General features: G+C 67.5%; 27 protein-coding genes. 19 read left to right on the top strand and 8 right to left on the bottom strand.

Annotated elements, in window-relative coordinates:
- Positions 1-86: DUF3400 domain-containing protein (locus tag C5F75_RS37745; protein WP_124557562.1), on the top strand; the 86-nt coding region annotated here is incomplete at its 5' end.
- A gap of 50 nt (positions 87-136) precedes the next feature.
- Here C5F75_RS37745 and C5F75_RS35460 read toward each other — a convergent pair.
- On the bottom strand, positions 137-1,069 hold the full coding sequence (locus tag C5F75_RS35460) for a thioesterase II family protein (RefSeq protein ID WP_081075322.1): 933 nt from the start codon (positions 1,067-1,069) through the stop codon (positions 137-139).
- A 123-nt stretch (positions 1,070-1,192) separates the two neighbouring features.
- Between C5F75_RS35460 and C5F75_RS35455 the strand changes: the two genes are divergently transcribed.
- The 7 genes from C5F75_RS35455 to C5F75_RS35425 all read left to right on the top strand — a co-directional run bounded on the left by C5F75_RS35455 (position 1,193) and on the right by C5F75_RS35425 (position 7,609).
- The gene (locus C5F75_RS35455) at positions 1,193-1,903 is read left to right on the top strand and encodes an ABC transporter ATP-binding protein (protein WP_059583855.1); all 711 of its coding nucleotides are present in this window, start codon (positions 1,193-1,195) and stop codon (positions 1,901-1,903) included.
- Positions 1,900-3,291 carry an ABC transporter permease gene (locus C5F75_RS35450; protein ID WP_060010827.1) on the top strand — a complete coding sequence of 464 codons (1,392 nt, stop codon included), beginning with the start codon at positions 1,900-1,902 and terminating at the stop codon, positions 3,289-3,291. The genes C5F75_RS35455 and C5F75_RS35450 overlap by 4 nt, the downstream gene beginning before the upstream one ends.
- 151 nt (positions 3,292-3,442) lie before the next feature.
- Entirely contained in the window at positions 3,443-3,787 is a 345-nt protein-coding gene (locus tag C5F75_RS35445) for a FixH family protein (protein ID WP_226094347.1), read from the top strand.
- A gap of 59 nt (positions 3,788-3,846) precedes the next feature.
- On the top strand, positions 3,847-4,989 hold the full coding sequence (locus tag C5F75_RS35440) for a DJ-1/PfpI family protein (RefSeq protein ID WP_059642214.1): 1,143 nt from the start codon (positions 3,847-3,849) through the stop codon (positions 4,987-4,989).
- Positions 4,990-5,098: 109 nt separating this feature from the next.
- Positions 5,099-5,881: an outer membrane lipoprotein-sorting protein gene (locus tag C5F75_RS35435; protein WP_059642217.1), complete on the top strand. Its 783-nt coding sequence runs from the start codon at positions 5,099-5,101 to the stop codon at positions 5,879-5,881.
- Complete coding sequence (locus C5F75_RS35430; protein WP_226094348.1) at positions 5,878-7,149, top strand: hypothetical protein; 1,272 nt, start codon at positions 5,878-5,880, stop codon at positions 7,147-7,149. The genes C5F75_RS35435 and C5F75_RS35430 overlap by 4 nt, the downstream gene beginning before the upstream one ends.
- A 67-nt stretch (positions 7,150-7,216) precedes the next feature.
- The gene (locus C5F75_RS35425; RefSeq protein ID WP_059583847.1) at positions 7,217-7,609 is read left to right on the top strand and encodes a RidA family protein; all 393 of its coding nucleotides are present in this window, start codon (positions 7,217-7,219) and stop codon (positions 7,607-7,609) included.
- A 19-nt stretch (positions 7,610-7,628) separates the two neighbouring features.
- Here C5F75_RS35425 and C5F75_RS35420 read toward each other — a convergent pair whose 3' ends face one another.
- The 6 genes from C5F75_RS35420 to C5F75_RS35395 all read right to left on the bottom strand — a co-directional run bounded on the left by C5F75_RS35420 (position 7,629) and on the right by C5F75_RS35395 (position 13,853).
- Complete coding sequence (locus C5F75_RS35420) at positions 7,629-8,855, bottom strand: cytochrome-c peroxidase (RefSeq protein WP_258048635.1); 1,227 nt, start codon at positions 8,853-8,855, stop codon at positions 7,629-7,631.
- 58 nt (positions 8,856-8,913) lie between these two features.
- The gene (locus tag C5F75_RS35415) at positions 8,914-9,876 is read right to left on the bottom strand and encodes an amidohydrolase family protein (RefSeq protein ID WP_060010814.1); all 963 of its coding nucleotides are present in this window, start codon (positions 9,874-9,876) and stop codon (positions 8,914-8,916) included.
- Complete coding sequence (locus tag C5F75_RS35410; protein WP_060010812.1) at positions 9,873-10,535, bottom strand: GNAT family N-acetyltransferase; 663 nt, start codon at positions 10,533-10,535, stop codon at positions 9,873-9,875. Before C5F75_RS35410 ends, C5F75_RS35415 begins: the two co-directional genes overlap by 4 nt.
- A 13-nt stretch (positions 10,536-10,548) precedes the next feature.
- A complete protein-coding gene (locus C5F75_RS35405) occupies positions 10,549-11,574 on the bottom strand; it encodes a PLP-dependent cysteine synthase family protein (protein ID WP_059583841.1) in 1,026 nt (341 codons plus the stop codon).
- A gap of 160 nt (positions 11,575-11,734) precedes the next feature.
- Positions 11,735-13,576 (bottom strand): alpha/beta hydrolase, encoded by a 1,842-nt coding sequence (locus tag C5F75_RS35400; protein ID WP_146075239.1) that lies wholly within the window; start codon positions 13,574-13,576, stop codon positions 11,735-11,737.
- Positions 13,577-13,586: 10 nt separating this feature from the next.
- Positions 13,587-13,853 carry an acyl carrier protein gene (locus C5F75_RS35395; protein WP_060010806.1) on the bottom strand — a complete coding sequence of 89 codons (267 nt, stop codon included), beginning with the start codon at positions 13,851-13,853 and terminating at the stop codon, positions 13,587-13,589.
- Between the two features lie 172 nt (positions 13,854-14,025).
- Here C5F75_RS35395 and C5F75_RS35390 point away from each other — a divergent pair, with 172 nt between their 5' ends.
- The 11 genes from C5F75_RS35390 (at position 14,026) to C5F75_RS35335 (ending at position 41,022) form a co-directional block, all read left to right on the top strand.
- Entirely contained in the window at positions 14,026-14,772 is a 747-nt protein-coding gene (locus tag C5F75_RS35390; protein WP_059583837.1) for a TenA family transcriptional regulator, read from the top strand.
- A 13-nt stretch (positions 14,773-14,785) separates the two neighbouring features.
- The gene (locus C5F75_RS35385; protein ID WP_060010803.1) at positions 14,786-16,294 is read left to right on the top strand and encodes an AMP-binding protein; all 1,509 of its coding nucleotides are present in this window, start codon (positions 14,786-14,788) and stop codon (positions 16,292-16,294) included.
- Positions 16,295-16,361: 67 nt separating this feature from the next.
- Entirely contained in the window at positions 16,362-18,635 is a 2,274-nt protein-coding gene (locus C5F75_RS35380) for an AMP-binding protein (protein WP_060010801.1), read from the top strand.
- Positions 18,636-18,682: 47 nt separating this feature from the next.
- Positions 18,683-24,292 (top strand): type I polyketide synthase, encoded by a 5,610-nt coding sequence (locus tag C5F75_RS35375; RefSeq protein WP_104013487.1) that lies wholly within the window; start codon positions 18,683-18,685, stop codon positions 24,290-24,292.
- A complete protein-coding gene (locus tag C5F75_RS35370) occupies positions 24,289-28,956 on the top strand; it encodes a condensation domain-containing protein (RefSeq protein ID WP_181035516.1) in 4,668 nt (1,555 codons plus the stop codon). The genes C5F75_RS35375 and C5F75_RS35370 overlap by 4 nt, the downstream gene beginning before the upstream one ends.
- Before the next feature lie 57 nt (positions 28,957-29,013).
- Positions 29,014-33,375, top strand: a complete 4,362-nt coding sequence (locus C5F75_RS35365; protein ID WP_104013485.1) for a thioester reductase domain-containing protein — start codon at positions 29,014-29,016, stop codon at positions 33,373-33,375.
- Between the two features lie 314 nt (positions 33,376-33,689).
- Positions 33,690-34,466 (top strand): hypothetical protein, encoded by a 777-nt coding sequence (locus tag C5F75_RS35360; protein ID WP_104013484.1) that lies wholly within the window; start codon positions 33,690-33,692, stop codon positions 34,464-34,466.
- Between the two features lie 497 nt (positions 34,467-34,963).
- Positions 34,964-36,214: a metallophosphoesterase family protein gene (locus C5F75_RS35350; RefSeq protein WP_089466020.1), complete on the top strand. Its 1,251-nt coding sequence runs from the start codon at positions 34,964-34,966 to the stop codon at positions 36,212-36,214.
- 3 nt (positions 36,215-36,217) lie between these two features.
- Positions 36,218-39,688, top strand: a complete 3,471-nt coding sequence (locus C5F75_RS35345) for an ATP-binding protein (RefSeq protein WP_104013482.1) — start codon at positions 36,218-36,220, stop codon at positions 39,686-39,688.
- A 122-nt stretch (positions 39,689-39,810) separates the two neighbouring features.
- Entirely contained in the window at positions 39,811-40,335 is a 525-nt protein-coding gene (locus tag C5F75_RS35340) for an HD domain-containing protein (protein ID WP_059583821.1), read from the top strand.
- Between the two features lie 9 nt (positions 40,336-40,344).
- Positions 40,345-41,022 (top strand): DUF429 domain-containing protein, encoded by a 678-nt coding sequence (locus C5F75_RS35335; protein WP_104013481.1) that lies wholly within the window; start codon positions 40,345-40,347, stop codon positions 41,020-41,022.
- A gap of 124 nt (positions 41,023-41,146) precedes the next feature.
- On the opposite strand, the gene C5F75_RS35330 is transcribed toward C5F75_RS35335, so the two are convergent.
- Positions 41,147-41,617 (bottom strand): hypothetical protein, encoded by a 471-nt coding sequence (locus C5F75_RS35330; RefSeq protein ID WP_060967295.1) that lies wholly within the window; start codon positions 41,615-41,617, stop codon positions 41,147-41,149.
- Positions 41,618-42,197 lie beyond the last annotated feature (580 nt).

Here is a 42,197-nt window from a genome sequence, read left to right as displayed (position 1 = left end):
TCGCGCGCCAGGTGCTCGGCGAGAACTGGATGGCCGATTATGTCGCACGCGCCAACCATGGCGGGATCGAGCGCGTGATGCTGTGACGGGATGACCTCGCAGCCGATGCCGGCGCGACCGGTTCTCGGTATCGTGGCTATGCCTGTGCGGCCAGCGTCGCGACCACGCGATCCTGTAGCTCGCGTTCCCGGGCATGGATGAAGAAATGATCGCCGTCGAACCGATGAAGGGAGAACGGTCCGTCGCTGTAGCGGCGCCATTCGCGCAGCGCGTCGATATCGACATGCGGATCGTGCAGGCCGCCGAATACGGTCAGCCCGCACCGCAACGCGAATGGCGCATCGGTGCAATATCCTTCGGCGAGCGCCAGATCGGCGCGCAGCGCGCGCAGGAAATGCCGAAGCCAGTCCGGCTCCGACAGCAACGCATCCGGTGTGCCGCCCATCGTTTTCAGCCAACCGATGAGGTCCGGTTCCGGCAACCGATGAATCGAGAGCGGACGCGGTGCGACATGCGGCGCGCGGTGCGCTGCACAGAACGCATGAACGGGCCCGCGAAGCCGTCGTCGATCGAGTTCCTTCAACCATTCGATACCGACGACACTGCCGAAACTGTACCCGAAGGTGCCGAATGGCTTGTCGAGGAGCCCGGTCGCGGCCGTGGCCAACGCATCCGTCATCGCATCCAGCGACGTGGGCGGCGCTTCCGAGAAACGCGTCTGGCGTCCCGGCAGTTCGACCGCAACGACTTCGATCCAGTCGGGCAGATCGAGCGCCCAGCGCCGATAGAGCAGCGAGCCGGCACCGGCGTACGGGAAGCAGAACAGCCGGTGCGTGGCCGCGGGTTGCGGGCGATGCAGGATGAACCAGGGCGTGATCTTGACTGGCATGCCGATTGGGAACGGAAGTCGTGACGAGACGCGGCCGCGATTCGATCCGGGGCGGCGCGCCGATGACGGTGCAGCGTAATCGCAAGGGGCGGCGACGTGTGCCGTCCGACGGTACAGGTTGACGGTCCCTCCCGGCCGTGATTGTTCGCGAATGCGGGACGCGACATGCCATCCCGGCATCGCGTTCGCGCCCGGACGCTGCCCCAACGAACAGGTTTTTCCGTACACGCAAGTTGGTATTCTGCGCTGCGCGATCGTCCTGCACCCTGCTGTCGCGGCCTGCCAACTTCGTACATCGAGACCATGAACGCCGTAATACTCGAAGCCGTTGAAAAGTCGTATCTGATGGGCTCCGTCAACGTGACCGCGCTGCGCGACGTCACGCTCGACATCCGTGATGGAAGACTGACCGTCATTGCCGGCGCGTCCGGCAGCGGGAAGTCGACGTTGCTGAATCTTGTCGGGTGCGTGGACCGGCCCGATCGCGGCCGCATCGTCGTGGCGGGCGAAGAGGTCGGCCGTTTGTCGGACGACGCGCTGTCGGATTTTCGTGCCCGGCGGCTCGGTTTCGTCTTCCAGAACTTCAATCTGCTGCCGGTGCTCACGGCGCACGAAAACGTCGAATATCCGCTGCTTCTCGCGGGCACGCGATTGACGGAGTCCGAGCGGGCGCTGAAGGTGCGGGACATGCTCGATGCGGTCGGCCTGGCCGACAAGGCGCACCATCGTCCGGGACAGATGTCGGGCGGCCAGCGGCAACGGGTCGCGATCGCACGCGCACTCGTCGCGTCGCCGAACCTCGTGCTGGCGGACGAGCCGACCGCCAATCTGGACAGCAAGACCGGCCAGCAGATCATCGCGCTGATGCGGCGCTTGCAGCGGGAGCGGCGCGTCTCGTTCGTGATTTCGTCGCATGATCCGCAGGTCATCGCGGCGGGCGACGACGTCGTCCATATTGCCGACGGGATCGTGTCCGACGTGACCCGCACGGACGAGCAGGAGGCGTTCGCATGAAGACATTTTCGCTCGCGCTCCGCAATCTGCTGCGCAACCGCCGTCGCTCGATCACGACCTTGCTTGCGATGATCGTCGGCGCGCACGCGGTGCTGCTGTTCGGCGGCTATACGCGCAACATCACGTATGGTCTGCAAACCGATTACGTGAAGTACGGCGGCCACCTGCAGATCGAACGCAAGGGGTTCTACGAGTTCGGCAGCGGCAATCCTTCCGAGTACGGGATCGACAACTACGAAGCGATTATCGACGCGGTGAAGGCCGACCCGGTACTGGCGACGATGGTGCTCGTCGCGACGCCCACGCTGCAGTTGCAGGGCATCGCGGGCAACTTCGACGCGGGGTTGTCGCGTACCGCGCTCGCGCTCGGCGTGCGCGTGGACGACCAGAACCGGATGCGCGCCTGGAACGACTATCGCTTCCCCGTGACGATCCCGCCGATGGCGCTGACCGGAACGACGGGCGACGCAGCCGTGATCGGTACGGGCCTCGCGCGTGTACTCGAACTGTGCGGGCCGCTCAAGGTGCCCGACTGCAAACCGCCCAGGAAGTCCGCGGACGCCACGCCTGCCTCGCCGCTTCCGGGCGATATCGCGGCCCTTGCCGAGGGAACGCGCGCGGCGCCGGCCGCCGGGACGAGCGGCCGGCGGATCGAACTGCTTGCGGCGACCGCGCGCGGTGCGCCGAACGTGGCGGAACTGCAGGTCGTGAAAGCGGAACGACAGGGCATCAAGGAATACGACGACATGTACGTCGGCCTGCATCTCGCGCAAGCGCAACGACTCGTGTACGGCGCCGAGCAGCCGAAGGCCACGGCGATCGTCGTCCAGTTGCGCCACACGTCGGATTTGCCTGCCGCGAAGGCGCGGCTCGAGACGCTGCTCAAAACGAAATTCGCCGGTACGGACACGGAAGTCGTGGATTACACGGTGCTGAACCCGTTCTATGGTCAAGCGCTTGCGATGTTCGCGACGCTGTTCGGTTTTGTCGCACTGCTGATCGCCGCGATCGTGCTGTTTACCGTGGGCAACACGATGAGCACGGCGGTGTTCGAGCGCACGGTCGAAATCGGAACGCTGCGCGCGATGGGGTTGCGCCGCGCCGGCGTGCGGCGCCTGTTCCTGTGCGAAGGGCTGCTGCTCGGCGTGATCGGCGCGGTGCTCGGCGTCGCCAGCGCGGCGCTGCTCGCCGGCGTCATCAACGTCAGCGGTCTGACGTGGACGCCGCCGGGCCGCTCGCCGGTGCCGCTGATCATTCGCGTGTGGGGCGAGAACGACCTGATCGTCGGCACCGCGATCGGCCTGCTGGTGGTATCGATGCTGTCCGCGTTGCTGCCCGCGCGCCGCGCGTCGCGCATGGAGATCGTCGATGCGCTCCGCTACGCGTGATCGAGCGGCCGGATCGGGCGCCGATGAAATGTCAATGAAATCGATTCGTCGGCGGAACGTCATGTTAGCCTTCGCCGGGAGTTGCATCGCCATGCTCGGCGCATGCGGCGCACCGGCCGAGCAGTCGGTTCCCGCGGGTCTGAATCTGTCGTTGACGCGAACGACGGCGTCGGGCGCATACGTCGTGACGCTCGAGCCGCCCACGACACCGCCGCCGCTGAACCGGATCCATGTCTGGACGGTCAGCGTGAGCCGTGCGTCGGGCGAGCCCGTGCGCGGTGCGCGCATCGACGTGAGCGGCGGGATGCCGCAGCACGGGCACGGTCTGCCGACGCGTCCTCGCGTGGTCGAGAGCGACGGAAACGGTGCGTATCGGCTGCAAGGGATGAAGTTCAGCATGCCCGGCTGGTGGACGATCACGCTGAAGGTCCGCGACGCGCAGCGCGACGACGACGTGACGTTCAACGTCGTGTTGCCGGCGGCGGCGGCGTCATGACGGCCGGCACAGGCGCCATGCCTGATTACTGGATGAGTTCCATACACGGAGAGGCTTCAATGCGAAAAGTCATGCTGTACTGGATGATGTTGCTGCTCGCGCCGCTTGCATCGGGCATCGCGAACGTTGCCCATGCGGGGCCCGCGAGCGAAGCGTCGGCGCCGGCAGCGGCCGCGCCCGCGGCGGCACGCGCCGACCGGCTGCCCGCCTATCAGCCGCGCTTCGGGCGCACGCGCCCGATCGTCGCCGTCGTCGGCGAAAACTACTATACCGAGCTGACCGACTACGTCGTTCCCTATGGCATCGTGGCCGAATCGGGCGCGGCGGATCTCGTCGCGCTCGCGACGAAGCCGGGCCCGATCCGGATGTTCCCGGCGCCGATGAACGTCATTCCGGACGAAACCACCGCGCAGTTCGACGAGCGCGTGCCGCAAGGGGCCGACTACGTGATCGTGCCGGCCGTGCATCGCGACAGCGATCCGGCGCTGCTTGCATGGGTGGCCGGGCAGGCGAAGAAGGGCGCGACGATCATCGGCGTGTGCGACGGCGTCTGGGTCGTTGCACGCGCGGGGCTGCTGGAAGGCCGCCGCGCAACGGGGCATTGGTACTCGATGAACGATCTGCGCAAGAAGTTCGCCGATACGCGCTGGGTCGACGGCAAGCGTTACGTTGCCGACGGCAAGGTCGTCACGACGACCGGCGTCACCGCGACGATTCCGGTATCGCTGGCGCTCGTCGAGGCGCTCGCCGGGCACGAACGCGCGCTGCAGGTCGCCGAGCGGCTCGGACGCCCTGCATGGTCGTCCGAGATCGCGACCGACCGCTTCAGTCTCGGATTGCCGGCGATGGCGACGATCGCAACCAACTATGTGTCGTTCTGGTCGCACGAGGATTTCGGTATCCCGATCGCGCCGGGCGTCGACGAAATTGCGCTCGTGCTCGAGGCCGACGCCTATTCGACGACGTTCCGCTCGACCGCCTACACGGTGGCCGCGAGCCGCGAACCCGTGCGCACCCGGCGCGGGCTGACGATCGTTCCCGATCGTGTGGCCGGCGTCGACGCGCCGACGCGGATGCTGTCCGCACCGGTCACGCGCTATCCGTTGCATGCGCTCGATGCATCGCTGAATGCGATCGCGTCCGAATTCGGCAAGCGCACGGCCGCCTGGGTCGCGCTACAGATGCAGTATCCGGGCTACTGAGCTGCGCATCGCAGCGTCCCCGTACGTCCTCTAGCCAGTCGGTTCTCCGCCCGTTCCGGGCGGGGGCCGCACTCGTCCCCGTCATTCCGTATTTGCCCCGGAGATTCCGATGCAGACGCATTCGATGGCGCGCCTGGGCGCCGCCGCGATCCTCGCACTCGCCTGCTGTACCGCGCACGCCGCGCCCGATCCGCAGCGCATCCTCGCCGCGAGCGATGCCGTTCGCAACCCGAGCGAACCGTTCACGCTGAATGTCACGCTGACCCAATACACCGATGGCAAGCAAACCGATTCGAACGCACTGACCGCCTATTCGCGGATCAACCCGGCGAGCGGCCAGTTTCGCAGCCTGATTCGATTCGCGGCACCGGCGCGCGATGCGAACAAGCTGATGCTCAAGAGCGGCAACGATCTGTGGTTTTTCGATCCGGCGAGCAAGGCGACGATCCGCATTTCGCCGCAGCAACGGTTGCTCGGGCAGGCGTCGAACGGCGACGTGGTCACCGTCAATTTCGCGCAGGGATATCGTGCGCAGGTCGAGGCGGAGGAGGATGTGCAGGACGGCGAGCGCCAGATGCGCCGCGCGTACCGGTTGAAGCTCGTCCAGAGCGTATCCGACATGACCTATCACTCGATCGAGATGTGGATCGATACGACGGATTCGCGCCCCGTGAAGGCACGTTTCTTCAGCGAAAGCGGCAAGCTTCTCAAGACGGCCTTCTATCGACGCTTTCAACAGCAGCTCGGCGCGTTGCGGCCGACCGAGATCGTGATCATCGACGGGCTCAATCCGAATCTCGTGACCGTGATGCGATACGCGGACTACGTGGCGCGGGAGATTCCGGATGCCTGGTTCCAGTCCGATTTCATGGCGCGTTTCCAGCCGGAATGATGACGCGAATCGGCATCGCCTGTATCGCGTTGGCCGGCATGGCGGGCGTATGCCATGCAAACGATGCGGAAGAGGCCGGACTCGCGCTTGCCGACGCGACGCCGGTGCAGAAGGTCGACGACGGCAAGTACCAGTTCAGTCTCGAACCCGGCTTGCGTTTCGCCACCCTGCGGCCGGGCGGCACGCGCACGGCCACGCGCCTGTCGCTCGACCTGAGTGCGCGCCATGCATTCTCGAACGGCTGGGGCGTCAGTTTCGCCGATCGACTCGACCTGAACGGTCCGTGGCGCTTCGACGGCGACTCGGGCGCGATCAATACGCTGAAGGAACTGTATGTGGACGGCCGCGTGGGCGGCGGCAGCACGCTGCTGCAGGCCGGCCGCGTCAATGTGCGGCTCGGTGTCGCCACCGGCTACAACCCCACCGACTTTTTCCGCGACAACGCGGTCCGTTCGGTGACGTCGGTGGATCCCGCGAGCCTGCGCGAGAACCGGCTCGGTACGGTGATGCTGCGCGGCCAGCAATTGTGGGCCGACGGTTCCGTCAGCGCGCTCGTCGCACCGCGGATCGCGGATCGCGCAACCGACGCGTCGTTCTCGCCGGACTTCGGCGCGACGAATCAGCGCACGCGCTGGATGCTCCAGTTCAGCCAGCGCGTCATCTCGGATCTGTCGCCGCAGATCGTGATCTACGACGACGGAAAGCCCGGCAGTTCGCCGCAGTTCGGCGTCAATCTGGTTCATCTCGTCAACAACGCGTGCGTCGGGTACGTGGAGTGGTCGGGCGGGCGAGGGCCGTCGACGCTTGCACGCGCGCTCGGGCAGCCGTACAGCGACGTCGCGTTCCGCTGGAAGCTCGCGACCGGCGCGACCTGCACGACGTCGCGCAATCTTTCCGTCACGCTTGAGTACGACCGGGACGGCGCCGCGCTCGATCGCGCGGGCTGGCAGGCGCTGCGCAATGGCGCGCCGGCCGGCTACGCCGCCTATCGAACGCTGGCGGCCGCCCAGCAGGACCCCACGACGCGCGACGGGCTCTTCGCGATGGTCAGGTGGCAGGATGCCTGGATCCAGCGTCTGGATCTGTCCGGTTTCGTCAGGTTGAACCTCGCCGATCGCAGCCGGCTCACCTGGCTCGAGGCGCGTTATCGCTTCGCCAGAACCGATGTCGCGCTGCAATGGCAGATCAATGCGGGCGCGTCGACGACCGAATACGGCGCGCTGCCGCAGTCGAATCTCTTTCAGTTGCTCGTCAAGCACTATTTGTAACGCGGGAACGGATGCCCGTACGTATCGCGTGACGGGCAGCACCGCCCGATTCGAGGAGAGGAAGCGCATGAAACGCTATGTGACGTCGGGCAACGATCTGCCGCAATGGCCGTCGCCGATCAGCCATGCCGTTGTCGCCAACGACACCTGCTATCTCAGCGGCCAGCTTTCGCTGGACGCCGACGGCCGCTACGTGCCGGGTACGCCGGCCGAAGAAGCGAGACGCGCGTTCGCGAACCTGTTCCGCGCGCTCGAAGCGGCGGGATTCAGCCCACGCGATCTCGTGTTCGTCGACATCGCATTCTCCGACATCGGCGCGCTCGCGGAAGTGAATGGCGTGTATGCCGATCTGTTTCCCGCGGATCGCCGGCCTGCGCGGACCGTCTATCAGGCGGCTGCGTTGCCGTTCGGCGGCCAGGTCAAGGTGATGGGCGTCGCCGTTCGCGACGCATCACGCTGACGGGCGGCGGCGCGGACGATCAGCGCTCGACGACAGGGCCGGAAAACGCACCGAGCAGCGCGACGAGCTGCCGCTGCTCGTCGTCCGACAATGCGATCCGCTTCAGTTCGCTATGCCCGATCGCGGCCGCGGGTGCGTCCGCGTAGTGGCGCATCACGGCGTCCAGCGACGCGAATTGACCCGTGTGCATGTACGGCGGCCGTAGTGCGACGTTGCGCAGGCTCGGCGTCTTGAATGCGCCGAGCATCTGCTGGTCGTCGGTCGAGATGAATTGCAGCTCCTCGCACTGCTCGGGCTTCGCGTCGCTGAACGGCCCCATGCAGTTGAATTCGTCGTGCAGCACCTTGTCGACCGCCGCCGCGCGACCGGTGTCGGCAGCCGTCCCGCTGCGCGGCGGTACGCCGATGTTGTGAAACTGACGGTCGCTCAGCATGGGCCCGGTGTGGCAGGTCATGCATTGGCCCTTGCTCACGAACAGGTGGAGGCCTGCCTTTTCGGTCGGGGTCAGCGCGGCCAGCTTGACCGGATCGCCGGTCCGGACGCCGTCGACATAGGTATCGAAGCGTGAAGGCCCGTACTGTAGCGTCGCTTCGTACGCCGCGATCGCCTTGCCGAGATTCGCGAACACGCGCGACACGTCGGTGCGGGTGCGTTCGTCGAGCCCCTGCCAGACAGCTTTCTCCGCGTCCGTACCGAGCGGGCCGCCGTCGCGCGGCAGCGCGCTCAGGTCGGGCAGCGGTCCGAACAGAGGCTCGTAGGCGTCGCGGTAGTGCTCGGCCAGCACATGGGCGGCGCGCAGCCGGGTGCCGCCGTGCTCGTTGTGATCCTCGATCGGCCCGATCGCCTGCGACCACAAGCTGTCCTTGCGGCCGTCCCAGAACAGCCACGGTGCATCGGTCGCGCCGACGACAGGCATCGTGCGGCGCACGCCGACGCCCACGCCGATCGCCAGCGGCCGCCCGTCTTCGAACTGGCGATCGGGGGCGTGGCAGCTCGCACAGGCGATCGCGCCGTTTCGGCTGAACCGGGGGTCGGAGAACAGACGCTTGCCCAGCTGCGCTGCCTGTGCGGACGTGGCCACGCGATTCGACGGGTCAACCTTGACGCCGGCGTTCGCGGGCAGGCGCATCGATTCGAGCTGCGCCCGTTCATCGGCGCGCCAGTGGTCAAGCGTGTCGGCGGTTTCCGCGATCGCGTCGGCCCGATGCCCGGGCCACGCGGTCCAGACGAGCAGGGCGCCGATCATCGAGGCAGCCGCGAGCCCGTAGTGCGTGCGGGACGGCCGTCGCACGCGACGGCCGGAATCACGCCATCGCATCGATCGTGCGCGATGCCGGCAGCAGTGCGCGCGCATTGCCCGACATCAGCCACTTGCGTTGTACCGGCGCGACTGCCGCGAGCGGGCCGTCGGGCGCGAGGAACTGCTCCATGACCTTGCGATGGCCGCCCGAGTTGCGAAAGACCGGCCAGTCGGTGCCGAACAGAATCTTGTGATTGATGTTCATGCGGAACAGCTCGGCGAGCGCGACCGACCACCCCTGCGGATGCTGGGAGCCGAGAAACGCGCTGACGTCGAGATACACGTTGGGCCGATACGCGCACTGTCGCGCGCAGGCGTCGACGTGATGAACGGCGCCGTGCGCCAGGATGAAGTTCACGTCGGGGAAATCGAACGCCGCGCGGTCCAGCAGATCGGGGTGCGAGTACGCGAACTCGAGCGCCGGGCTGGTCGGACCCACGTGCAGAAGAACCGGCAAGCGATGGGCGCGACAGATTTCGTACAGCGGGTAAAGGCGCTTGTCGCTGGGGCTGTAGCCGCAGGGCGGGTACAGTTTCAATCCGGAGAAGCCGTACTCGGTCACGCCTTTCTCGAACAACGCGACACCGTCCGCTCCCCAGCGCGGATCCATGCCGCCGAATACGTGAAAGCGCTCGCCGTGACGCTGCAGGATCGCATGATGCTCGGCATACATCTCGGCGATCGTGAGATCGCTTTTCATCACGTACGTGAAGTCGGGCAGCAACAGCACGGCCTGCCCGATGCCGGCCGACGTCATGTCGGCCACGAGTGCATCGCCGAAGTGGTCCTGACTTTGCGCGAGGTAGGTATCGAGCAGTTCCGATCGCGATTTCCGTATGCCGTTGGCGACGAGCCGCACATGAATGTTGGCGCAGAATCCCTCGAGGAACGCCGTGGGAATGAAGCGCGTCGATGCGATGTGGCAGTGCGAGTCGATGATCGGCCCGGTGTAGAGGGCGTCGCTCATGCCGATGCGCTGGCGGCGGTTCGGTTGGCGTCGCGGCCCATGAGCATGCCGAGCGCGCGTTCCTTGAGGTCCGCCACGCGCTGCATCATGAAGTGGCCGGCATGGACCTTCCCGTTCGCACGGGCGTAGTCCGGCAAGGTGCCCCACGTCTGAAAGCCGTAGTGTTCCCATACGCGATGAGCGGGCGTGCCGTCTCGCACGTCGAGCGTCACCAGTTCGACATTGTCCCGATCGCATTGCAACGCGATCTCGACGAACGCGGCAGGCAGCACGCCGCCGCCGCGACAGGCGTCGTGGATCATGCCTTTCGCGAGATCGGTGATATGGCGGTTGTTGGGATTCACGTTGCGGCGCAGCGTGCACAGGCCGATCAGTTGCCCGGTGTTCGCGAAGATCGTCAGCAGGCGAACCTTCTCCGCGGCGAGATTCGAGCGCAGTTCGTCGAGATAGTGGTCCGCTTCCGCGTCCGTGATGGTCTCGGCGAAGCCGATGATCGGCGCGCTTTCGCTCGTGCGCCGCATCAGTTCGACGATCTGCGCGCCGAGCGCATCGTCGACGCCGTTGGTCCAGCGATACGTGACGTGTGTGATGTTGGCCTTCGGCAACGCGATCGGATACCGTGCGCCGTCGGCAAGCAAGGTGCGGATGGAGTCGTTCATGGGTGTCCCTGGGTCACGTGGTTTCGAGGGCCACTGCGCTTTCGGCGCGTGGCGGTGTCGCGGAGGTGCACAGGTCGTCGAGCACGGCCTGGAGGCCGTGATCGATCAGCCACTGATCGTCGTAGATCGTGTCGAGATACTTGGTACCGCTGTCGGGGAACACGAGCACGATGTTGGCCGGGCCTTGCAGGGTGGCGACGTAGCGGCGTGCGGCCTGCGCGATCGCGCCGGACGAGCCGCCGAGCAGCAGGCCTTCGTCGAGCGCGAGGCGGCGGCAGCCGATGAACGCATCGCGATCGACGATCCGCATCGTGTCGTCGACGAGGTGGATCAGGATGTTTCCGGGCTGAAAACTGAGCCCCGCGCCGTTCTGCAGATGCGGCCGGTACGTGCCGCCGAACACGACCGAGCCGTCGGGCTCGACGCCGATCACGCGGGTTGCGGGATCGCGCTCCTTCACGTAGCGGGCGATTCCGCTCAGATGGCTGCCGGTGCTGGCGGACACGATCACGGCGTCGAGCCGGTCGGCGAGCTGCGAGACGATTTCGGGCCCGGTCGAGTAATAGTGAGCGTCGATCGCGGCCGGATTGTTGTATTGATCGAGGTTCACGCAGTTCGGCACGCTCGCGGCGATCGCTTTCGCGACCGCAATGCGCTTGCGCTGATAGCTGCCCGTTTCGTCGGGGTGTTCGACCATCTCGACCTCGCCGCCGAATGCCCGCACGAGATTGGCATTCGTCTTCGGTGTCTTCGGGTCGAGCACGCAAATGAAGCGATAGCCGCGCGTGGCGCACAGCATCGCCAGCGCGTGTCCCATGTTGCCGGACGTCGATTCGACGATCGACCAGCCCGGCTTGAGACCGTGGTCGCGCTCGGCCTGGCGCAGCAACTGAAGCGCGCTCCGGTCCTTGACGCTGTTGCCGGGGTTGTAGCACTCGAGCTTTCCGTACACGCGGATTTTCCTGTGCTCGTTCGACAGGCTTTTCAGATACAGCAGCGGCGTATCGCCGATCAGTTCGACAAGGCTGTTTGCGTACATTCGAAATCTCCGACCAGCGGGTTGGCATTGGCTTGCGCGTCGTTCGCGAGCGGCACGACGCGATCGGCCGCGTGGGATCCGGCTTGCTGCCACAGTGCGACTTTAATGATCGATGCCCCGGGCCTGTAACTGTCCGAACGGGCATCGGAAGGCTCGTGCGTCACAGTTCGCCCGACTCCATTTCCATCTCCATTTCGACACGGTCGGCCGCCGGGACGATTCGCAGTCTCGGATGCGGCAGTGAGTCGGCTGTCACGGCCGGAGCGTCGACGAAAGTGCCGACGAGCCTTGCCAGGAGCGCCGCATTCTGATGAACCATGTGATGACTGCCGCCTTGAAGCTCGACCTGGATCGGACGAAGCTGTGCCGACGTAATGGCTCGCGCGCGGATCGCGCACGTCATTTCGTCGTATTCCCCGGTCACGAGCAGCGCAGGGATGCCGGCGATCGACGCGTCGCGTTCGGCCTCGATGCGGTGCGCGCGGAAATTCAGCAATTGCCCGCTGTACTCGATCATGTTCGCCGCCGACACGAACGGCGCGTGCAGCCAGTGACGGGTCGCGGAATCGGGTAGCGCGAACATCGACGCATGGCCGCCTTCGAGCGCGTCGTTTCGCGCCCGCTTGTCCAGAAGCCCCGTCATCGATCTGGCCATGCTGTCCGCGGCCTTCGGCATGCGCGCGACGAGGGAGCACATCGTGTTGAGATTGTTTTCGTAGGCGCTGTCCGCGCCGTCGTAGTCCTGTGCGCCGGCAAACGACGGGGCGATCAGGCTCATCGACGCGATGCGGCCGGGCAGGGCGCGGGCGAGCGCCAGCGCATATCGGGCGCCCCCGCACCAGCTCGCGACATGAATCGCGTCGATTCCCTCGACGTCGAGCAGTTCAGTCACGCTTCGCGCATAGCGCTCAGGCGCATCGGGGCCCGAATAGTACGCGCGTGTCAGTCCTGCGTCGGCCGGCGCATCGCCCGTGTCGTCCGCCAGATAGAGCGAGAAATCCGGCGCCAATCCGGCCGCGAAGTCGTGCCACACGTCGTGCGGGATGCCGAATGCGTTGATCAGTAACATGGCGCGGGGGCCGCGCCCGGCACTCAGGTACGCGTGCCCGCTGCCGGTCGTGATCCGGCGCGCGGACGGCAGGTCGACAAATCGGGGCGCGTCGCGCCGTTCGTGCCGGGCGGCGTGAGCGGCGACGCGCGCGGCGACCCGGCCCTGCCAGTCGAAGCCGTCGCAGCGCAGCCGGTGAGACGGGATGCCGGGCGGCGGCACGTGCGCGCCGTCCGCGTACCCGAGCATCCGTTCGGCATGCTTCAGATTCGTTTCGAGCAGCGCGAGAACGGCGTCCGGTTCGGCCTCGGCAGCATCGGTTCGGGTCCGAATCGGCACCCGTCGCGCGACGGTTTCGGCGAGCTCGCGCCACGCAATGCGCCGCTCGCCATGCACGACGTGAAGACCGGGCGACGCTTCCGTCGCAAGCCACGCAAGTACGGCTTCGGCCGTCAGCAGGCAAGCCGCGCCGGCAGCGTCGGCAGGCAACGCCAGCGGCGCTTGCTCGAAGTACGTATCGATACGGCGGCGTACTTCGAACACGGTGTCGGCAACCGCGTCGGCGAGCGTGTCGACGGACGATAGCGATGACGCGTCCGCGTCGCCGAAGGCCGTCGTGCCATCGGCGAGCGCATCGCCGAGCACGACGATGCATGCGTTCGCGACGGATGCCGCCGCGACGTCCAGCGCGGCCGAAAGGGTTCGGGGCAACGACGCGAATTCGCGTGTGCGACGAAGGTCGGGATCGTCGATCCCGATGGCGAGCCGCCCGGAACCGGATGCGTTCAATGCCTCGCGCAGTTTCGCGAGGCGTGCGTACGTGCCGGGTTCCGTCGTCGCATTGCCGTCGGCCGCCGCGCGCAGCGCGTCGAGGTCGCCGGCATCCAGCAGGCAGACGCGGTCGTAGCCGCCGGCCGACGGCATCATGCGTGCATCGAGCGGATGATCGTTCATCGTCATCTCGTTACGCTTTCACGGACAACAGCATTTCCACCAGATCGACCGCGTCGCCGATGGTTTCGAGGTTCGCGACCTGTTCCGTATGCGATGCAAAGCTGACGCCGAGCCGATCCTCGGTCAGCGCCATTAGCGACAGCAGCGAAATCGAATCGAGCATCAGATCCGATGTGAGCGACGTTTCCCGCGTCAGCATGTCCGGCGCGATATCGAGCGCGGCAATCTGCGGAATCAGTTCGGTAAGCGTAGCGAACACGGTCGCGTGATCGTCCATCGGATTCTCCAAGTGCCGTAGGGGTTCCGCTTTATAGCGTCATGCCATCGCACTGCCTACCTGCACTGACGTACAGGGTTGGCGTACACGCGAGACACTCGCCCGAACGGACAGGTTTCAGCCTTGAAAGCCGCCATTACATTGCCGGTTACCTCACCGACAGGGAACGATCATGACCCTCACTAACGAAGCCGTGCTGATGGACAAAGCGACGTTTTCCCGCGCGCTGCGCGACACGCTGGACGAGCAGCTCACGCTCGATCACCCGATCTTCGCGGAGTTGTTTACGCCTCAGAAAAACTGGCGGTTGCTGAAGATCATCACGCTCGAGGGTTACCAGATCACCCGGTACTTTCTCGAGTACATCGAGAATCTGTACTTCCGCTGCCCGTTTCCCGACCACAAGCGCCGGCTGCTGTACAACCTGTTCGAAGAGGAAACCGGGCGCTTCTCGAAAACGAAGAACCATGTCGAGCTCATGGAAGACTTCATTCGCGCGCAAAACATCAGCGACGAGGAGCGCGATGCATGGACGCCGTCCGCGGCCACGCGTGAATTGATCGACTATCGCCTCGAGAACTGCAAGGGCGAGGGCACCTACCATATCGGCGCCGCCGCGGTGATGATCGCGAGCGAAGGGCAGAGCCTGGAAACCCGCGCGGGCGACGCGCGCCACTCCATTCTGGCGAAGTGCTACGGGCTCACCGAGGAGGACACGCGGTTTTTCTCGGTTCACCAGAAAGAGGACGTCGCGCACGTCGCCGAGGGCATCTCGCTCGTGACCGACCTGTGCACGACCGCGCAGATGCAACAGGAAGCGCTGTTCGCGGTGCGCCACACGTGCAAGCTGTTCTGGAACATGTACGAGAGCGCCGCGCAAAAGTACTACGCGTCCGCGGAGGGCGTCGCGCACGCTTGACGGGAAAACGCCGATGATGACCTTCGATGATCTCGTCGCGCGTTTGCGCGGCAGCAGTCATACCCTGACCTTCGTCGACGACAAGGGCGCCGAAACCGTCCGGACCTTTCACGACTTGTTCGAGGACGTGCTCGCCACGGTCGAGCGCGGCAAGGCGATCGGCCTCGTACCGGGCGCGCGCGTCGGCATCGCGGCGCCGAACGGCTATCCGTGGATGGTGTGGGATCTCGCGTGCATCGAGCTCGGCTGCGTGTCGGTCGCTTTCCCGAACGACGGCCTGCCCGACACGTGCGGCGCGTTGATCGAGCGCTACCGGCTGAGCGCGCTGGCCGTCGACGCTCGATGGCTCGATGCCGCCGAGACGATCGGCGGGCGGATCGTGGACATCGATCCGGCCGGCCGCGGCGATTCGCACACGCGTATCGAGCCGGTGCGCGTCGAGCATGCGCCCGATACCCATTCGCTCGTGTTCAGTTCGGGCACGACGGGCCGGACCAAGGGGCTCGTGATGAGCCGCGGCGGCACCGCGCACCTGCTCGGTCTGTATGGCGACGCATTCGGCGTCGCGCCCGGCGAGCGATTCCTGACGTTCCTGCCGTTCGCGAACTATCAGCAACGGATGACGTACTACTTCTGCCTGTATCACGGGATCGATCTCGTGTCGGTGCCGTTCCACGGGCTCTTTCCGGGGCTCAAGCGGCACCGGCCGACGTTCGTGATCGCGCCGCCGGTGCTGTACGAGACGCTGCATACGCTGGCGCGCGCGGCTGCCGGGCCCGGCAGCGACGCATCGACGCTCGCCGAGCGGCTGAGCGCGCTGACCGGCGGCAACATCCGCTACATGGTCACCGGGATGGCGCCGATCAAGCGCGCGGCGCTCGATTTCTTCTGGGATTGCGGGATCGAGCTGTACGAGGCATTCGGGATCACCGAAGCCGGCATGGTCGCGTGGAACAAGCCGGGACACGTGCGCGTCGGTACGGTCGGCCAGCCGGCCGAGCCCGGCAGCGTCTCGTTGCTGGAAGACGGCGAAGTCGTCGTCACGCGAAACGCCCTGCTGTCGCTCGGCTACTTCGATGCGCCGGAAGAGGATAGTCGCGCGACCTTTATCGCACCGAATGCGGTCGCGACCGGCGACATCGCCGAGTTCGACGGCGACGGTTTTTTGCGCGTCGTCGGCCGCAAGAAGGACGCGATCATCACGAGCAACGGCGAGAAATTCCATCCCGAGCCGATCGAGGCGCTGCTGTATCGCGATCCGCGTGTCGACGTAGCTGTCGTGATGGCGGGCCCGCAGGCGGGGCTCAGTGTCGTCATCGCGACGCGCCGGCCGGACGATCCCGAAGTCACCGACGCGCTGCGCGAGCTCGTCCGCGCGGTCAACGGCACGCTGCCGGCACAACGGCAACTGGTGAAGGTGATTTTCACCGACCGCGCATTCGACGTCGAAAGCGGATTGCGCACGCGCAACCTCAAGCTCAATCGCCGCGCGATCGCGGACGCATTCCTGCGAGACGCGTGAGATCACACCCGTGCGCGGGCTGCCGCGGTCGCGCGGCGGCTCGTACGGACCTCATTCTGGACACACCATGACGACGCATCCGAATCCGAACGTGTTTCAGATGGAAGTCGAACCGACCTCCATCATCGAGACCCTCGCCCATCACACCGAGCGGGGCCCCGATCGTGTCGCGCTGACCATCCTGCGCGACGGCGAAGCGATCGAAAGCGAAAGCACGTTCGGCGATCTGCATGCCGGCATGATGCGGGTTGCGCGCGGACTCGCGCAACTGACCGAGCCCGGCGCGCGCGTGCTGCTGCTGTTGCCGACGAGCGCCGAGTTCGTCTGCACCTTCTATGGATGTCTGGCATCGGGGCGCGTCGCCGTGCCGGCCTATCATCCGCAACAGGTACGCAAGGTCGCGCAATGGGCCAAGCTGCACGCGATTGCCGACAATTGCGGCGCGACGCTGATCGTCGCGCCGGCGACGTCGATCGCTACGCTCGAGACCCTGCGCGCGACGCAGCAGCTTTTCACCGGCTGTCAGCTCGTCACGTACGAGGCGCTCGTCGAGGCGGGCGCGCGGGATACGTCGGCGTTGCCGCGGCTGCCGGCGTCGGACGATATCGCTTTCCTCCAATACACGTCCGGATCGACGGGCACGCCGAAGGGCGTGATGATCACGCACGGCAACATCATCGACAATCAACGGTCGATCGCCACGCTGATGCAGCATGATCGCGACACGCGCATGCTGTCGTGGCTGCCGCTCTATCACGACATGGGACTGTCCATGCCGTTGCAGCTCGCGTCGATCGGGCTGTCCGTCGTGCTGATGTCGCCCGTGGCGTTCGTCCAGCAGCCGGGCCGATGGTTGCGCGCGATTTCCGCGCACCGTGCGACGACGTCCGGCGGGCCGAATTTCGCGTATGCGTTGGCCGCCGCCGCGCTCAACGGAACCGACGACGGGGCGCGGCTCGATCTGTCCAGCTGGCGCGTCGCCTTCTGCGGCGCGGAGCCGATTCATCGCCAGACCGTCACCGATTTCATCGACGCCGCACGCCCGCACGGCTTCGCGCCCGGGTCGTTCTATCCGTGCTACGGGATGGCCGAGGCGACGCTGATCGTGTCGGGTGTGCCGTGTGGCGAAGGCGCCTACTATCTGGACGTCGATAACGTGAAGCTCGCCGCGGGCATCGTCGAACCGGTTCGGCCCGGCGACGCGAACGCGAAGAGTCTCGTGTCGTGCGGCGGCACGCCGCCCGGCACCGAAATCCGGATCGCGGGCACCGATGGCCGGCCGGTGGCCGACCCGAACGGTGTCGGCGAGATCTGGGTGCGCGGCGGCGCGATCGGCGTCGGCTACTACGGCAACCCTGAAGCGACGCGCTCGACGTTCGGCGCGCACTTCGACGACGAACCCGGCGCCGAACCCGACGCACGTCCGTTCCTGCGCACGGGCGACCTGGGCGCGATCGTCGACGGCCGCCTGTACGTGACCGGCCGCGTGAAGGACATGTTGATCGTTCGCGGGCGCAATCTGTATCCGCAGGATATCGAGGCGTGCGTGCAGGACGCCGTGCCGGCGTTGCGCCGCGGGTGTGGCGCCGCCGTATCGGTGCAGGCGGACGGGGAAGAGAAGCTCGTGATCATCCAGGAGGTCGGTCGCACCGCGCGCCGGACGATGGATCTCGACGCAACGCTGCGCGCGATGGTGGTCGCGATCGGCGAGGACTTCGGCGTCACGCCGCACGCGATCGTGCTGGTCGAGCCGGCGACCATCGAAAAGACCTCCAGCGGCAAGATCGCGCGCGCGCTGTGTCGCCGTGCGTATCTGCAAGGCGAGTTGCGCGCCGTCGCCAGCTGGACCGACGGCGCCTATGCGAAGGATGCCGGCGCTTCGCGGGACGGCGCGGTGGCGCCGACCGTTTCCCCGGCCTCGACCCTTTCCGGACCGATGCTGCTCGAGCGCGAGATCGCGGACCGTATCGTACGGATCGTCGCCGAGCGGCTCAGGATCGCCGAGACGCAGGTGTCGCGCACGGCCGCATGGGTCGAGATGGGATTCGATTCGATGAGCGCGCTCCAGTTTTCGTTGAAGGTGCAGCACGCGATCGGGCTGACGTTCGACGCGGCCGTGCTGTGGGACTGTTCGAACGTCGAGCAGCTTGCGGCGCACCTGGCGCGGATGCAGGGCGCGGCGGATGCGTTGCGATCGAGCGACGCCCCCGCGTCGGCCGCCCCGCACGCGGGTTCCGCGCCGGTCGACGGCGGCGCCGAGGCGCCGCACACCGCGGAGCAGCTTGCGGCGCTCTCCGACGAGCAGGCCGAAGCGCTGCTGCTCAAAGCGCTGCAGCGCTGAGCGCATCCCCCGGCAGTCCCGTTCCGCGAACGTCTGGAGTTGTACACATGATCGAGTCCAATCGGGCGCCTGCCGCGCCCCTTACCCCCGTGAAGCAGGCGCTGCTGAAGATAGACGCGCTGCAACGCGAACTCGCGCAGACGCGCAGCGCGATGAACGAGCCGATCGCCATCGTCGGCATGGGCTGCCGCCTGCCCGGCGGCGCGGATTCCGCCGACGCGCTCTGGTCGATGCTCGCGGCCGGCACCGACGCCGTCGGCCCCGTGCCTGCCGACCGATGGACCGATGCGGTCTACGATCCGCGGCCGGGCCGTCGCGACACGAGCTACAGCAGGCATGGCGGGTTCATCGACGACGTCGATCGTTTCGACGCGGGATTCTTCGGCGTGTCGGAGCGCGAGGCCCCGCACATCGATCCGCAGCAGCGGCTGCTGCTCGAATGCACGTGGCGTGCACTCGAAGACGCCGGCTTTTCGCGAGAAACGATCGCGTCGTACCGAACCGGCGTGTTCGTCGGCTCGTCGGTCGACGACTACGCGCGTGTCAGCGAGAGCGTGTCGGGCGACGCGCTCAGCTATGCGCAGACGTCGCTCGGGACCGCGCGGCCGTTCGCGGCCGGACGCATTTCCTATCTGTTCGGATTTCATGGCCCGGCGCTGCATCTCGACACCGCGTGCTCGTCGTCGCTCGTCGCCGTTCATCTGGCGTGCCACAGCCTGCGCACCCGCGAGTCCGATGTCGCATTCGCGGGCGGCGTCAACCTGATGCTGTCGCCGGAGATGACGATCGCGCTGAGCGAGCTTCAGGCGCTGTCGCCGAGCGGTCGCTGCCGGACCTTCGACGCGGCCGCCGACGGCTACGTGCGCGGCGAAGGCTGCGGCGTCGTCACGCTGATGCGGCTGTCCGACGCGCGCGCGCAGGGCAGGCCGATCCGGGCGGTGATCCGCGGCTCCGCCGTCAATCACGACGGGCGCAGCAACGGGATGACGGCACCGAACGGCCGTGCGCAACGCGACGTGATCCGCGAGGCGCTCGAGCACGCCGGCGTATCGCCGGCCGACGTCGATTACGTCGAGGCGCACGGCACCGGCACGCCGCTCGGCGATCCGATCGAGCTGCGTGCGCTCGAGGACGTGTACTGCCGAGATGCGAATCGCACCGGCGACCTGTACGTCGGCAGCATCAAGACGAATATCGGGCACCTCGAGTCGGCCGCCGCGGTCGCCGGGCTGATGAAGGTCGTTTGCGCGCTGCAAAAGGGCGAACTGCCGCGGCACCTGCATTTCGATACGCCGACCGCGCACGTCGACTGGCATGCCAACCGCATTCGCGTCGCGACCGAGCATGCGGCATGGCCGTCGTCGCGACCGGGCCGGCGCGTGGCGGCGATCAGCTCGTTCGGCATGAGCGGCACGAACGCGCATCTGATCGTCGAGGCGTGGGAGGAGGCGCGCGCTGCGGAACCCGATGCGGACGTCGCGCCAGCCGGGCACGCGCGTCACGACATCTGGCCGTTGTCCGCACACACGGCGCCGATGCTGAAGCAGACGATCGAAGACTGCGCGGCGCACGTGCGGGCACACGCATCGTTGGCGCCCGACGCGGTCGCCAGCGCGCTGCGCGTCGCGCGCGACAGTCATCGGCATCGCGTGGCGATCGTCGCGGATTCTCGCGACGCGCTGCTCGATGCGCTGTCGGACGCGGCGCGGGCCACGGCCGTCTTGGGCGGGCAGCCCGGCGGCGCGCGCGACCGCCTTGCGTTCCTGTTTACCGGCCAGGGCGCGCAGCGCGCCGGGATGGCTCGGCAGCTCTATCGGGACTTCGCGCCGTTTCGAGACGTATTCGACGCGTGCGACGGTCATATCGAGGCGCAAGGAGAACTGTCGCTCGCGGATGTGCTGTGGGGCGACCATCAGGACCGGATAGACGATACGCGTCACACGCAGCCCGCGATGTTCGCGCTCGAAGTCGCGCTCGCGCGCTTGTGGATGCACTGGGGCGTCGTGCCCGACGTCGTGATGGGCCACAGCATCGGCGAGTACGCGGCTGCGTGCATCGCCGGCGTGTTCTCGATCGAGGACGGCTGCCGCCTCGTGGCGGCGCGCGGGCGCTTGATGGATACGCTCACCGCGCCGGGCCGCGCGCTCGCGGTGTTCGCCAGCGTGCGTCACGTTGCCGATGCCGTGCGCGACTACCCCGGACGGGTCGCGATCGCCGCGGACAACGCACCGGAGAGCGTGTTGGTGTCTGGCGACCCGGACGCCATCGAATCGATCGCGCGGCTGTTCGCGTCGCGCGGCATCGCGACGAAGGCGCTGGCGGCATCGCGCGCATTCCATTCGCCGCTGATGGAGCCGATGCTGGCCGAATTCGGCGCGGTCGCCGCGACCGTGCGGTATCGCGCGCCGGCGATTCCGATCGTGTCCAACGTGACGGGGCGATTCGAGGCCGAGCGCCTGTGCGACCCCGCGTACTGGGTCGAGCATGTCCGGGCCACGGTGGCCTTCCGCGCGGGTGTCGGCGCGCTCCTCGACGACAAGGTGACGACGCTCGTCGAGATCGGGCCCGGCAAGACGCTGTCGAGCCTCGTCACCGCATGCATGGCGGAGCGGGCAGACCGTGACAACGTGATCGCGCTGCCGTCGATGAACAGCGACGGGCGCGAGACCGAGCAGTTGTTGCGCGCATTGGGCCATGTCTACATGTTCGGCCGTCGTGTCGACTGGCATGCGTACGAGCGCTCCCGCACCGGTGTGCCGATGCGGCAGGCCGCGCGCCGCGGCGTGCTGCCGCCGTACCCGCTCGAAGCATCCCGTTACTGGGTGAATGCGCGGGAGCCGGCGCAGCGGGCGCACGTGCTGACGCGCGCGGCCGACCCGCGTCGGGCCGCCGATCGCGGCGTGCTGGGCCGGCGCCTCGCGATCCCGGGATCGGACCCGCGTCGCTACGAGAGCCAGGTGTCCGATCGGCATCTGCCGTTTCTGGGCGGGCACCGGGTGCATGGGCAACTCGTTTTCCCGGCGGCAGGGTTCGTCGAGGCGCTGCTCGATGCCGCATCGCGACGCGATGGCGCCGACGCGGCATCCGCGGCCGGCCGCTGGCTCGTCGCGCAAGCGGTGTCGTTCGATCACGCGCTCACGCTGGAGCCGGGCAAGGCGGTGACGTTCGGCACCGTCGTGCACGCGGCCGGTGCCGAACAGCCGGGCGACGAAGGCGCGCGGATCGACATTCACGCGTGTCACGACACGGCCGCCGCCGAGCCCGAATGGACGCTGCAATGCGCCGCGCGGATCGGGACGGCGCACGTCGTCCCCGACGTGCCGGCGCTCGACGCATGGCGCGCGCAATGCCGCGACGCGTTGCCCGTCGACGGCTTCTACGCGCGCTTGCATGCGACCGGCCTCGCGTATGACGGCGCGTTTCGCTCGATTCGCGCGCTGTCGCGAGGCGGCGATGCGGCGCTGGTCCGAATCGACATGGAGCCGGATGGCACGGACGACCTCGTCCGCATCGTTCATCCGGCGCTGCTCGACAATGCGTTTCAGGCCGTCGCGGGCGCGCTGTGGGATGCGGAGCTGAACACCGCCTTCGTGCCGAGCGGCATCGAACGGATCGCCTGCTTGCCGATGGCCGGCGTGCGTGCGGCGTGGTGCGCGGTGCGAGCCCGGGTGAAGCGAAGCCTGGCCACCGCGGATCTCTGGTTATACGACGACGCGGGCTGCTGCGTCGCCGTCGTCTCCGGACTGCGGCTGATGGCCGTCGACTCGCGCCGATTTCAACCGGCCGCGCGGCCTGTCGCGCTGAACACGCTCGTCTGGCGCCCGCTTGCGCTCACGCATGAAGCGGCCGGCGCACGCGCGAACGTCGTGCTGATCGGCAACGGTTCCACACTGGATGCGATGCTGCCGCGTGCATGTGACGGCGCCGGCGACGCATGTGCGATCGCGGCGCTGCCGGCCAACGACTCGTTCGACGGCGAGGACGGCGCCCGGCGCATTCGCGCCGCGCTCGACGAGGCGCTCGCAGGCCTGGATGCGCGACCCACCGTGCTGCTCTACACGTGGCCGTCAATCGACGATGCGACATCGGAAGACGAGCTCGCCGCTGTCGGCGCAGCTTACCGGCGTTTCGCGAACGTCTGGCGCGAAGTGCAGTCGGCCCGCTGGCCGGAGGGCCCGCCGACCGTATGCATCGTGACCCAGGCGGCGCAGCGCGTGCCGGGTATCGACGTGCGCGTGTCGCCGTTTCAGGCGGCCGCCTGGGGCATCGCCCGCAGCCTGATGCACGAGAGCGGCGACATGCCGGTGTTGGCGGTCGATCTGCCGGCGCCGGACGCGACGTCGTGCGTGAACGCGCTGGCTGCGCTGGCGGGCGCCGCGCAGAGCGGCGAGACGCAGTTCGTGTCGCATGGCGACGCCGTATACGTCCCGCGGCTCGTCGCACGCGACGCCGGCGCGGCGCAACCGCTCGCGCGCGGCGCCTATCTGGTGACGGGCGGGCGCGGTGCGATCGGCACGCGGGTGATCGAGCAGTTGATCCGCAACGGCGTGCCGAAGATCGTGTCGGCCAGCCGTCAGTTGCCCGCCGACAGCGAACGCGCACGGCTGGCCTCGATCGCCGAGGCGCACGGCACGATCGTCGAATTCGTGGCGGCCGACGTCGCCGCGGCCGCCGACGTGCACGCGCTCGTCCATGCGCTCGAGGCGGATTCCGCGCATCCGCTCGTGGGCGTCCTGCATGCGGCGGGCATGCTGGATGACGGCCTGCTTGCCACCCAGCCGATGACCGACGTATTGAAGGTGCTCGCGCCGAAAGTCGCGGGAACGTTGAATCTGCATCGCGCGACCGCGCATCTGCCGCTGCGGCACTTCGTGTCGTTTTCGTCGATCGTGGCCTGCATCGGCTCGCCGGGACAATGTGCGTACGCCGCCGCGAACGCCTACGTGGACGCGCTGACGGCGTTGCGCAACCAGGACGGCCTGCCCGGACACACGATGAACTGGGGCCTGTGGGGCGGCAACGGGATGGTCGATCAGCTCGACGCGCGGCAACTGCGCCGCATCGCATCGTTCGGCCTCGAGCCGATCGAGCCGGACGTCGCCTTGCGCCTGTTCGACACGCTGGTGGCCGAGCCCGACGGGCAGACGCAGATCTGGAGCGTGGACGTCGATACGTTGATCAAGCGCAGCCCGAGCCGGGCGATGGGGACGCTGTTGTCCGCGCTCGTGCCGGCGGCGCCGCCGGCGAATCGCCCGGCCGGTGCCGGCCCCGACTTGCGCGAGCGCATCGCGGGGTTGCCGGACGACGCGCGCATGCAGGTGCTGCGCGGACACCTGACCGATGCGATCGCCGCGACCCTGCATACGTCGACCGAGCGGATCGCGCCGGATATCCCGCTGATCGAGCTCGGGCTCGATTCGCTGATGGCCGCGGAATTCCGCAATGCATTGCGCGGCGAGCTGGGCGTCGACGTCCCGTTCGGACGATTGCTCGAAGGCGCGACCATCGACGACGTCGTGCGCACCATCGTGGCGACGCTCGATCGCGGCGAGCCGCGGGCGCTCGATGGCACATCGCCGCCGCGGGCCGCGGACCGGATCGACGTGGTGTCCGCAGAAGCGACGTTCGGCGTGGAAATGGAAGGAGGAGAGCTGTGAGCTCGATCGAATTCATCAACGAACTGGCCGGGCGCGGAATCGAGCTGTGGACCCAGGACGGCAAGCTGCAATACAAGGCGCCGAAGGGCGCCGTGACACCTTCGCTCGTCGACGAGCTGAAGACCCACAAGGCGACGCTCATCGCGCTGCTCGAGCAGTTTGCGGGAACGGCGGGCACCTACCCGCTTTCGTTTGCGCAGAAGTCGCTCTGGTCGCTCCATCAGCTCAATCCCGACAGCGCGGCATACAACGTGACATACGCGACGCGTCTCGACGACGACGTCGACCTATCCGCGCTGCGCCGCTGCGTCGACTATCTGATCGCGCGCCACCCGATCCTGCGCACCGCGTACCGCGTGATCGACGGCGAGCCGCGTCAGCAGGTAGGGTCGCAAGCGCGCGCCCAGTTCTCGGTCGATCGCGTGTTCGTGGCCGACGAAGCCGCGATCCGCCGGTGGATCGACGAAGAGTCGAATCGCCCGTTCGACCTGACGCAGTCGCCGATCCGCCTCAAGCTGCTGCTGAACGAACACGACGGCGCCGACGCGATTCGCGTGGTGCTGCTGTTGAACGTTCACCACATCGCCGCCGATTTCTGGTCGCTCGAGATCCTGCTCAACGAGCTGCGCGCGCTTTACCGGCTCGCCTGCGCGGGGGAGCCGCTGAAGTTGCCGCCTCTGCCGGTGCAGTACAAGGATTGTGTCGAACACGAGCGCGCGCGGCTCGACGGGGCGGACGGCGAGCATCTCGCGGCGTTCTGGCGGCGCGAGCTGGCACACGGATTTCCGGTGTTGAGCCTGGCGACCGACCGGTTGCGCCCGCCGCGCAAAACCGAGCATGGCCGCATCTACGACCGGCCGCTCGGAGTGGCGCTTTCGCATCAGGTGCGCGACACGGCCAGGCTGCTGCGGGTGACGCCGTACATGCTGCTGCTCGCCGTCTATCAATTGCACCTTCACCTTCATACCGGGCAGGCGCGATTGATGATCGGCGCACCGACTTCCGGGCGCAATGCGCCGGGCAGCGAAAGCGTGGTCGGTCATTTCGTGAACACGGTCGTGCTCGCGTGCGAAGTCCGGCCCGAGGATTCGTTCGACGCGCTGCTGCGACGCACGCGCGACATGATGCTGCGCGTGCTCGATCACCAGGATTATCCGTTTCCGCTGCTGGTCGATGCACTGCGTCCGGCGCGCGATCCGAGCCGATCGCCGATCTACCAGGTGATGTACAACTGGAACCAGGCTCGCGGCGATTTCGCCGCCGAAGGCGGGAGCGGCGCGCCGTTCTATCGCGAACGCCTCGCCGCATCGAGCACCGGTACGCGCGGAGCGACACACGACCTGACGCTCAACGTGCAGGATCTCGGCGACGACTATCTGACCGCCTGGACGTTCAATACGGATCTGTTCGACATCGGAACGATCGAGCGATTCGCGAGCCAGTATGCGCACCTCGTGGGACAGGTGGTGGCCGACGCGAGCCGTCCTTTGCACCAGTACGCGCTCGCGGCCGAGCCTATTGACGATGCGCGAAACCGCATTGCCGCGGCCGATGCGTTCGTCGGCCGCGCCGGTTGCGCCGAATCCGATATGACGCAGGATGCATCGCGCGTGGTCTGGCAATTCGACGATCGCGCGATCCGCCACGGCGAGATTCACGATGCGGTTCGCGCCGTTCGTGCGCAACTGGATGCCGCCGGGATCGGTGTCGGCAAACGCGTCGAGCTCCGGATGCGCAGTGTCGCCGAGCGCGCGGTCGCGTTGCTCGCCATCCGCGCCGTCGGCGCGTGCCATACCGTGTCGGGCGACACGGCCGACGCCGTGTGCCGCGGGCGTGGCGACGGCTGGTCCGGGTGGGAGATCGACGCGATCGACGTGGTGCATGCGCGCGATGTCGCCGCGCGTGGCGACGGCGTTGCCGCGGGCGAAGCGTCGGCGGTCGAGCCGCTGCTCGACTATGTCGGTCGACTGCTCCATCTCGACGCCCACGCAACGGTGCTCGTTCCGCATGGCGCGCATGGCGGGCTGTCGGCAGTGGCGCTGGCCCGGGCCGTGGTGGTCGGCGGCGCGGCGCGACTGTCCGGGCGGGCGTCGATCGAAGCGCTTGCTTCTGGCGATCCGGCGGTCGCGAAGATCGCGTACGCCGAACTCGACCGCTTGCTCGCGGACGGCCCGTCGCTCATCCTGCCGTCGCTTCTGTTGCAGCGTGCCGATGTTGCCGGCATCGGGCGAGCACGCGCGCTCGTGGCTTACGGCGAGCATCCGCACTCGTTGACGTCGTTCGCCGCAACCAGCCGGGCACCCACAGCGGCGTACTTCGTCCCGGTGCGGTGCGCGGACGCCGGTTCGGCGCTGTGCGCGTTCGCGGCGGGGCCGGCAGGCTGGCAATTGCTGGCGCCGTCGTATCCGGGGCGCATTGCGTTCGCGCTCGGCGCGTCCGGTACGTTCGCCGACGATCGTCAGGCCGGAACACTGCATTTCTTCGACGGCGAGTCCGTCCGCGCGTCGGTTGGGGGAGCTTCAATCGAAACCGCGCCACCGGACCGGATGCTGATACCCACCGGCGTGCCGGTCGTCCGCCGCGGCGACGCCCTGCTGTGCGCGGATCCTTCGCTACGGGTCGCGCATCACCGGCCCGTGCCTATCGAGATCGGCACGGTCGAGCAGGCCATCTCCGCGGTCCCCGGCGTGGCCGCCGTCGCATGCGCGTGCGTCGTTCAGGACACACAGGAAATGCTGGTCGCCTATCTCGTCGCGGATGATGGCCACGCGGATGCGCATGCACTCGAAAACGCGGTTCGTTCGGCATTGAAGCATGCGTTGCCGGATTCGATGCACCCTGACGCGATCATGGTGCTCGACCGGCTGCCGCTCGACGCGGGCGGCGCACTCGATGCAAGCGTGCTTCCGCCGCCTCGCGCGCGCGAGCGGGGCGACCGTAGCGCGTCGACCGACATCGAACGCAAACTCGCCGCGATCTGGGCCGACGTTCTCGGCCAGCCGTCGGTCGGCGTCGATCAGGACTTCTTCGAATTGGGCGGCGATTCGATTCTCGCCGCGGTCATCGTATCGCGGGCCGCGCTCGACGGCATGTACTTGAAGCCGCAGGACATCTTCCTGCATACGACCGTGGCGGGTCTGGCGACGGTGGTGCGCGAGACGCCGGGTCTCGACGTCGATCAGGGGCCCGTGCATGGCGAGACGGTGCTCGGTCCGGCGGCGCAATGGTTCGTCGAGCGCGTCGACGTCGATCGGTCGCACTTCAACCAGGCGCTGCTCGTTCCGCTCGGGGAGACGCCCGACGCGAACATCATGGCCGAAGCGCTCCGCGTCGTCGTGCGCCATCACGACGTGCTGCGCTCGCGTTTCGTCGCGCACGGCGACGGGATGCGGCACGCGTTTGCCGGCGACAGCGGCGCCGAGACCGTCGATTTTGCGATCGTTCCGTGTATCGACTCGGCCGGCCGGCATTGCGAACGCACGTGGCGCGCGGCGATCGACGCGGCGCAGAGCGGCCTCGACCTCGAGGGCGGCCGGCTCATGGCGGTCAGATGGCTCGAAAGCACCGGCGTGTCGAGCAGCCGGCTACTGATCGTCGTCCATCACATGGCGATCGACGGCGTGTCCTGGAGCATCCTGCTGCAGGATCTGGCCGATTGCTATCTGCGGCTGCGTGCCCGCACGGCGGCGGCGTTGCCGCCGAAGACGAGCTCCGTGAAAGCATGGGTCGACCAGTGGCTTGCCCTGGCGCAGGGCGATGCGCTCGACGACGATCGTCGCTACTGGCGAAGCGTGAACGCACGGGTGCACGACGTGCTGGCCGGGCCGAAGCGAGTCGCGCTGATGCGTCACGGGCTGACCTCGATCGTTCAGCATGCTTATCAGGAATCGTCGCTCAGTTGCGCGATCACGCTCGATGCGGATCTGACGCACGCGTTTCGAACCACGGCGCCGCGTGCCTATGGAACCGACGCCAACGATCTGCTCATTGCCGCGCTGCACGCGGGCTTTCATGCATGGAGCGGCTGCGACGCGCTGCTGGTGGACGTCGAGGGGCACGGCCGGGACGCACTCGGCGACGCGGTCGACCTGAGCCGCACGATCGGCTGGTTCACGTCGATCTATCCGGTACTGATCGACACGCCGGCTACCGTCGCGGATCCGTCGAGGCTCATCAAGTCGGTCAAGGCACGACTGCGCGAGGTGCCGCGCAAGGGCGCGAGCTATGGCGTGCTCCGCTATCTCGACACGAAGCCGCAGGCTGGCGACGAGGCACTGACGTCGTTTCCGCGGGCGCCGATCCTGTTTACCTACCTCGGTCAACTGGAGCAATTGTCGGGGCCGTCGTCGCCGTTGTACGGCGGGCCGCCCGAACCGGCGCCCGGCATCCGCAGCCCGCGCCAGCGGCGCACGCACCTGCTGGACATCGTCGCGTACGTGTCGCGTGGCAGGCTGACCGTGGAGGCCGGCTTCTTCGGGGTGCCGGGCGTCGACGAAAGCATCGGCTGCCTCATGTGCCGCGTCGAGGAGGCGCTGACGAAGCTGATTCGTCATTGCAGCGCCGACGGAGCGGGCGGCCTGACACCCGACGACGTTCCTCAACTCGATGTCGACCAGGATGCGCTCGACGCGCTGTTGAATGAAATCGACGCACTCGAGCGCTGAACGAGGCGGCGCGCGATACCGCGCGTTCGTCGAGCATGACCGCAACAGGAATTCAGGATGACCCGAAACGTCGACACGATTTACCCGCTCACGCCTCTTCAGCGAGGCATGCTCCACCATTCGCGACTCGATCCGGCCTCCGGCGTCTACGTCGAGCAATTTTCCTGCGTGCTGCACGGCTCGCTGGACCTCGAGCGATTCCGCGGCGCGTGGGAGACGGTCGTGCATCGCCACGACACACTCAAGACCTTGTTCATTCGCCTGCATGAAGAGCAACCGTTGCAGGTCGTCCGGCATACGGTCGGATTGCCGTTCGAGGTGATCGACTGGCGCGATCGGGCGGCCGACGAGCAAGCCGACCGATTCGAACAGTTGCTGGCGAGCGATCGTGCGCGCGGCTTCGATTTCAGCGTCGCGCCGCTGATGCGCGTCACGCTGATCCAGCTCGGTCACGAACGGCATCGATTCCTCTGGACCTATCACCACGCGATCCTCGACGGCTGGTCGATGCCCTTGCTGCTCGGCGAGGTCTTTCAGCGTTATTCACGTCCCGACGCGCCGCTTCCAGCGATCGCGCGCGACTATCGCGACTACGTTGCGTGGCTGCGCACACGGGATGGCGACGGTTCGCTCGACTATTGGCGCGATCTGTTGCGCGGCTATCGCACGCCGGCGGGATTCGCGCCGTCGGTATTTCCGGCGCCGGCAAGCGATGCCGCAGCCGGCGCCGAGGCGCGCCGCACGCGCTCGACGCGGGTCGAGACGATGCCGGCCGAATGGATGGAGACGGCCGGCCGGGCATGCCGCGTCGCCCGCGTGACGCTCAATACGCTGTGCCAGGGGGCGTGGGCGATGCTGCTCGCGCGCTACGGCGGCTGCAACGACGTCGTCGGCGGCATCGTCGTATCGGGGCGTGCCGCGGAGGTGGACGGCATCGAACGCATGGCCGGCTTGTTCATCAACACGCTTCCGTGGCGCGCGACGCTCGACGGCGAGCTCGATATGGCCGACTGGTTGCGACGCTTGCAGGCCGATACGCAACGGCTGGAACAGCATGCGCACAGCGCACTCACCGACGTATTGAAATGCAGCGAAGTGCCGCGCCAGCAATCGCTCTTCGACACGCTCTACGTATTCGAAAATTACCCGGGCCGCGATGCGTTCGATCGGCTCGCCGCGAGTTGCGGGTGGCGGATCGACGACCCGCGTGCCGTCGAGGAAACGAGTTACGCATTGGCGCTCGTCGTATTGCCGACGGATACGCTGACGTTCCAGTTGACCTACGATACGGCCCGATTCGATGCGGCGTTCATTGAGCGCATGGCTGCGCAATACCGCGGGCTACTTCAAATCCTGGTCGGCGCGACCCCGCGAAAAGTGGGCGATCTCGTGCTCGATGCAGGATCGTCGACGGGGGCCGGCAGGGCGTCCGACGCATCCGAACATGCGTCGATCGGCGGCGCGACGTTGTCGGCGCGGATTGCCGCGCATGCCGCTCGCGCGCCGGATCAAATCGCCTTTTCCCGGCTGGACGCCCGCCATTCGCCGGTCGGCGCGCACGGCGTCACCTATGGAATGATCGCCGATCGCGTGCAGCGCGCCGTTCGCCAATGGCGGCGTTTCGGCTATCGGCCGGGCGAGCGCGTGCTGATCGCATGCGACGACCCCGTCTCCGGGCTGGTGTTGCTGCTGTCCGGGCTGACGTATGGCGTCGATTGCGTGATGACCGACCCGAACCTGCCGTCGTCCGCGTTCGATGCGGTCGTCGATGGCGGTTGGTCGCCGGAACCGCTGCGAAGCTGCGTGACGACCGCGCAGCATACGCCGTTGACCGGTGTGATGTGTTACGTCTTCGACGAGCAGGACCCGATGTACGGGCAAATCGACGGTACGCGCGACGATCATTCGGATCCGGGGCAGGGCGCCTGTTCGTTGCTGCGGCGCGATGTCGATGGCGACTGGCGCGTCATCCGTTATACGCACGCACAACTGATCGAAGCCGCGCGCGCGTTCGAACGGACGTTACCGGGCGGCACGTCGCGCGATGTCGCGTTGGGCGAGGGGCCGCTGTCCCATACGGCGTTGTGGGCGGTACTGGGCGCGCTGAGCGCCGGATTGTCGGTGCATCAGCTCGCAAGCGCCGGCGATCCCGCGTTTCTGCCGCGAGCGGCGTCTCCGGATGCGCACTGGCACGGTATCGTCCTGAGTCCGGAGGCGACGCGTCACATCGTCCGCGCATCCTCCGCCCTGTCGGCCGGCGCGCTTCGCACCGACTGGATCATGGCCGACGCACGCTCGCTGACGCGTGCGGACGCCGCGCGACTCGCCGAGCTCGCGCCGCGCGCGCAACGCTTCCGGCAATTGTGCTGGCCCGCGTGGTCGCTTCCGCATGCGGTTTCATCGGCCGACGAATTCGATCGCTTCGAATCGGGCGTGGTGTCCGCGGATGAATCGGTGTTCGTCGCCGACACCCATCTGAACCGGGCCGGTACGGACGCGCTCGGTACGCTCGTCGTGTCGGGGCATTCGGTACCTGATTCGATGTTGCGCAACGGCAAGCCGGACCGTGGCAGCCTGACCGTCACGCGCGACGGTACGTGGCTGCGCACGACGCTTGGCGCGTGGCGGACGGAGCGCGGCTGTCATACGCGGCTGCCCGACCGGAGCGCATGTTCCGAGGAATGGACGGCGGACTGGCTGGATGTCGAAGCCGACATTGCACGGCGCGCGGGTGTCGACGAGGTCGCGCTCGTGGAGCGGATCGCCGAAAGCGGAGAATGGGACTATGCGCTTTTTCATCAGGACGCGACGGCCGACGCCGCGGACATCGCGCGCCGGCTGGCCGGACAGCGCGGCGTGCCGGCACTGTCGGCCGGCGCGATCGTCGCGCTCGCCGCTTTGCCGCGTTCCGCGACAGGAAGGATCGACCGCGTCCGGCTCCTGTCCGGCGACGTCGAGGTGCGCAAGCACGATCGCCATGCGGCGCCTCGCGACATGGTGGAAACGGCGATTCACGAAATCTGGTGCGGCTTGCTCAAGCAGCAACGCATCGGCATTCACGACAATTACTTCGATCTCGGCGGGGATTCGCTGCAGGCAACCGTGATGCTGTATCAGATCGGCGAGCGGCTTCAGCATGCGATCGACATGGAAACGCTGCTCGCCGCGCCGACGATCGCCGGTCTGGCTGCCAGTATCGCGAACGGCAATGTGCGTCGCGATACGGCGATCGTCGATTTGCCGGGTGAAGCCCGGCTCGACCCGGCAATCGAGACACGGCAGCCGTATTCGTGGCGCCCTTATCGCACGGTGCTGCTCACCGGCGCGACGGGATTCCTGGGCGTGCACCTGCTTCATACGCTGCTCGCGACGACCGACGCACGCGTGATGTGCCTGGTTCGCGCCGACGAGCCAGCGGCGGGCGTACGACGCATCGAGGCCGCGATGCAGTCGCATGGCTTGTGGGAAGCGCGGCACCGCGATCGGATCGTCGCCGTGCCGGGTGACCTTGCCGAGCCGAACCTCGGTTTGTCGGCGGCGGCATTCGACGCGCTCGCCGCCGAAATCGACGCGATCTACCACAACGGGGCGTTGGTCAACTTCGTTTATCCGTACGCGACGCTGAAGCAGGTCAACGTGCTGGCGACCCAGGACATCATCAGCCTGGCGAGCCTGCATCGAGTGGCGCCGATTCACTACGTGTCCACCGTCGGCACGCTCGACCGTTATTCGGACGCGTTGCCGGAAACGCTCGCCGTGCCGTTCCACGAACACCTGACGAGCGGCTACGAACAGAGCAAATGGGTCGCCGAGCAATTGCTCGCGCAGGCGCACGCGCGCGGCGTTCCCGTCACGGTATATCGTCCGGCGCGGATCGTCGGGCACGCCGTGAGCGGGCGGATGAACCTGGACGACCTGTTCTGCCGATTGATCAAGGGCATCATCGTGTTTGGAAAGGCGCCGCGCGACGTCGGATTCGACAACATCCTTCCGGTCGACGTCGTCAGCCGGATCATCGTACGCGCGTCGCTCGACCCGACCGCCGCAGGGCAGGGCGTGCATGTGATCAACCCGCGCTGGAACTCGCTCGACGCACTGGTCGATTTCATCGAGGACGAAGGGTTCGCGATCGAACGCATGAGCTACGACGCGTGGCTCGCGGCGCTGGCGGAACATGTCCGGCAGGACCCGGCGCATCCGCTTTCGATGCTGATCCCGGTCCTCAGAAAACTGAACCCCGTTGCGGATCCGACGGTCGGGCGCATTCTTCCGATCGACGTCACCCAACTGAAGCGGCTCGCGGGTGACGTGCTCGCATCGAGCCTGCGTCCGGCAAACGACTGGTTGCGTACGTTCTTCGACTACTTTTACGAAGACGGTTTTCTCGAGCGCCCGCATGAAAGGCTGGCCATCGCATGACGGGCGGCTCGCCGGCGCGGCCGGGCGCAAGACGATGAGCTGAAGCCGGCGCCGTCGGGCCGCGACGAGCGATCCTCGTCGAATGGCGGGTGCCGGGAAGTATTGCATTCGATCCATCCCCGGATCGGGGCACCCCCCTGCCCATTGCCCGCGTGCCATGCTTAAATAGCAGGGCTCCCGACAGCCGGCCGCCGCGATGGCGGCGCCGGCCGGCACGGGCCGGCATGTCCGATCGACACCGTGACGACAGACGATACGAAAACGCCGCTCCGGCGCGCCCGGCGCGGTCCGATAACATTCCGAGGCATCACGTCATGACCCTCCTGTTCCGTCTGCTCGCGCTCGCCTGCGCGCTCTGGCTGGCCGCCTGCGCGGCGCCGCCGCCGTCTGCGCCATCGTCGAGCGCCGCCGCGCCGGCCGCCGCACCGGCCGCCGGCGAACGCCGCGGGCTCGGTACCGCGTGGGGCGAATCGGTGCGATCCGAAACCCGGCAGGTCGAATTCGAACGCGCGGATCTGGCGAATCCGACGGATCTCGCGTCGGTCTACTACAACGACGTGCTGCCCGGCCATCTTTCCGCGTCGCAGGTGCGCCGGCTGCCGACCCGCGTCGCACTCGCGAACGGCGACATCGCGCTGTCGTTTACCGACGAGAAGGGCGCGCCGCTGCGTCTCGCGCGCAGCAACGGCCGCTGGCACATGGCGGGCGTCGAGGGCTCGCGCTACATGATCGTGTTGCGCAACCAGGGGCGCCGCGCGTTCGAAGTCGTGTCGACGGTCGACGGGCTCGATGTACGGTCGGGGCGGCCGGGCAGCTATACGAACGGCGGCTACGTGCTGTATCCGGGCCGTACGCTGACGATCGAAGGCTTTCGCAAGAGCCGCGACGAAGTCGCCGCGTTCCGCTTTGCGGCCGTGCCCGACAGCTATGTCGCGAACGCGAAGTACGGCGATGTCGCGAACGTCGGCGTGATCGGCGTCGCGCTGTTCGCGCAGAAGGAAAACGACGAGGACGCACTGCGCCGCAATGCGAATCCGTTTCCCGGCAACGACAACGGCTATGCGCCGCCGCCCGTTCCGCGCGGCGAGTAACGGCATGTAGCCGGGCGCCCGCGGGGCATCGCGCTGCCCGCGGGCGATTCCGTGGGTTTTCCTGCCGCCCGTTCCATGCCGTGCCGTTACCGTTTCGCTTCGCTCGAAACACGATCCGAAGCGCAATCGCCCCTACCGCACGATTGCGCGGCCACCGTTTCGTGAGCGGCCCGTTCCACGGCGCGCGGTTTTGCCGTCGCCCGCCCGTGCTGCGGCACAATGTCGGTTCGTGCCGGTATCGCGTGCTTGCCCACCATCCGGACCGACGCGGAACGGCATGTCGCGACCCGCTTTCAGGTACCATCCCGACCCGCTTGCAACAGGCGGCATGATCCGGTCCGGCCGCCGCGCCGCATGTGTCGCATGTATCGCATGTGTCGCATGTGTCGCATGTGTCGCATGTGTCGCGCCCGGCCCCGCGGCCGGTGGCACGACGATGGACGGGACGAGCCCGTGCGAGCGGCGTCGCCCCTTCGCCATGAAACAGAGGAACCTTCGTGAAGTTCATCCACGCGGCAGACATTCACCTTGACAGCCCGTTGCACGGCCTGAGCGCGTATCCCGACGCGCCGGCCGCGCAGTTGCGCAACGCGTCGCGCGAGGCGCTGCGGCAACTCGTGGATCGTGCGATCGAAGAGGAAGTCGCGTTCCTCGTGATCGCGGGCGACCTGTACGACGGCGACTGGAAGGATCACAACACGGGCATCTTCTTCGGCCAGCAGATGGGGCGCCTGCGCAAGGCCGGCATCCGCGCGTTCGTCCTCGGCGGCAACCACGATGCCGAAAGCGAGATGACGAAGAAGCTGACGCTGCCCGACAACGTCACCGTGTTCGGCCACCGCAAGCCGGAGACTTTCACGCTGCCGGAATTCGACGTCGCGCTGCACGGGCAGAGCTTCAAGGACAAGGCCGTCGTCGACAATCTCGCGATCGGCTATCCGGACCCGGTGCCCGGGTACTACAACATCGGCGTGCTGCACACGGCGCTCGAAGGGTATGCGGCGCATGCGAACTACGCGCCCTGCACGCTGGCCGAACTGCACGCGAAGGGTTACGACTACTGGGCGCTCGGCCACGTGCACGAATTCCAGCAATGGACGGGCCCGTCCACCGTCGTGTTTCCCGGCAACCTGCAGGGGCGCCATATCCGCGAGACGGGCCGGCGCGGCGCGGTGCTCGTGACGGTCGAGCCAGGCAGGACGCAGGTCGAGCGCCTGTATCTCGACGTGCTGCGCTGGGAAGCCGTGTCGGTTGATGCGTCCGATTGCCTGTCGGTGGCCGATCTGTCGAGAAAGATCGGCCAGTCGCTGGAGGCGCTGTTGACGGTCGACGGCCACGTGCCGCGCGCGGTGCGCGTCACCGTCACCGGGCGCACGCCCGCGCACGGCCTCTTTTTCGGCCGCGCGCCGCAGTTGCGTGCGGAGGTGCTGAACCAGATCGGCATCATCGGCAACGAGCGGCTGTGGCTGGAGAAGGTCCGGCTCGCGACGTCCGCCGCCGATCGGCAGCCGGGCGAAAGCGAGCCGCTCGAAGCGCTGGAGGACCTGAAGCAGATCCTGGCCGACGCCGCGCACGATCCGGATTTCCTCGCGCTGCTCGAACGCGACCTGAAGCCGTTCGTCGGCAAGGTCCGCAGCGACGTGAAGGAGGACGTGCCGTTGCTGACGCTGGCGCGCGCGGGCGAACTGACGGCGCTGGTCGAGCAGGTCGGGCCCGCGTTGCTCGCGCGGCTGGCGAGGGGGGAGTAAGCGATGCGCATCCGCCAGCTCGATCTGATCAAGTACGGCAAGTTCACCGACGAGACGCTGCGTTTCCCGTCGGCCGGCGAGGATTTTCATGCGATCGTCGGGCCGAACGAGGCCGGCAAGTCGACGATCCGCACGGCCGTGTCCGAGTTGCTGTTCGGGATGAAGCTGCAGACGCCGCTCGATTTCCTGCACAGCACGCCCGAACTGCGGATCGGCGGCGTGCTGGAGAGCGGTGCGGGCGAATTCGTGTTCCACCGTGCGCGCGGGCGCAGTCCGTTGCGCACGCCTGCCGACGACAAGCTGCCCGACGACTATCTGGCGTCGATTCTCGATGGCGCGACGCGCGAATTCTTCGAGCAGATGTTCGGGCTCGATCACGGGCGGCTGGTCGATGGCGGGCGCAGCATTCTCGACGCATCGGACAAGCTCGGCCAGGTCCTGTTCGAATCGGCTGCCGGCGTCGGCAGCCTCGGGCCGGTGCGCGAGGAGCTCGACGCGCGCGCGCTCGAATTGTGGGCGCCGCGTCGCAGCGGCAGCGCGTTTGCGCTGGCCGAAACCGCATTCAACGAAGCCGTGGCCGAACTGAAGGCGGTCCAGGTGCGCACGCGCGACTGGGTCGATCGCAAGGAAGCGCGCGAAGCGGTCGAGCAGCAGATCGAGCAGGCGCGGGCGGAACAGCGCCGGCTCGAAGGGCTGCGCTCGAAGCTCGAACGCGTGCGGCGGCTCGCGCCGTACCTGAAGGAGCTGACGGTCAAGGATGCGGCGCTGGCCGAACTCGGCGCGGTGATCGAGTTGCCGCCGACCGCGTATGCGGATCTGCTGAAGGCACAGGGCGATCTCGCGGCCGAGCAGAAGGTGCTCGAGGAGCGGCGGGCCGACCTGCTCGCGAAGCGGCAGGCGCGCGATGCGATCGCCGCGGACGTCGACGCGTTGGCGCTCGAAGCCGATATCGAGGCGCTCGATCGGCTGCGCGCCGCGTGCACGAATCACGCGCAGGATCTGCTGTTGCTCGGCGCGGACGTCGAGCGGCACCTGTCCGCCGCGTTGTCGGCGGCCGCGCAGCTCGGCTGGCCGGCGGACGAAGCGTCGCTGCGCGCCGCGTTGCCGACGGCGCTGTCGCTGAAGACCGTCGCGAACCTGCTGCGCGAACACGGCGCGCTGCACCAGGCGCTCGCCGGCGCGCGCGAATCGCTCGACGAACGCACACGCGAGCTGGCGCAGGTACGGGAACAACAAGCGCGCCTGTCGACCGTCGACGTGCCGGAAGCGTTGCGCGCGGCGCTGGCCGATGCGCAGGGCTTTCGCAACAGCGGCGCGCGCGAGCAGGCGCTGGCGCATGAAATCGCGGCCGCCGAACGCACGCTGGCCGGCGCGCTCGACGCGCTCGGCCAGTGGCGCATGCCGGTCGATGCGCTGCGTGCGCTCGACGTGCCGTCGGCGGCGCGGCTCGGCGCGCTGCTCAAGGAAGACAGCGAACGTGCCAGCGCGGCCGCTGCCGCGCGCGACGCGCGGGATGGCGCGCTCGAAGAGCTCGAACGGCTCGAACTGCAGGAGAAGCATTTCGCGGAGAACCACAAGGTCGTCACGACCGCCGACGTGCTGGCGGCGCGTGCGCGTCGCGACGGCGCGTGGGGCGAGATTCGCAGCGGCGCCGTCGAGCTCGCCGCGGGCGCACCGGCGCTCGACGACGCGATGCGCTTGGCCGACGAGCTCGTCGATGCGCAACTCGGCGCGACCCAGGCCGCGGCGACGCTGCAGTCGCTGCGCCAGCAGGTCGAATCGGCGCGTGCCGGCGTTGCACGCAGGCAGGCCGCGCTGGACGAACGCGAGCGCGAGCTCGCCGCGCATCGTGACGCGTGGGCCGCGCTCGCGACGGCGGCCGCGGTGCCCGGCATGCCGCTGGCGGCGATGGGCGACTGGCTCGCGAAGCGCGACACGGTGTTCGCCGCGCAGGCCGATCTCGATCGTCAGCGCCGTGAATTCGACACGATGTGCGCTGCCCGCGCCGGCGCGGAAGCCGCGCTGCGTGCGGCGCTGTCGAAGGTATCGCGAGGCGGCGAGTCGGACGGGCTGGTCGCGCTCGTCGCCGTCGCCGAGACGTTCGTCCAGTCGGCCGAGAAAGCGGCCGCGCAGAAGGACAGCCTCGACGATCGTGCGCGGGAGGCCGAACGCGGGTGCGCGACCGCGCGTTCGCGGGTCGACCACGCGCAAACGGCTTACGACGCGTGGCAAGCGCAATGGCGCGACGCGCTGGCCGACGCGAAACTGTCCGCGAGCGCGACGACGCTGGCCGCGGCGGAAGGTGCACTCGGGCTTGCGAACACGGTGACGGCCGAACTGGCCGATGCAGATGCGCCGCGTAACCGGATCGCCACGATCCGCGCGGAGCTGAACGCGCTCGAGGCCGGCGCACGGCGGCTTGCCGAAGCGCTCGCGCCGGAATGGCTGGCGAGCGGCGACTGGCTGGACGTGGCGCGCCGGCTGACGATGCGCCTCGCGGCCGCCAGGGAAATCGCCCGTGCGATCGATCGTGCCGACGAGGCCGTGCGGCAGGCCGACGGCAAGGTCGCGGACGCGGCTGCCGCGGTGGCCGGCGCCGACGCGCGCATCCAGCCGCTGCTGCAACTGGCCGGCGTCGCGTCGATCGACGCGGCGCTGCCGCTGGCCGAGCGCTCGGATCGCCAGCGCCAGCTTCGGCAGGCGGTCGATGCCGCGCACGACGCGCTGGTGCGCGACGGCGACGGGCTTTCCCGGTCCGCCGTCGAGGCCGAGGTGGCGGAACAGGACATTGCCGACGTGCCGGCGCATCTCGAAGCGGTGAAGCAGTCGCTGGCCGATATCGGCAAGCGGCTGAACGAGTTGGCGCAGCAGCAGGTCGTGGCCGACCAGGCGTTCGGCGCGATCGACGGCCAGGCGAGCGCGGCCGTCGCCGAGTCGAAACGGCAGGAGGCGCTGGCGGCGATGGGCGACGCGGCCGAACAGTATCTGGAGGCGGCCACGGCGAGCCGCTTGCTGAAGTGGGCGACGGATCGCTACCGCGACCAGAAGCAGGGGCCGATGCTCCGGCGCGCGGGCGAGATTTTCGCCGGGCTCACGCTGGGTGAATTCGCGAAGCTGACCGTCGATACCGAGCGGACGCCGCCCGCGCTGTATGCACGGCGCACGCGGGGAACGTCGGTCGAGGTCGCGGGGCTGAGCGAAGGGACGCGCGATCAGCTGTTCCTCGCGCTGCGGATCGCGGCGCTGGAGTTGCAGCTCGGCAGCCGCACGGCGCTGCCGTTCGTCGCCGACGATCTGTTCATCAATTTCGACGATGCGCGTGCGAAGGCGGGGCTCGAGGCGCTGCGCGATCTGTCGACGCGCACCCAGGTGCTGTTTCTGACGCACCACGACCACCTGTTGCCGCTCGTGAGGGACGTATTCGGCGCGCGCGTCAACGTGGTCGAGTTGCAGCGCGCGCCGGCCGGCGCGTGATGCGGGGCGCGTCGGGATGCCCGCGCACGGGAACGGGCGGTGCGTACAGGTAGTATGAGCGGTTCCGAAACGCACGCGGCCGGTTCAACGGTCGCGGGTCTGGCCACACGAGGGGTGAGAATATGAAGAAGCTGGTAGCCGCGATTGCGTTCGCGGCGGACAAGCATCGCAATCAGCGACGCAAGGATGAAGAGGCGTCGCCGTACATCAATCATCCGATCGCGCTCGCCGACGTGCTGGCCAACGAGGCCGGCATCGAGGACGAGCGTGTGATCGTCGCGGCCGTGTTGCACGACACGGTCGAGGATACGGAGACGACCGAGCAGGAGTTGCTGCGGCTGTTCGGCAAGGACGTGGCGGACATCGTGATGGAAGTCACCGACGACAAGTCGCTGCCGAAGGACGAGCGCAAGCGTCTGCAGGTCGAGCACGCCGCCACCATCAGCCGGCGCGCGAAGCTCGTGAAGCTGGCCGACAAGATCTGCAACCTGCGCGACATCGCCCGGCATCCGCCCGCGGACTGGCCGCTCGAACGCAAGCAGGCGTACTTCGACTGGGCGAAGTCGGTCGTCGATCCGATGCGCGGCGTTCATCCCGGTCTCGAGGCGATCTTCGATGCCGCGTACGCCGCACGGCCGGCGGACTGAGGCGCGCGCATGCGATCGGTCCGATCCGCCGCACGGCAACCGGCCGCGGTGGCGGGTGTCGACGTCGGCGGCGACAGGAAGCTGTGCGATCTCGTGATCCTGCGTGGCTCGACGATCGTCTGCCAGGAAGCGCGCATCGCGCCCGAGTCGCTGCCTTCACTGTGCCTCGCCCATGATGTCGTCGCCGTCGGCGTCGACGCGCCCAGCCTGTGGTGGACGGGGAGCGGCCGCCGCGCGGCCGAACAGGCGCTCGCGCGCGAACGGATCTCGTGCTTTCCGACGCCGTCGCGGGAACAGGCCATCGCGAGCACGTCGGGCTTCTTCGACTGGATGTTCATGGGCGAGCGCGTCTACCGTGCACTCGCGCACGCCTATCCGTTACTGACCGACGCGCGCTACGCGGGCGGGCGCGCGAGTTTCGAAACCTATCCGTATGCGATCACCTGCGCGATGCTGGGCAAGGCCGTGGCGTCGGCGAGGCAGAAGCGCAACCAGCGTCGGCAATTGCTGGAGCGGCTGGGGATCGATGTGTCGACGCTGCGTTCCGTCGATGCGCGAGACGCCACCTTGTGCGCGTTGACGGCGCAATACGTGATCGACGGCAACGCGCATGCGTATGGCGATGCGGCGGGCGGTTATATCCGCGTGCCGATGATGAGCGAGACGATCGTGCTGGATGCGCCGTAGCGGCGACGCGCGGTTCCGGGCTAGGCGGCGAGCGCGGGGAAGCCGTTTCGTGCGGGAGGATGAGAACGGCTGTCGGCGGGCACGACGTGAAGCTCGTGCAGCGCGTGATTCCGGCTGAGCCTGCTTAATCCTCGAGGATGGATTTCGGCACGCTGGACAGGTCGCAGGCTTGGGCGTGCTCGAAGTAGCTGTCCGCATCGTCGATCATCACGACCGCGACGTCGATCAGTTCGTCCAGCCGTTGCAGCAGCGACTCCCGCCACTCGATGTCTTCGTCGCGCTCGGGCGCCTTGTCCAACTGCTCGATGATCGAGTCGGCCGTTTGCAGGAATGGAATCGCCTGCTGATAGTTTTCGATTGAAACCAGCGCCGCATTGCGCGCGCCGACGAGCTGCTCGCGATACGTGTCCGCGAGTTCGGATTCGCCGCTGATGCGCGGCAACATGTCCGAGATGCGTTGCAGAAGCGGCGGGACCTGTTCTTCCAGCTGGATCGCACGCTCGCGCAGAGCTGCATATTCGTCGCGAAGGTCGGTGTCGCCGGGTTGAGTCGTGCTGTCCATCATCAATATGAGTGCGTGGTTCGGTCGCGGCATGATACTCGACCGCGCCAGGTTCCTTGCCCGTTCCACCTCTTTCTATATACAGGAGGAAAGAGAGGTGTTCGTCATATCTTTGGAGGGCGGCGCGCGTTGTTCTTTCCGGCCCGTCGAGCCCAAGGCCTCCGTGCGCGACAGCGTACGGAGGCTTTTTCAAGCTTTCTTCACAAAGAGCTTGCGTGGATGGGGGGCGGGTGCTTAGAATCACGCCTCTTTCGCGCTACCGGAAACGCGGCGCGGGAGGAAGGGAAGCAGTGCTGTTGAGGTTCGGTGGTAACGAGCCTCGGTGGTGCAGGAAGGTGAGCCCCGCAGTCGCAACGAAGTCGTTCAGAAAGTTGTTGACGAGCTGCGAAACACGGTTCATAATCTCGCTTCTCTGCTGCTGAAAACGCAGCGCTGCCGGGAAACGCGGAGTTCCTCGCAGAAACGCTCTTTAAAAATTAACAGCCGATAAGTGTGGGCGCTTGATGAAAGCGAGCTGATCCTCGGATCAGATAGCGAAAGTATCAAGAGTCTCACACTAAAGTAAGTCAGGTTTATGAAGTGATTCATATTCCTGTCAGCTTTGAGTGAGCGA

Source organism: Burkholderia anthinoferrum (genome assembly GCF_002925705.1).
In the GTDB taxonomy this organism is placed as follows: domain Bacteria; phylum Pseudomonadota; class Gammaproteobacteria; order Burkholderiales; family Burkholderiaceae; genus Burkholderia; species Burkholderia semiarida.
This window is presented reverse-complemented; position numbering and strand designations above follow the sequence as displayed.

Excerpts from the sequence above, each read along its gene's own strand:
- C5F75_RS35415 (WP_060010814.1), bottom strand. The coding sequence starts at position 9,876 with ATGAGCGACGCCCTCTACACCGGGCCGATCATCGACTCGCACTGCCAC.
- C5F75_RS35380 (WP_060010801.1), top strand. The coding sequence starts at position 16,362 with ATGACGACGCATCCGAATCCGAACGTGTTTCAGATGGAAGTCGAACCG.
- C5F75_RS35450 (WP_060010827.1), top strand. The coding sequence starts at position 1,900 with ATGAAGACATTTTCGCTCGCGCTCCGCAATCTGCTGCGCAACCGCCGT.
- C5F75_RS35405 (WP_059583841.1), bottom strand. The coding sequence starts at position 11,574 with ATGTACGCAAACAGCCTTGTCGAACTGATCGGCGATACGCCGCTGCTG.
- C5F75_RS35365 (WP_104013485.1), top strand. The coding sequence starts at position 29,014 with ATGACCCGAAACGTCGACACGATTTACCCGCTCACGCCTCTTCAGCGA.
- C5F75_RS35345 (WP_104013482.1), top strand. The coding sequence starts at position 36,218 with ATGCGCATCCGCCAGCTCGATCTGATCAAGTACGGCAAGTTCACCGAC.
- C5F75_RS35390 (WP_059583837.1), top strand. The coding sequence starts at position 14,026 with ATGACCCTCACTAACGAAGCCGTGCTGATGGACAAAGCGACGTTTTCC.
- C5F75_RS35410 (WP_060010812.1), bottom strand. The coding sequence starts at position 10,535 with ATGAACGACTCCATCCGCACCTTGCTTGCCGACGGCGCACGGTATCCG.
- C5F75_RS35400 (WP_146075239.1), bottom strand. The coding sequence starts at position 13,576 with ATGAACGATCATCCGCTCGATGCACGCATGATGCCGTCGGCCGGCGGC.
- C5F75_RS35425 (WP_059583847.1), top strand. The coding sequence starts at position 7,217 with ATGAAACGCTATGTGACGTCGGGCAACGATCTGCCGCAATGGCCGTCG.
- C5F75_RS35455 (WP_059583855.1), top strand. The coding sequence starts at position 1,193 with ATGAACGCCGTAATACTCGAAGCCGTTGAAAAGTCGTATCTGATGGGC.
- C5F75_RS35460 (WP_081075322.1), bottom strand. The coding sequence starts at position 1,069 with ATGCCGGGATGGCATGTCGCGTCCCGCATTCGCGAACAATCACGGCCG.
- C5F75_RS35360 (WP_104013484.1), top strand. The coding sequence starts at position 33,690 with ATGACCCTCCTGTTCCGTCTGCTCGCGCTCGCCTGCGCGCTCTGGCTG.
- C5F75_RS35435 (WP_059642217.1), top strand. The coding sequence starts at position 5,099 with ATGCAGACGCATTCGATGGCGCGCCTGGGCGCCGCCGCGATCCTCGCA.
- C5F75_RS35330 (WP_060967295.1), bottom strand. The coding sequence starts at position 41,617 with ATGCCGCGACCGAACCACGCACTCATATTGATGATGGACAGCACGACT.
- C5F75_RS35395 (WP_060010806.1), bottom strand. The coding sequence starts at position 13,853 with ATGGACGATCACGCGACCGTGTTCGCTACGCTTACCGAACTGATTCCG.
- C5F75_RS35340 (WP_059583821.1), top strand. The coding sequence starts at position 39,811 with ATGAAGAAGCTGGTAGCCGCGATTGCGTTCGCGGCGGACAAGCATCGC.
- C5F75_RS35375 (WP_104013487.1), top strand. The coding sequence starts at position 18,683 with ATGATCGAGTCCAATCGGGCGCCTGCCGCGCCCCTTACCCCCGTGAAG.
- C5F75_RS35430 (WP_226094348.1), top strand. The coding sequence starts at position 5,878 with ATGATGACGCGAATCGGCATCGCCTGTATCGCGTTGGCCGGCATGGCG.
- C5F75_RS35335 (WP_104013481.1), top strand. The coding sequence starts at position 40,345 with ATGCGATCGGTCCGATCCGCCGCACGGCAACCGGCCGCGGTGGCGGGT.
- C5F75_RS35385 (WP_060010803.1), top strand. The coding sequence starts at position 14,786 with ATGATGACCTTCGATGATCTCGTCGCGCGTTTGCGCGGCAGCAGTCAT.
- C5F75_RS35440 (WP_059642214.1), top strand. The coding sequence starts at position 3,847 with ATGCGAAAAGTCATGCTGTACTGGATGATGTTGCTGCTCGCGCCGCTT.
- C5F75_RS35420 (WP_258048635.1), bottom strand. The coding sequence starts at position 8,855 with ATGATCGGCGCCCTGCTCGTCTGGACCGCGTGGCCCGGGCATCGGGCC.